General features: G+C 69.6%; 46 protein-coding genes and 3 pseudogenes (1 of these 49 only partly in view). 19 read left to right on the plus strand and 30 right to left on the minus strand.

The annotated features are described in order from the left end of the window. Nucleotides 1-1,054: pseudogene (locus ACZ4N5_RS22060) on the plus strand (hypothetical protein); the annotation flags it as partial. 186 nt (nt 1,055-1,240) lie between these two features. Here the strand turns inward: ACZ4N5_RS22060 and ACZ4N5_RS22065 are convergent. Beyond that, nucleotides 1,241-1,771 (minus strand): hypothetical protein, encoded by a 531-nt coding sequence (locus ACZ4N5_RS22065; RefSeq protein ID WP_467758764.1) that lies wholly within the window; start codon nt 1,769-1,771, stop codon nt 1,241-1,243. 617 nt (nt 1,772-2,388) lie between these two features. Between ACZ4N5_RS22065 and ACZ4N5_RS22070 the strand changes: the two genes are divergently transcribed. Then, nucleotides 2,389-2,586 (plus strand): hypothetical protein, encoded by a 198-nt coding sequence (locus ACZ4N5_RS22070; RefSeq protein ID WP_467758765.1) that lies wholly within the window; start codon nt 2,389-2,391, stop codon nt 2,584-2,586. Nucleotides 2,587-2,624: 38 nt separating this feature from the next. Here the strand turns inward: ACZ4N5_RS22070 and ACZ4N5_RS22075 are convergent, their stop codons facing one another. The 6 genes from ACZ4N5_RS22075 to ACZ4N5_RS22100 all read right to left on the minus strand — a co-directional run bounded on the left by ACZ4N5_RS22075 (nt 2,625) and on the right by ACZ4N5_RS22100 (nt 7,359). Beyond that, nucleotides 2,625-3,212: a hypothetical protein gene (locus ACZ4N5_RS22075; RefSeq protein WP_467758766.1), complete on the minus strand. Its 588-nt coding sequence runs from the start codon at nt 3,210-3,212 to the stop codon at nt 2,625-2,627. A gap of 4 nt (nt 3,213-3,216) precedes the next feature. Then, nucleotides 3,217-3,825, minus strand: coding sequence for a hypothetical protein (locus tag ACZ4N5_RS22080; RefSeq protein ID WP_467758767.1), 609 nt, complete (start codon nt 3,823-3,825; stop codon nt 3,217-3,219). A gap of 1,454 nt (nt 3,826-5,279) precedes the next feature. After that, nucleotides 5,280-5,582, minus strand: coding sequence for a hypothetical protein (locus ACZ4N5_RS22085; RefSeq protein ID WP_467758768.1), 303 nt, complete (start codon nt 5,580-5,582; stop codon nt 5,280-5,282). Next, nucleotides 5,579-6,322, minus strand: a complete 744-nt coding sequence (locus tag ACZ4N5_RS22090; RefSeq protein ID WP_467758769.1) for a GntR family transcriptional regulator — start codon at nt 6,320-6,322, stop codon at nt 5,579-5,581. The genes ACZ4N5_RS22085 and ACZ4N5_RS22090 overlap by 4 nt, the downstream gene beginning before the upstream one ends. Then, the gene (locus ACZ4N5_RS22095; RefSeq protein ID WP_467758770.1) at nt 6,319-6,543 is read right to left on the minus strand and encodes a hypothetical protein; all 225 of its coding nucleotides are present in this window, start codon (nt 6,541-6,543) and stop codon (nt 6,319-6,321) included. The genes ACZ4N5_RS22090 and ACZ4N5_RS22095 overlap by 4 nt, the downstream gene beginning before the upstream one ends. A gap of 537 nt (nt 6,544-7,080) precedes the next feature. Continuing rightward, nucleotides 7,081-7,359 (minus strand): hypothetical protein, encoded by a 279-nt coding sequence (locus tag ACZ4N5_RS22100; RefSeq protein ID WP_467758771.1) that lies wholly within the window; start codon nt 7,357-7,359, stop codon nt 7,081-7,083. Between the two features lie 78 nt (nt 7,360-7,437). Here ACZ4N5_RS22100 and ACZ4N5_RS22105 point away from each other — a divergent pair, with 78 nt between their 5' ends. Further along, a complete protein-coding gene (locus ACZ4N5_RS22105; RefSeq protein WP_467758772.1) occupies nt 7,438-8,193 on the plus strand; it encodes a GntR family transcriptional regulator in 756 nt (251 codons plus the stop codon). Between the two features lie 50 nt (nt 8,194-8,243). Beyond that, nucleotides 8,244-8,756 carry a hypothetical protein gene (locus ACZ4N5_RS22110; protein WP_467758773.1) on the plus strand — a complete coding sequence of 171 codons (513 nt, stop codon included), beginning with the start codon at nt 8,244-8,246 and terminating at the stop codon, nt 8,754-8,756. Nucleotides 8,757-9,062: 306 nt separating this feature from the next. On the opposite strand, the gene ACZ4N5_RS22115 is transcribed toward ACZ4N5_RS22110, so the two are convergent. The 7 genes and pseudogenes from ACZ4N5_RS22115 to ACZ4N5_RS22145 form a co-directional block, all read right to left on the minus strand. Beyond that, nucleotides 9,063-9,482, minus strand: coding sequence for a roadblock/LC7 domain-containing protein (locus tag ACZ4N5_RS22115; RefSeq protein WP_467758774.1), 420 nt, complete (start codon nt 9,480-9,482; stop codon nt 9,063-9,065). Beyond that, nucleotides 9,479-11,620 (minus strand): sensor histidine kinase, encoded by a 2,142-nt coding sequence (locus ACZ4N5_RS22120; protein WP_467758775.1) that lies wholly within the window; start codon nt 11,618-11,620, stop codon nt 9,479-9,481. The genes ACZ4N5_RS22115 and ACZ4N5_RS22120 overlap by 4 nt, the downstream gene beginning before the upstream one ends. Before the next feature lie 456 nt (nt 11,621-12,076). Further along, nucleotides 12,077-12,615: pseudogene (locus ACZ4N5_RS22125) on the minus strand (tyrosine-type recombinase/integrase); the annotation flags it as partial. A gap of 432 nt (nt 12,616-13,047) precedes the next feature. After that, nucleotides 13,048-13,266 carry a hypothetical protein gene (locus ACZ4N5_RS22130; protein WP_467758776.1) on the minus strand — a complete coding sequence of 73 codons (219 nt, stop codon included), beginning with the start codon at nt 13,264-13,266 and terminating at the stop codon, nt 13,048-13,050. Between the two features lie 18 nt (nt 13,267-13,284). Further along, nucleotides 13,285-13,596: a hypothetical protein gene (locus ACZ4N5_RS22135; protein WP_467758777.1), complete on the minus strand. Its 312-nt coding sequence runs from the start codon at nt 13,594-13,596 to the stop codon at nt 13,285-13,287. 64 nt (nt 13,597-13,660) lie between these two features. Further along, the gene (locus ACZ4N5_RS22140; protein WP_467758778.1) at nt 13,661-14,437 is read right to left on the minus strand and encodes an ATP-binding cassette domain-containing protein; all 777 of its coding nucleotides are present in this window, start codon (nt 14,435-14,437) and stop codon (nt 13,661-13,663) included. A gap of 4 nt (nt 14,438-14,441) precedes the next feature. Continuing rightward, nucleotides 14,442-14,675 (minus strand): annotated as a pseudogene (locus tag ACZ4N5_RS22145) (hypothetical protein); the annotation flags it as partial. Between the two features lie 89 nt (nt 14,676-14,764). Here ACZ4N5_RS22145 and ACZ4N5_RS22150 point away from each other — a divergent pair. Beyond that, a complete protein-coding gene (locus ACZ4N5_RS22150) occupies nt 14,765-14,989 on the plus strand; it encodes a cold-shock protein (protein ID WP_467758779.1) in 225 nt (74 codons plus the stop codon). A 211-nt stretch (nt 14,990-15,200) separates the two neighbouring features. Here ACZ4N5_RS22150 and ACZ4N5_RS22155 read toward each other — a convergent pair whose 3' ends face one another. From ACZ4N5_RS22155 to ACZ4N5_RS22165, 3 genes are all read right to left on the minus strand, one after another. Then, a complete protein-coding gene (locus ACZ4N5_RS22155) occupies nt 15,201-16,472 on the minus strand; it encodes an acyltransferase family protein (RefSeq protein WP_467758780.1) in 1,272 nt (423 codons plus the stop codon). After that, complete coding sequence (locus tag ACZ4N5_RS22160) at nt 16,469-18,574, minus strand: bifunctional polysaccharide deacetylase/glycosyltransferase family 2 protein (protein ID WP_467758979.1); 2,106 nt, start codon at nt 18,572-18,574, stop codon at nt 16,469-16,471. Before ACZ4N5_RS22160 ends, ACZ4N5_RS22155 begins: the two co-directional genes overlap by 4 nt. A gap of 94 nt (nt 18,575-18,668) precedes the next feature. Then, entirely contained in the window at nt 18,669-19,163 is a 495-nt protein-coding gene (locus ACZ4N5_RS22165; RefSeq protein ID WP_467758781.1) for a hypothetical protein, read from the minus strand. Nucleotides 19,164-19,383: 220 nt separating this feature from the next. Here ACZ4N5_RS22165 and ACZ4N5_RS22170 point away from each other — a divergent pair, with 220 nt between their 5' ends. Both ACZ4N5_RS22170 and ACZ4N5_RS22175 read left to right on the plus strand, forming a co-directional pair. Further along, nucleotides 19,384-20,388 (plus strand): glycoside hydrolase family 26 protein, encoded by a 1,005-nt coding sequence (locus tag ACZ4N5_RS22170; RefSeq protein ID WP_467758782.1) that lies wholly within the window; start codon nt 19,384-19,386, stop codon nt 20,386-20,388. Between the two features lie 108 nt (nt 20,389-20,496). Beyond that, complete coding sequence (locus ACZ4N5_RS22175; RefSeq protein ID WP_467758783.1) at nt 20,497-22,131, plus strand: outer membrane protein assembly factor BamB family protein; 1,635 nt, start codon at nt 20,497-20,499, stop codon at nt 22,129-22,131. 13 nt (nt 22,132-22,144) lie between these two features. Here ACZ4N5_RS22175 and ACZ4N5_RS22180 read toward each other — a convergent pair whose 3' ends face one another. Then, nucleotides 22,145-22,375: a hypothetical protein gene (locus ACZ4N5_RS22180; RefSeq protein ID WP_467758784.1), complete on the minus strand. Its 231-nt coding sequence runs from the start codon at nt 22,373-22,375 to the stop codon at nt 22,145-22,147. Between the two features lie 604 nt (nt 22,376-22,979). Between ACZ4N5_RS22180 and ACZ4N5_RS22185 the strand changes: the two genes are divergently transcribed. Beyond that, nucleotides 22,980-23,591, plus strand: coding sequence for a DUF4232 domain-containing protein (locus ACZ4N5_RS22185; RefSeq protein ID WP_467758785.1), 612 nt, complete (start codon nt 22,980-22,982; stop codon nt 23,589-23,591). Between the two features lie 106 nt (nt 23,592-23,697). Here ACZ4N5_RS22185 and ACZ4N5_RS22190 read toward each other — a convergent pair whose 3' ends face one another. From ACZ4N5_RS22190 to ACZ4N5_RS22205, 4 genes are all read right to left on the minus strand, one after another. Continuing rightward, nucleotides 23,698-25,137, minus strand: coding sequence for a helix-turn-helix domain-containing protein (locus ACZ4N5_RS22190; protein ID WP_467758786.1), 1,440 nt, complete (start codon nt 25,135-25,137; stop codon nt 23,698-23,700). A gap of 256 nt (nt 25,138-25,393) precedes the next feature. Further along, on the minus strand, nt 25,394-26,710 hold the full coding sequence (locus ACZ4N5_RS22195) for an FG-GAP and VCBS repeat-containing protein (protein WP_467758787.1): 1,317 nt from the start codon (nt 26,708-26,710) through the stop codon (nt 25,394-25,396). A 332-nt stretch (nt 26,711-27,042) separates the two neighbouring features. Then, complete coding sequence (locus tag ACZ4N5_RS22200) at nt 27,043-27,492, minus strand: hypothetical protein (protein ID WP_467758788.1); 450 nt, start codon at nt 27,490-27,492, stop codon at nt 27,043-27,045. 59 nt (nt 27,493-27,551) lie between these two features. Continuing rightward, the gene (locus ACZ4N5_RS22205; RefSeq protein ID WP_467758980.1) at nt 27,552-28,817 is read right to left on the minus strand and encodes a phage baseplate protein; all 1,266 of its coding nucleotides are present in this window, start codon (nt 28,815-28,817) and stop codon (nt 27,552-27,554) included. A gap of 406 nt (nt 28,818-29,223) precedes the next feature. Here ACZ4N5_RS22205 and ACZ4N5_RS22210 point away from each other — a divergent pair, with 406 nt between their 5' ends. Beyond that, complete coding sequence (locus ACZ4N5_RS22210; protein WP_467758789.1) at nt 29,224-32,412, plus strand: FG-GAP-like repeat-containing protein; 3,189 nt, start codon at nt 29,224-29,226, stop codon at nt 32,410-32,412. 146 nt (nt 32,413-32,558) lie between these two features. Here the strand turns inward: ACZ4N5_RS22210 and ACZ4N5_RS22215 are convergent, their stop codons facing one another. Further along, nucleotides 32,559-32,858, minus strand: a complete 300-nt coding sequence (locus ACZ4N5_RS22215; protein WP_467758790.1) for a hypothetical protein — start codon at nt 32,856-32,858, stop codon at nt 32,559-32,561. Between the two features lie 352 nt (nt 32,859-33,210). On the opposite strand from ACZ4N5_RS22215, the gene ACZ4N5_RS22220 reads away from it, so the two are divergent. After that, nucleotides 33,211-33,396, plus strand: coding sequence for a hypothetical protein (locus ACZ4N5_RS22220; protein ID WP_467758791.1), 186 nt, complete (start codon nt 33,211-33,213; stop codon nt 33,394-33,396). A gap of 180 nt (nt 33,397-33,576) precedes the next feature. Here ACZ4N5_RS22220 and ACZ4N5_RS22225 read toward each other — a convergent pair whose 3' ends face one another. Further along, nucleotides 33,577-34,809 carry an MFS transporter gene (locus tag ACZ4N5_RS22225; protein ID WP_467758792.1) on the minus strand — a complete coding sequence of 411 codons (1,233 nt, stop codon included), beginning with the start codon at nt 34,807-34,809 and terminating at the stop codon, nt 33,577-33,579. 89 nt (nt 34,810-34,898) lie between these two features. Between ACZ4N5_RS22225 and ACZ4N5_RS22230 the strand changes: the two genes are divergently transcribed. From ACZ4N5_RS22230 to ACZ4N5_RS22245, 4 genes are all read left to right on the plus strand, one after another. Beyond that, a complete protein-coding gene (locus ACZ4N5_RS22230; protein ID WP_467758793.1) occupies nt 34,899-35,906 on the plus strand; it encodes an ArsR/SmtB family transcription factor in 1,008 nt (335 codons plus the stop codon). 9 nt (nt 35,907-35,915) lie between these two features. Next, nucleotides 35,916-36,413 (plus strand): glutathione peroxidase, encoded by a 498-nt coding sequence (locus tag ACZ4N5_RS22235; RefSeq protein WP_467758794.1) that lies wholly within the window; start codon nt 35,916-35,918, stop codon nt 36,411-36,413. Nucleotides 36,414-36,479: 66 nt separating this feature from the next. Next, nucleotides 36,480-37,346 carry a MerR family transcriptional regulator gene (locus ACZ4N5_RS22240; protein ID WP_467758795.1) on the plus strand — a complete coding sequence of 289 codons (867 nt, stop codon included), beginning with the start codon at nt 36,480-36,482 and terminating at the stop codon, nt 37,344-37,346. Nucleotides 37,347-37,583: 237 nt separating this feature from the next. Continuing rightward, the gene (locus ACZ4N5_RS22245) at nt 37,584-38,609 is read left to right on the plus strand and encodes an alpha/beta fold hydrolase (RefSeq protein WP_467758796.1); all 1,026 of its coding nucleotides are present in this window, start codon (nt 37,584-37,586) and stop codon (nt 38,607-38,609) included. On the opposite strand, the gene ACZ4N5_RS22250 is transcribed toward ACZ4N5_RS22245, so the two are convergent. Both ACZ4N5_RS22250 and ACZ4N5_RS22255 read right to left on the minus strand, forming a co-directional pair. Further along, nucleotides 38,546-40,459 carry an MFS transporter gene (locus ACZ4N5_RS22250; protein WP_467758797.1) on the minus strand — a complete coding sequence of 638 codons (1,914 nt, stop codon included), beginning with the start codon at nt 40,457-40,459 and terminating at the stop codon, nt 38,546-38,548. The genes ACZ4N5_RS22245 and ACZ4N5_RS22250 overlap by 64 nt on opposite strands. Before the next feature lie 202 nt (nt 40,460-40,661). Then, complete coding sequence (locus tag ACZ4N5_RS22255; protein ID WP_467758798.1) at nt 40,662-43,556, minus strand: D-alanyl-D-alanine carboxypeptidase; 2,895 nt, start codon at nt 43,554-43,556, stop codon at nt 40,662-40,664. Nucleotides 43,557-43,778: 222 nt separating this feature from the next. Between ACZ4N5_RS22255 and ACZ4N5_RS22260 the strand changes: the two genes are divergently transcribed. From ACZ4N5_RS22260 to ACZ4N5_RS22270, 3 genes are all read left to right on the plus strand, one after another. Beyond that, on the plus strand, nt 43,779-44,534 hold the full coding sequence (locus ACZ4N5_RS22260) for a GOLPH3/VPS74 family protein (RefSeq protein WP_365871693.1): 756 nt from the start codon (nt 43,779-43,781) through the stop codon (nt 44,532-44,534). A gap of 480 nt (nt 44,535-45,014) precedes the next feature. Next, on the plus strand, nt 45,015-45,872 hold the full coding sequence (locus tag ACZ4N5_RS22265; protein ID WP_355847345.1) for a helix-turn-helix domain-containing protein: 858 nt from the start codon (nt 45,015-45,017) through the stop codon (nt 45,870-45,872). 283 nt (nt 45,873-46,155) lie between these two features. Further along, entirely contained in the window at nt 46,156-46,365 is a 210-nt protein-coding gene (locus tag ACZ4N5_RS22270) for a DUF397 domain-containing protein (protein WP_467758799.1), read from the plus strand. Between the two features lie 161 nt (nt 46,366-46,526). Here the strand turns inward: ACZ4N5_RS22270 and ACZ4N5_RS22275 are convergent, their stop codons facing one another. Then, nucleotides 46,527-47,366 carry a hypothetical protein gene (locus ACZ4N5_RS22275; protein WP_467758800.1) on the minus strand — a complete coding sequence of 280 codons (840 nt, stop codon included), beginning with the start codon at nt 47,364-47,366 and terminating at the stop codon, nt 46,527-46,529. Nucleotides 47,367-47,472: 106 nt separating this feature from the next. Here ACZ4N5_RS22275 and ACZ4N5_RS22280 point away from each other — a divergent pair, with 106 nt between their 5' ends. Continuing rightward, on the plus strand, nt 47,473-48,258 hold the full coding sequence (locus ACZ4N5_RS22280) for an SDR family oxidoreductase (protein WP_467758801.1): 786 nt from the start codon (nt 47,473-47,475) through the stop codon (nt 48,256-48,258). Nucleotides 48,259-48,636: 378 nt separating this feature from the next. Continuing rightward, nucleotides 48,637-50,208 carry a sodium:solute symporter family protein gene (locus ACZ4N5_RS22285; protein ID WP_467758802.1) on the plus strand — a complete coding sequence of 524 codons (1,572 nt, stop codon included), beginning with the start codon at nt 48,637-48,639 and terminating at the stop codon, nt 50,206-50,208. A 56-nt stretch (nt 50,209-50,264) separates the two neighbouring features. Here ACZ4N5_RS22285 and ACZ4N5_RS22290 read toward each other — a convergent pair whose 3' ends face one another. The 3 genes from ACZ4N5_RS22290 to ACZ4N5_RS22300 form a co-directional block, all read right to left on the minus strand. Further along, complete coding sequence (locus tag ACZ4N5_RS22290; RefSeq protein ID WP_467758803.1) at nt 50,265-51,380, minus strand: ADP-ribosylglycohydrolase family protein; 1,116 nt, start codon at nt 51,378-51,380, stop codon at nt 50,265-50,267. A 195-nt stretch (nt 51,381-51,575) separates the two neighbouring features. Beyond that, nucleotides 51,576-54,899 (minus strand): tetratricopeptide repeat protein, encoded by a 3,324-nt coding sequence (locus ACZ4N5_RS22295; protein ID WP_467758804.1) that lies wholly within the window; start codon nt 54,897-54,899, stop codon nt 51,576-51,578. Nucleotides 54,900-55,046: 147 nt separating this feature from the next. Next, nucleotides 55,047-57,153, minus strand: partial view of a bifunctional FO biosynthesis protein CofGH gene (locus tag ACZ4N5_RS22300; protein ID WP_467758805.1) — the 3' portion only. Its footprint extends 488 nt past the window's final position; 2,107 of the gene's 2,595 nt are visible here — the last part of the coding sequence; the start codon falls outside the window, past its right edge; it ends in the stop codon at nt 55,047-55,049.

Here is a 57,153-nt window from a genome sequence, read left to right on the forward strand (position 1 = left end):
GCAGCGGGGCCACCCGCTCCCACAGGTCGTCAGGAACAAGATCGGCACGCACCCGGACACCCTGCCGACCAAGATCGACGAGCACAAGACCTGCGGCTCAACTCATTCTGAAACGATCAGTAAGCAGCAGTTCGACCCGCTCGTGCAGTCCCGTAACGGACTGACCCACCTGGCGTGGTACAACACGAAGGTTACGAAGCAGGCTGTCACCGCCGGCATTGCCGTAGCCGAAGCTGTCCGGGCCGAACTCGATATTCCGCCCGCCGTCTTCTGGGGTGGCTATGAGACGGTCTTCAACGACTTGGCCAGAGTCTCCGCCATGCCCCCGTTGGTCGGGCCCCTGATGACTCTTGAGGCCGCTGCCGAAACGCTCGCACAACAGGAAGCAGAAAATGCCCGCCGGGCAGTGATCACCGCAGCCGTCGTCGCCCATGACACCGCCGGTCTCGGGTCGGCCGATCGAACCGATGACGAGCAGATCGCCATCGCCCAAGTCGCTGGCCGCACCGCCTTATGGACCGCACTTCAGACCACCGGAATGCGAGCCCAGAGCGAAGCTCTTGCCCTCCTCGAAGCCTACGGATTCCTCCCGCTCACCCCTCGCCCCGATCACATACACGGACCAATCCCGGCTATATACGTGCGGGCACATGATGTCGTCGTCGTAAAATCCCTCGTCTCCTCCTCGGTCTACAAGGCGTTTGCAGATGCCTGCAAGGAACATGACGTCTTGAGAAAAGCCCTGCCCAGCATTCTGATCCGCAATCGCCGCACCGTCTCCCACCCCAACCAGTGTCAAAATTTTCTGTACTGGGTGGAATGTCATGCGTGCGAGAGACTCGCGAACATATATGGCCACAAGACGCGGAAATTTTGCGGCTGCGACGATCCTAGCGTCTGGGAATACATCGGTGGTGAGTGCCCCGACCATTCTGGCAGCACGATCGTCACCGATCACGCCGAGCTCTACCACTGTCCCACGTGCTCCCTGAGACTCAACCACCAAGACGAACTTGAGGAGGTCGGCATCCCACTCTCTCTCGAACTTGACTGACAAGCAGACGTTCGCAGCAGCACTGTTCCCGCACGGCGTGTAAGCAGCGGGCAACTGTGGCTGAGGAGTTGGGGGGCCGCCCTCGCTGCAGAAGTAGCAGAGGCCCGGAGGTCCCGGGACGTTCGCGCGTCCCGGGACCTTCGGGTTGTTCAGCGTGCTGACGCCGGAGGTTGCTACTGAGGGGATCTAGCTGAGCGCTTCACTCTTCCTCAGGGCTGCGTGGGCCACGTCCGCGAAGGCGTCGAGGGAGTCAAACGCTGCGTCCGACGCTTCGCCAACTTCCGCATCGGTAATCGACGGAGAACCTGACAAAGCCCGCTTCCGTACGGCGGCGAGGTAAGCGCTCGTGGCCGTCCGGGCTTTCAGTGCCGCATCGGTGACCAGCGCCCTGTCCTCCAAGTAGACCCTGCCTAGAGACACCACCATGGCGTTAAAGGAATCCCCGGCTACCGTCTGAAGATGCCCCAGCTCCTCCTCGGAGCTCGGGTCCTTCCGCTTCTCCAACTGCGTGATGTCGCGGAGAACGATGAGAACAGCCGTAATGTAGGCCGCATAGGCCTCACGATGGGCCGTAAGGTGCTGCTCTTCGCGCTGCGCGACGCGATCCAGCGCCGCCACCTGAGCCGTGTGCTCCAGGTTTCGCTTGGCGAGCAGGTATGCGATGAGCGCTGTGATCCCCGCCGAGATCAGCGATGCGACGGCAGTGATCGCGGCCACGGTGATCAACGTGGCTGGCGAGACACCAGACGCCAATGGTCCTCCCAAGTCATGTTGGTGCGACAGGAAACGAGTCTGATGGAGGAGCCCCTCATGGGGGGCCCAATTGAGCAAGGCCTGAGGTGCTCTCGGATGGGGCGACTTGATGGACGCAGACGTCCGGGTGAGCGGAGCATGAATGACCAGCCGTTCCAGCGAATGCCGTTCCATGGTCACCCCCGCCGGGATCCTGCGGTACAGCAGCGAGGTACCGCAACCCCGGCCACCGCCCCCGTCCGGTAGCGCCTCTCCGAAGCCTTGGGGCGGCCGGTATGACCCTCACTGACCAATCCCGCTAGAGCTACGGATCAGAAGGCATGCTCTCGGCATAAGGCGGTCAAGTCTGCTCCGTCCCCACGGCCCGTCCCGCGCAGCCTGCTCCCATCGACGGCATTGCACCGTGCTGCCCCTCACTTCAACCAGTCGCTTCACGGGGTCCCTCACACATCCGGAAGCCTTGAGTCGCCCTCTCCAGAGTCCCTGGCCCTCCGGGTCCAACTTCTGCCGTTGAGCCGGACACCTCTGGACACATACAGATCATCTGAGGCAAACGCCACATCTAGGTCTAGCGTGGAGGCATGCCGAACGAACACGGTGAGTACGCCGAAGAAGAAACGCGCCAGTACCAGGCGGAGGAGTGCTCTGAGTGCCGCAAGCCCAAGAGTGTGGAGTGGACTACCTCGAACCCCGGCAAGGAACCCTCGCTGTACGTCCCCGGACTGGAGACGTGCCGGAACCCGGAGTGCCCACTGAGTCCCGACTACCAGGCCGGCTAACCGGGGCGCGAGCTGGCGCCCAAGGAAACGACGTACTGCTACACGGAGGGAGACGACAAGCTGAGTTCCGGGAAGTAGCCGTTCAACCTGCCGACCTGGTCGACGAGAGCCCTGCGGGAAACCCGCTTACCGCGCACCTCTTCACCGTTGGTCAGTCGTACGACAATTGTCACAGAAGTCCAACCGGGGATAGGCGAGATAGAGTCAAAGTCGTAGGGAATCTCCCACCGCAACCCACCAAAGGCCGGAAGCTCCATGTCCGGAGCCTTGGAGGCACGAGCGGTCTTGACGCGGGGAACATTGATCTCTTGGTAGACCGGAACGAGCCGCTTCAGCCAAGGCTTGCGTATCAGCTTCTTGAGCGGATGACGTAGCGGCATCCAGCTCACGACGTGAACACTCTCGACCTTCGCCGACGTGGGGCTGAGGTTCTTCACGTGCAGCCGGAAACCAAAAATGGCCTTACCCTTCTTGGCGTCTTCAACTTCTCCTAGCAGCCCCCACATGACGTTGGCTTGAACTTGCGGCCTTACACGCCTGTACGTCAGGGCAGCAATTCCCATGTTCAAGGCCGCGGCAACTGCCGCAGCGATGGCGATACCTCGGGCCCACCAGTCAGCAGCCATAGCGTCAGCCTTCCTCTGAGGTTGTCAGCATCGGGAAGCCCATCGGCTTCTCGGAAAACAGCTTCCCGACCTCATCGGCGTACAGCCGCAAACGTTCACGGTGATACCACTCGCCACGTAGCTTCTCGCCGCTGGTGAGCGTGATTTGGAAGGTCAGGTATTCCCAGGGCGTACCGGGGATAGTCACCCAGTCGTCCAAGACGTCCCAGTGCAGCCCACCGAACGCGGGAAGCTCTTTGTCCCGTTCCACCATCATCCCCTTGCCGTTCTCCAGAGGGATGGGCACTTCATGGACAAGGTCGATGAATTTGGAGCTGTCGGGCCGGAAAGCGTCCCACCGTGTGAGCTCACCCTCGGGGTGTCGGCTGATCAACTGAAGGCCCCTGACCCTCGCCGGAGTTGGGCTCAGGTTCCGCAACTGGAGCTCAAAGCCGAAGCGTCCGTTGCCCTCCAACGCCTTCCGCGTCGAGTCCGGACCTATCAGGGTCCACGCCACCTTGACGCGTACACGCGGCCTCACCCTGCGGTACGTCAGGGCCGAGACAAGCATGTTGGCCCCCGTGAAGAGGGCACTGACTGACGCGATGATGATCGCGATGACACCCGTTGACATGGCCCGATGATGCCCATTGACAACCGCGTTGGACCCCGACTTGAGGAACATCAGCGGTTGAGCAAGCCCAGCCGCGTTCACCCTGTCGACAGGGGTGCAGTCGCCGTTCTGCTCGGCATACAGCAGCGCCCCGCGCGACCGCCGGACCAGCCGACGTCCCCGTCAGGGGCGGGCGCGGATCGAACTCCTAATGCGGTGGTCACTCCTACTTACGGCGCCGTACACATCAGGCCACAACCAGCACGACAAGAAGCGACAGCAGGTGGCAACGTCGCACCTCTAAGGGCGGTTTGAGACTCAGCCAGGAAGCCAAGATGGGAGTCATGGGTAGCTGGGGGGATCTAGCGGGCCAGACAGTCAGCGCGCTCATCGGGACGTTGGCGGGCGGAGGCATCGCGGTGTACGTGGCACGCTGGCAAACCGCACGGACCATCGAGTCCCAAGTTGAGCTCGCCTCTTCGCAGGAAGCTGCCACTGACGCGTTGGCCCGTCGACAGTGGACGCAAGAGCGCGCTACAGAGGCTGCGCAACGGCTCTTGGAGCACCTCGCGGAACTCTATGCATGGCTGCCATCACTGCCAGACCTTGCGCACGATGAGCCGCAGTTGAGCCCGCAGGCTCGTGAGCGTTGCGCAGTCGCCCTCGGCTCAGTCCGGCGAGGCATGCAAACTGACCTTCTCTCCATTGGAGACGATCGTGTCCGCGCGCGGTACAGGACGCTTGTGCGGTTGTGCTTCGACGTCGGATACCGAGGCATCGGCCAGAGCCATCGCGACCGCCAGATTCGCGACGCACGCGGGTACCTGCGCTACGTCCAGTTCACACTTGAGTCCGTGATCGACGGGAGCCCTTTGCCGGACGACTGCGAGGCTCCAGTGCTTGAGCGTAGTGACAGCGCTCCCTGGCTGCCGCCAGCGCTGCCCTGGCACTGGCAAGACCCAGCCGACGGCAGTTGAGGCGTCGCCCCATGTAGACACGTGTTTCGCGCGCCGTGGTACCTACATCCGCTGTACAGCAGCGGAGTACAGCAACCACCGTGACCACAGCCGACCGCCATGAACCATCGATGGCCGACTGACCAGCCCACCAGACTCCGTTGACCTCCTAGCCGAGAGTTCGGGACGAAGAGGTCGTCGCCCAAGGTCTTGCTGCCATGCTCCGCTGACACGGCTTGCTCTGGCAGACATTGCCGGGCAAGCGTGGCTGAGGCCCGGCGGGGGTGCAGCGAGGCATACGCGCGCCTGGTCGGTCGGCGTACCCGCCGTCGTGGCTGACTTTCGTCGGCTGAGGTTCAGGCGGTCGCGGGAAGGGTTCGCCTGCGCTTCGGTGTGCGATGTGTTCTGGAGCGGGTCGACACAGCGCGACGGGGAGGGGAGCCCGATTGGTGTTCGGGTTCCCCTCCCCGCGCAGAAAGGAGGGCCGTCATCGGCAGGCTCCGTTGTGCGGACGCTTCTTCAGGTGCCGTGTGGTTCGTTCACCGCCAGCAGGTGACCGCGGCTGATCGCGACGCGGAGGACGTCTCGTAGGGCCCCGGTCAGTTCCTTCGCCAGGCGTTGCTTCTCCTCCGGGTCCGTGTCCTGGTCGTCGAGCGTTTCGGAGGCCCGCTCCAGCAGCTCGGCGGCCGTGCCGAGTTGGACCGCCTCGATGTTGTCCGCCAGGCGGGACATGTAGCCGTCTCGGTCGTCGGTGCTCAGGTAGCAGGGGTTGCCTCCGGGGCCCGACCACGGGAGAAGCCGCAGTTCGTCTGGTGTCGTCATCCTTGCGTCTGCCTCTCGTCGATCACGTGGTGGGTGGTGAAGACCGCTTCGATGCGGTCGCCCGGGAAGGCCAGCAGCGCTGCTTCGACAACACGCCCGGCGGAGTCGGTCGCGGTGCGCGTGATGGCGAGGACCGGCACGGTGGAGCCGATCCGAAGGGTCGATGCTTCCTCTGGTGTCGGTGGGCGGGCGCATACCGTCTCTCTGACAGCGGCCGGCGCAGGACCGAGTACGGCGAATCTCGTGGCCCCTTCCCCGTACGCGGATTCTTCGCCGAGCACTCCGGCCGGTGCCAAGTCGCGCGGGATGTAGATGCGGGCCAGTCCGTGCGGTGACGCTCCTTCGAGGCTGAGGCACGAGAACTCGGCAAGAGGACTGCCCACAGGGACGTTGAGCAAGGTCGTGAGCTGTCCGTGCGCTTGAACCGTGGTGGTGCGAACGGTGACACGCAGAGCCGCTTCGGCCGCGGTCCACGGGTCCAGGGTTCCCCAACCGCCGACGTACATGATCTTGCGGAGCGGTAGGCGGACGAAGTTGCCCTTGCCGTGGATCTTCTCGACGAGGCCCTCCACCTGAAGCACGGAGAGAGCTCTCCGTAGCGTCACCGTGCTGACCTTGTACCGATCGGCCAAGTCGGCTTCGGACCGCAGGCGTTCACCGGGATGGATGCGGCCGGTCGCGATCTGGCGGCGGAGGTCGTCCGCGATGGTGTGGTGACGAGAGGGCACGGACACGGTCACCGCCTTCTCAGCGACCGCACGGCGACGAGCCGGGTACGCGTGTTGATGGTCAGCAGCTCGCCCGACTCGAAGACCAGTTGCTTGGCCCCCTGGGAGAGTTGGAAGAGGTCTCTCACCCGGCAGGCTCGGCCGCCGAGTTGGATGACGTCGCCGCGCTGCACGGTGGTCGCGGTGACTTCGATGCTGGCGACCAGCGCGCCACCGGGAGCCCATGCGTTCATCGCTGCACCTCCGCGGTGGGGAATCGGTCGGCTGCCGGGTGGCACGGGCAGTCGCACGCCTCGTAGATCACAGGAAGGTCGACCGGGGCCGAAGCCGGGGAGGACTCCGCACAGGCGGGGTGCGTGCCGAGGCGACAGGCGGTCGAGCGGTAGGGAACGGCCGAGGCGTCCGCGCTGCGGAGATGTCGGCGAGATGGCGAGGACATCGAGGGCATCAGTGGACTCCGCGAGGGCCGACCACGCACTGATCGGCAGATGGGGAACGACGATCACCGAGCGCGTGCGGACACGCTTCTCCCAGGCCAGCAGGTACGGGCGGACGAGTGCGATGTCCTCCCCCGCGAGCGAGTGCCGGTGCTCCCCGTCGGTGGAAGTCCGGCCGAGGACGACCGTCGACGCGTCAGCGGACGCGGGGAAGGCGGAAGCGGCTGGCGAGTGGACGGCCGTTAAGGGGCGGCGGTGCCTGGCCCTGGCAGAGTGACGCGCCCTGGTGAGGGAGACGGCGCGGCGGATACGGTTGAGCACGCTGTTCAGCTCCTATCGCTGATGGCCCGGTCCCCCGACATCGCCCGTCGTGGGGACCGTTTTGCGTACGACCGCCCAGAGGGTGCGGCCGTTCAGGCTGGTGGCGAGGAGCCCGAACCGATCGGCCTCAGCCACCACTTCGAGGACCTCCCGCCAGGACTCGACGGAGAGCGATTCCGGCACCTCCGCTTCGACTGACGTGTGTAAGGCGTGCTCCTCCAGGCGCGCGGGGAGCCCGATGGCGGACAGTCGGGCAGCGAGGGCCGCCGCGCTAACTCCCGAAGCGGGCACAGGGCAGCCTCCGTCACCGACAATCACTTTGCGTGAAGCTAGTTAACTAGATTAGAGCTAGTGGACTAGATTTTCCATATGCCTGAGCAGCCGCCCTATCTCCGAATCGCTGACGAACTCCGGCGGCGGATCGCGGAGCACGTATGGGAGCCGGGGGACCGCCTCCCGTCCCGCGCCCAGATCGGCCAGGAATGCGGCGTGGGCGAGAACGTGGTGCGCAGGGCTCAGGAGTTGCTGATCTCGCAAGGAGTCCTGGAGGGCCGCGCCGGATCGGGCACGTACGTCGCCGAACCCCGGAAGCGGGTGCGGGTGGTCCGTTCATCGGCGCGCGAGCAGCCTCAAGGGTCCCCGTTCCGCGCGGACATGAAGGCGCTGGGCAGGCAGGGCGACTGGGAGAGCCGGACCGACGCCAAGGTGCTGGCTCCCGCGGAAATCGCGGCCAGGCTCGGCGTCGCCGAGGGCGAACTGTGCGTCCGGACGGTGTACGAGTTCCTGGCTGACGGCAGGCCCGTACAGCTGTCGACGAGTTGGGAACCGTACGACCTGACGGCCGGCACGCTTGTCGTCCTCCCCGAGGGAGGACCACATGCCGGGGCGGGCGTCGTGAACCGCATGGCCGCAATCGGGGTCACCGTCAGCCATGCCGTGGAGCAGCCAGAGCCGCGGCAGGCGACAGCCGAGGAGGCATCACTCCTCGGCATCCAGAAGGCCGCACTCGTCACGCACATCCGGCGGACGTACTACAGCGACCAAGGGCGACCCGTGGAGACCGCGGACATCGTCGTCCCGGCCGCGCTGTGCGAGATCGTCTACGAGATTCCCGTCCACCGTTGACTCCTCGCTCCTGGCGGTACCGTCTCGTGACTGACGCGGGAGGGAGCGGGATGACAGGTGATCTCCAGTTCAACTGGGAACTGAGCGGCTCTGGGTGGGCTACGTATCGAATCGCCGACGGCACGTCGGAGAGGAAGGACATCGTCAGCTATTGCACTGATGCCCTCTCCGACTTGTTGCGCGCAGTGGCGGGGCTCTACGGAGCAGCCAGCACCCAGCGAGTCTCCTTCGACCTCGAACCTGCCGAAGTGAGATGGCGGCTCCGGCGCCAGGGGGCGGATGTGGAAATCGCCATCTACCGGTTCCAGGACATGTCCACGAGCTGGGACACCCCCGATGGTGAGGGCACCCGCTGCTGGAGCTCCACACAGCCGCGTGGCGTGCTGAGCCATGTGGTGGTGGAGGCCGCCGAGACGGTGTTGCGGCTGCACGGCGAAGCCGGATACCGGAGGAAGTGGATACAGCACTCCTTCCCTGTCGTAGCTCTGGACGACCTCCGACGGCTCCACCAGCGGGACGACAAATGCCGACACGAGAACTGCCAGGTCAACGCTGATTCCTGACATCAACGATTGACATCAACGAGGCCGGACGACGGCACACAACGGCAACCCCGCACGACCGTCGGACCAGCCAGCAACGGCCCCAGGGACAGGCGTAGATCGAACTCCTAAAGCGGGTGTCGCAGGTTCGAATCCTGCCGGGGGCACAGAGAAACACCGGGCCAGGGGCCCTCCTGTCCGGCGGACAGGAGGGCCCCTGCGCTCGTGGCACACGCTCGTATGGCACTCATGCGGTGCGCGCGCAGACGGTGGGGATCTGTCGCGGATGCAAGGCCCCGAGAGGAAGGCAGCTGGAGTGCGCCGCAACTATCCCGCGACCAGTGGAGCGGAGTGGAGGTCGCGTACCAACTGCGGGGTGAGCAGTTCTCCGGCGCGGTCGGCGAGGATAGCCATCTCATAGCCGACCAGGCCGACGTCACACCCCTCGGCGGCGAGGACGCCGAGGCAGCTGCCGTCGCGAATGCGACCCATCATCAGGAAGCCCCCCAGCATTTCGATCATAACGAGCTTCATGCCTCGGAAGCCGTGTGCGGTGGACGCGTTCTGGGCGAGGCTGGTGATGCCGGAGACGATGGCGGCAAGGTGGTCCGCGCGATCTCGGCCGAGGCTGTCCGAGGCGGCCATGAGCAGGCCGTCGGTGGAGACGGCGACGGCATCCGTGACGCCGTCGGCGGTGCGTACGAACTCCGAGATGAGCCAGCCGAAATTCTGGATGGCGGTGGTCACGATGACGCTCCTTGTGTGCTTCGGGCCTCGGCACGGGCGACACCTGCTCGGAAACCGTTGAGCAGGGAGGAGACAGCGGGCCTGGCGGGCGGGGGTGAGACGGAGGGGGCCGCCACGGGGGCGAGCAGGCGTCCGGGGAGGGCAAGGAGTGCGGACAGGCCGCCGCCGGTGGTGTCAAAGAGGTGGACTTGGGCACCTTCACCGAGGCGGTGGGCGAGTCGGCCGACGACGAGGTGGCCGAGGAACCGAGTGGGCGCGGCGAGGAAGGCTTCCTCACCGGCGTCGGAGAGGCGGGCGTTGGCACGTTCCTTGTCGGCTTCGGACATGCCGATGCCGTGGTCGACGACTGCGAAGCAGTACGTGTTGTCCTCGGTGTCGTACCAGCCGTGCACCTCGACCGGTTCGGTCGGTGGCGAGAAAGTCAGCCCGTTCTCGATGAGCTCGGCAAGGAGGTGGGCGACATCGGCGACGGCGTGCCCGCGCACCCGCACTGGCTCCACGGTGGCGATCAGGACCCGTCGGTACTGCTCGACCTCGGCGACGGCGGACTGGATGACTTCCAGGCCGTTGGCGGGTGCTGCCGTGGGCTGCGGCGAATTCTGCCCGACCAGGACCAGAAGGCTTTCGGCGTTGCGCCGCATACGGGTGGCGAGGTGGTCGAGCTCGAAGAGCTCGGCGAGGGCGTCCGGGTCGAGTTCCTGCCGTTCCAGGCGGGTGATGAGGCTGAGCTGACGACGCACGAGGTTCTGGTTGCGGCGGCCGAGATTGGCGAGCGATTCGGTGGTGTTACGGCGCAGGCCCGCCTGCTGGGCAGCCAGACGGAGGGCGGTGTGTTCCACCTGGTGCAGGGACGCTGCGACCTCGGCGATCTCCGCCGCGCCGCCCAGCAGCCGTGAATCGAGGTTGTCCGGCGCGTCCGCCGGCGAAAGGAGCTCAGCATGGTCCTGCAGGGACTGCTGGATACGGGCGACAGTCGCGGGCAGCCGGTGCCGCGCCACGTCGTGGGCGGCCTCGGCGAGCGCGCCCAGCGGGCGTGTGAGGGAACGGGAGGCAAAAGCGGCGAGGCCCGCTACGAAGGCCGCAATGAGCGCTCCCGCGACGAGATAGGCGGCGAGGCCGATCTCGGCGTCGTGGCTGAGCTGGTCGGCCCGGTCCCTCGCGTCGTCACCGACCGACTGCTGGACGGCGTACAGATCGTCGACTAGTACGGTCATCGCATCCCACCAGGCGCCGGCGTCGGCGTGCAGCGCGGAGCCATCGGCGGCGCCTTCCGCCCGGCTCTCGTAGACGGTGGCGCGTTCGGCGTCCTCGGTGCCGAAGGCATTCTTCAGAGCCGCGCGCTGGGGTGCATTGGCGATCTGCCGGAAACGGGCGAGGGCGGCGACGCGCGTAGCACGTACCTCGGTGAACGTGAGGTACTCGCGGTCGTGAAAGCCGCCGTTGGCGAACACGCCATTGAGGAGGCCACGTTCGAGAGCGACTGACTCCTTGGCCGCGGCCAGTTCCCGCAACGCCGCGAGCCCGTCACCCAGTTGACGGTCGGTGCCATTCGTGGTTTCCAATACCGGGTCGACGGCGTTGAGGGCTTCGACGGCGGTGGTGTAGAAGTTCAGGGTCGCGGCCCGGTCTGCGGTGCCCGTGTCGGCGCTGCCCCTGTCGGTGGCGGCCCGGATGTCGGCAAGGCGCTGCAAGTGCCGCTGAATGACATCCTCGACAGCGCTTTCGTGGCGCATTCCGCGCAGCGCCGTGTCAACGCGCTTGCGAGTAGCGGCGAGCGGCGGGCGGAACCCCTCCTCGCCTCCCAACAGACCGTTGGTCAGGCCGCGTTCGCGTTGCAGCTGGTGTACCAGGGCCTGGATTCGCAGGCTCAGGCCAACCTCGGAACGGGTCGTCCGGGCGTCACCGAGGGCCACGGCGCGGCCGTGCACGGCGAGACCGGCCACCGCCAGCAGCAGGCAGATCGGGACCGTGATGACCACCGCCACACGACCCCTGATGCTGCGCCAGCCAGGCATCGGCCGACGGCCAGGAGGCGTTCGGCCACTGCGGCGGCGCCCCGAACTGCCCTTGCCTAAAACGCTCTTGCCGATTGCGTCAAACCTGCCTAGCGCCAGCCGTACTGGCGTCCACACCCTCATAGTCACGAAGCTAGTCCGACCGCCGTAGCGGCCGGTTTCCGACCTGTTAGGCCGCGTGAGAAATTCAGTTGCGCCGCCCTCACACCGCGGGCCAAGAGACTGTGACCGCAGATGACGCCAGGCACCGGCCGCTGCCCAGCACACCAGGGGCTGTGGTCGACGTACGGCGTGGCCGAGCGCAAGGAAAGGGAAACCAGGGCAATGAAGCGCAAGACAGGCAAGAAACGCTAGCCCAGGCTGACATCCACGAGTGACATCAACGGCACCGGACGCCAGCGCACTTGCATGCCCGGGCACGGAGTACGCCACCGCAGGCCACTGCTGCCGGAGCGAGCACTGATCGAACTCCTAAAGCGGGTGTCGCAGGTTCGAATCCTGCCGGGGCACCAGGCAAAACGGCCCGGACCGATCATGGTCCGGGCCGTTTTGACGGCACCATTTGACGGCAGTCGCCGCTCACGCGGCTGGTCGACGGCGCATGAGCAGGCGGTCCATGTGGCTGATCGCCTCCCGCTGGGTGTCCTGCACGACGTGCGTATAGACGTCCATCGTGATGCTGATCTGACTGTGTCCGAGGATCTCCATGATGACGCGCTTCGCGACGCCGGCCGCAGTCGGCAGCGTCGCGCAGCCGTGGCGCGCGTCGTGGAGCCGGACCACCCGCAGCCCTGCATCGGCGGCGACGCGTGTGGGCGAGCGGTAGACGTTGCGCGGCTCGACCGGCCGGCCGTTCCGCGTGGCGAAGACGTAGCCGCTCTCCGACCGTGCGACGCCCGTGCGTGCGAACGCCTCCCGCTGTACAGCGCGGGCATGGGGACCACGCGGCTGCCGCGGCTCTTGGGGTCGTCGTCTTACAGCCTGCCCCTGCGTCGCTCGGTCTGTTGGCGCACGTGCAGAACGCGGTTGTCTACGTCCAGGTCCGACCAGCGCAGGCCCACCAGCTCACCGCGACGCGGGCCCATGGCGACGGCCATGCAACCCGCTGCGGCCGAGGGGAGGGTCGGACGGACGCTGCTGCCCGCGTGGATCGCCAAGGAGTCCCTGCGCAACCTCCTCGTCCTCGCCCGCACCGGTGCGAGCCGACATCAAGTCGGCCACACGCCCATTGGAAGTTCTTCACCTGGAGCGCGGACAGCGACATCCCACTTTCGTTCCATCGGATCGGGTCCTCGGAGGTGGGTCACGAATTGAGACATCGGTCGCTGTCGGTCGCTACTGGTTCGGGATCCAATACGGCAACCGGGACGATCCGCGCCTCTCCGTGCCCAAGCGTTACGGCTGCGACCTGACCTTGAACTACGGCCGCCCGATGGCCTGGTTTCGGACTCGTCCGGCGTAGGCACGTAGCAACGAGCGACCTGCCGGATTCAAACCGGCGCCTGCCGAAGTCCGCCTCCGTGAAGCCGCCGGCTTCGTCTGCTTCGTGCCTACATCCAGCCCGCGTCGTACGAACCCGCCGCAGCGAGTTGCTCCTCGGCGAGGGCCGACTGGTCGGGCCTGCTGACCACCGCCCAGTGCTTCCCCACCGGGCAGCGGGCGTAGCGCGTGGACGGGGTGAGGCGTAGGGACTTGAAGCCGAAGAACACTATCCATGTGGCCGTATAGAGGTGTCCCGCCGTGCACTGCACGATCGACTTCTGGGGCATGTGTACCTCCTTGGCGCCTCAGGCGGACGTGACCTTGAAGCTGCTGCCGTTGCGTGGACCCAGGCGGGCCGTCACCCGTGGCTCTGTGCCTGGGGCGTGGTGCACCGTCAACTCATCCGTGCCTACGCCGAGTCGGGCCGCGCGCTGGCCCTTGTAGCGGAAGAATACGGCTATCTCGTGAGCTCCCGCCTCGACCGGGACCTCCGTCGTGCCCCACTTCGCGGGCCACTCGACCCCGTCGATCTCCACGACCGGTCGCGTGAAGGCGCGGTGGAAGGGGAGCGCCACCAGCGAGGGACGGATATCGACCAGGACCTTCACCATCACCATGAACATCACCGAATTTCTTGCCTGGTTGACGGGTTGCGTCCAGCAGGTGCCTTGCGTCGGTCTCTCACGCCGACGACGACAGCACCGACTCCGGGCGGAATCCCCTCGCGATGCCGGCCAGGCTGCCCGCCGTGATCAGTACGGTCGCCCCGCCCGCGTACAACAGCAGCCTTGTCGGGCCCAGCGGGTCCAGGGCCATGGACATCGCCAGGAGGGCGCCGAAGCCGGGCAGCATCGCGGCCAGGCTGACCAGGCCGCCGCCGTTGCCCGCCAGAGCGCCGGCGCCGGGCTGGGACAGGCGGGGGAAGAGCAGGTTGAGCAGGAGGGCGAGGGCCGCGCCCGCCCAGGTGGCCAGGAGCGGGAGCAGGAGGGCGAGTGTCAGGATCGGCGGGCGTCCCAGGAACGCCTTCGCCAGGCCCGCGCGCTGGTTCTGGCCGCGGCTGAGGCTGCCGATCCGACGGTCAGCAAGGTCGGTGAGGCCGAGCAGGTCCAGGACCTCCGCGATCCGCTCCTCCGACGACCTGGGCGGCAGGCCGAGGACGCGTGACCAGTACCGAAGGTTGTCCACGACGCTCAGGCGTGGTGCGAGCGCCGAGCGGTGGGTGGCGAGGGCGATCAGGGACTTGGTCTCCGTGTGCGTGTGCGGGTCGGTGCCGTCCACGAGGACGGTGCCCTCGAGGGGCGCGAGAATCCCGGCGAGCACACGGAACGCCGTTGTCTTGCCGGCGCCGTTCGGGCCGAGCAATGCATGAATTCCCGCGCCGTATTCGAGATTGACATCGCAGAGCACCGGCCGTCCCCGGTAACCCGCGGACACATTCAGCACTTCCAGCTTGGCCACCGATTCAACGTAGCACTGCGGATGAGCGGCCAACTGAGTGGTCAACTGACCTGTCATTGGTGCCATTTTCAACAGGGAGTTGCCCGGTGGGGAGTTGTTCGTCGGACATCTCGGCCGGCGTCGTACGCAGCAGCGGCATCGACGCGACGACGCGCGAGGCGGAGGAGGCCGGGCGGTGTTCGTAGTCGCGGACCAGACGCCGGTGCAGTATCAGGGTCCCGAACGTCTGCTCCACCCTCCCCCCGGGCTGCTCCCCCGAACACATCAGCTTCCGGGAGCTGAAGTACCAAATACGCCGGCGCAGACGAAGCCCGTAAGGTGCCGCACATGGTGACTGCGACCGTCCGCGAGTGGAACGACGAGGAGGGGTGGGGCGTGCTCGACTCCCCCGAGACTCCCGGCGGCTGCTTCGGCCACTTCTCCGACGTCCGGATGACCGGCTTCCGCACGCTGTCGCCCGGACAACAAGTGGACCTCGCATGGGAAGCCCCCGGCTTCAAGCAGGACGGGTACGACTACCGCGCCGTGAGCATCGCGCCTCGGCCCGCCTGACATCCACGCCTGACATGAACGCCCTACATCAACGCCCTACATCAACGGCTGGGCACGACCACGGTCCTCAGCGGTCCGGTACGCCGCGTGGGGGCGGACTCGTGCCTCGCGCACCGTCGCGTCGAGTCCGGTAGCAACTTCCCGCCGGCACTCCTCGTGAGAAGCCGTTGTCTTACCTGGTGCCGCCCCGGCGCACGACCTGCCGCAGCTTCTAGCGGCTGCGGCGGCGGCCCTTGGAGCGGCGAGGGTAGGGGAAGAATCGCGGGCGGCGCTTGGCAGCCACGTCCTCGATCCAGCCGAAGAGCAGGATCGCCAGGCAGATCAGCGGAACGCAGATCACCAGCGGGGTCCACTGGCTCGCCAGCAACCACTGCGCGTGGTTGTAGAAGAAGGTGTTGCTCCACAGCGGGTCGATCAGCGGCTCGGTCAGCACCAGCGCGAATGAGTGCCACAGGTAGACAGTGACCGCGCGGGAGTTGAGCAGGCTGATCACGCCGTTGAACCGCTCCAGCGGCTTGGGCCACTGCTCCCAGGACGGGCTCAGGTGGAGCAGCAGCAGCACCGCGCCGAACGACCAGATCGCCTGGGCGACCGGTACCGCTTCCAGATCGTGCCCGATCCGCGGGTTGTCCACCGGCGACCGCAGCAGCCACCAGTACCCGAACATGAGCACCAGCGGTGCGACGGACGGCACGATGTACTGCGGGATCTTGCGGAGCAGCCCCTCCTGGTGGGCCATGCCGAGCAGCCAGCAGGAGCCGAAGGTGGTGAAGTCGGTGGCGGCTTCCATCAGCCGGCCGGACTGGTCGACCAGGCCGGAGTTGATGAAGAACGCGAGCGCCAGCGGCACCAGCAGGGTGACCCAGGGCAGCTTCCGCATCGCCTTGAGCATGAGCGGCGACAGCAGTACGTACCAGAGGTAGGCGCGCAGGTACCACAGCGGCACACAGATCTGTTCGGCCCAGGAACTCGGCAGGTGCCCGCCGAGGGTGTGCAGCGAGGCCCCGAACGGCGGCTCGCTGAACGGCAGGATCCAGTAGGCCAGGTCGCCCCACCACCAGTTGGGGTGATGGTTGTAGTCAGGCCTCCAGCCTTCCAGGAGCATCAGCGGCACCACGACCGCGCCGAACAGCCACATCGGCGGCAGCAGACGGCGCAGCCGGCCGCGGATCACGCTCAGCGCCGGCCGGTTGAGGGACCGCACCATCAGCGACCCGGCCAGCGCGAACATGACACCCATGGAGGGAAAGACGATCGGCAGCCAATTCCAGCTGAAGTTGTGGTAGACCACCACGCGGACCAGGGCGAGCGCCCGCAGCAGGTCGAGGTAGCGGTCACGGCCGGGCTTGTGCGCGGGCGCCGGGGCGGCTTCCTCGGGCCGCGGGTCGCGCTGCGCGGGAATCACGGCAGGGTCCATCACCCGCAGGGCGACGGTGTCGGAAAAGTTCCGGGTGCCGAAGGCACCTCGTTCCGCGGTACTCATGAAGACATCGCCCCCGTTGTGACATCGAGCCCGACCTCACCGGTGCGCTTCAGCTTCTGCCAGCGCAGCCGGCCCCCGGTCAGCGCGGTGATCGAGGACTGCAGCAGCACCATGTACATGAGCACCCGGTAGACCACCTGCTGGGCCGGCAGCGTGATCAGATGCCACGCCTTCTCCTTGTCGAGGTGGAAGGACCACCAGGCGCAGACGGCCTGCAGGGTCATCACCGCGAACCAGGCGGCCAGGGTCCTGTACGCGTCGACGAAGACCACGCCGTAGACCATGCCGATGTCGATGGCGGGCGCGAGCAGCGGGGTGACCACCATGAACAGGGCGACGAACGGCAGACCCACCCGGCCGAAGTGGCCGGCCGCGCCGCGCTCCAGCACCGCGTACCGGTGCTTCCACATCGCCTGCATGGTGCCGTAGCTCCAGCGGTACCGCTGCGACCACAGCTGCTTCATGCTGTCGGGTGCCTCGGTCCAGGCGCGGGCGTTCTCGGCGTAGACGACCTTCCAGCCGGCCCGGTGCAGGGCCATGGTCACGTCGGTGTCCTCGGCGAGCGTGTCGTCGCTCATGCCGCCCGCCTGCTGCAGCGCCGTGCGGCGGAAGGCGCCCACGGCGCCGGGGATGGTCGGCATGCAGTTGAGCACGTCGTACATCCGGCGGTCGAGGTTGAAGCCCATCACGTACTCGATGTGCTGCCAGGCGCCGATCAGCGTGTCGCGGTTGCCGACCTTGGCGTTGCCGGCCACCGCGCCGACGCGCGGGTTGCCGAAGGGCTGCACCAGCTCCCGGACGGTGGCGGGTTCGAAGACCGTGTCGCCGTCCATCATGACGATCAGGTCGTACGAGGCGGCAGCCACACCGGTGTTGAGGGCGGTCGGCTTGCCGCTGTTCGGCTGGCGGATCAGCCGGACCATCGGCAGGTCGAGCTCCTCCACGATGGCGGACGTGTCGTCGGTCGACCCGTCGTCGACCACGATCACTTCGATGGGATAGTCGCTTCTGGCCAGGGAGAGCAGGGTGTTGGTGATGCACTCCTGCTCGTTGTACGCGGGTACCACCACGGTGACCGGTTCGGTGACCGGGTCGCCCCAGGAGAAGCCGGGTTTGCGGATGCGCCGCACGTGGACGGCCGAGAGCACCAGCATCAGCGCGAACCGCGCCATGACCAGCACACCGACGACCGCGAGCAGGCCGACCAGCCACGGCAGCAGCCGCACCGAGAAGGTGGTGCACCACAGGAACGCCTTGCCGACCCACAGGCTGTAGGTGGTGACCTTGGTGTTGGCGGAGCCGGTGCCGAGTGCCTCGCCGGTGGTCTTGAAGGTGTAACCCTGGGCCTTGAGCTTGTCGATGATGACCGGCAGCGCGGCCAGCGTCTGCGCCCGGTTGCCGCCCGCGTCGTGCAGCAGGATCATCTCGCCCTGGCCGCGGAGGTCGGGCATGGCGGACTTGACGATGGAGTCGACGCCGGGGCGCTTCCAGTCGTCGGTGTCCTTGTCGATGAAGGCGGTCAGGTACCCCTCCGACCCTGCCTGCTTGGTCACCGGCCACGACCAGTCGTCCAGCGCATCCACGGTGGAGGAATAGGGCGGGCGGAACAGGCTGGAGTGGATGCCGGCGACACCGGCCAGCGCGAGCTGGGTCTCGCCCAGCTCCCAGGTGAGCCGGGTGTCGGAATGCAGCGCGAGGTCGGGGTGGGTGAAGGTGTGCAGACCGATCTCGTGGCCGTCGGCCACGATCTGACGGATCAGCGCCGGGTTGCGGGTGACCATCGAGCCGGTGACGAAGAAGTCGGCGCGGACGTTCTCCTCCTTCAGCACCTTGAGGATCTTCGGCGTCCACTGGGCGGACGGTCCGTCGTCGAAGGAGAGGACGACGGTCCTGTCCGGGATCGTGTAGCTGACCGGCTTGCTGTTCTTGTCGCCGCGTGCGTCGACGACCGGGCCGCCCTCCAGCACGCTGGTCGGGACGGTGCCCTTGTCCACCGAGATGGCGATGCTCTCGTCGTGGAAGACCTCGTTGTTCGCCATGCCCCGAAGCACCATCAGCGCCAGCAGGGTCGCCAGTACGGTCACCGGCAGGAAGAAACGCAGGGGAGGTGCGGCGAGTCGGCGCGGCCGCGCGATGGACTGCCGGGGGCGTTGGTGCCGGGTGCGGGACATGGGCTTCCTGGTCGGTCGCGTCTGGCTACTGCGCGGTGGCGTCGGATACGGAGCTTGACGCTGCCGTACCGGCCGTCGGGGTAGCGGTGACTGACGCGGTGGCATCGGGTATGGAGCTCGACGCTGCCGTACCGGCCGTCGGGGTAGCGGTGACTGACGTGATGGCGTCGGATACGGAGCTTGACCCTGCCGTACCGGCCGCCGGGGTAGTGCTGACTGACGCGATGGCGTCGGACGTGGCCGCTGGGGCGGTGGTGCTCTTTCCGGGCTGGGCGGCGCCGGGAGCCGCGGGCAGCGGCGCGTTCAGATACTGGCTGGGCGGCGTGGTGTTGGCGGTGCCGGGGACGGTGAGCGCGGGCGCCTGCGACTGGGTTCCGACCAGGCCGGAGATCATCGCCACCACGAACCCGGTGCAGATGATGCCCAGGAGCCAGCCGAGACCGCGCAGACGGCGGCCGCGCAGACCGGTCTGGTCCACAAAGACGGGAGCCGACTCGACCTCCGTGGAGGCACTGGTCATCGACAGCCTCGAGCTTCCTTCATCGTGTTACAACTGCCAGCTCGGCGCTGCCAAAAGTAGTGAGTCGTGCGGAAAAGTGATCAATGTGCAAGGAAAAGGAGATTAACCGACCCACCCCTGATCATGTACCAAGATTAGTATGAAGATTCGGTGAATGTCACGCGGGTCTCGTAGAGTTCCGGCGAAGTAGCTTGCCTTCTGCTCGAACGGACCTGCACTCATGGCCATAACCCGCCGCCGACTGACGCTCGCCGCGACCCTCATGGTCGCCGTCGCGGTCCTGGTGGAAGCCTGCGGCGGCGCGGGAAGCGGGGGCGGCGCCAAGGCGCGCACGGCCACCACCCCGGCCGCGCGCTTCCAGGTCTCGTCCATGCTCAAGCCGTCCGGCCGTGCGCTGGGCGTTGTCGACGACAAGACGCCCTGGCGGTACGGCATCGTCACCGCCTTCACCAAAGAGGCCGGGCGGGCTCCTGACATCCGCGAGTACTACAGCTCCTGGGGCGACGAGTTCGACGCGGAGGGCAACACCTTCCTGTGGCAGCACGGCCAGCTGCCCATGATGGCGCTGGTGCCCTCCGGCACCTCGCTCGCCGACATCGCCAAGGGCAAGGACGACGCCTACATCCGCCGGCTGGCGGGCCAGATCGCCGCCTACGACGGCCCATTGGCCCTCTCGTTCGCCGGCGAGATGAACGGTCCATGGAACTCCTGGGGTCCCAAGCACACCAAGCCCGCCGACTTCGTCGCGTCATGGAAGCATGTGCGCGACATCTTCACCGCGCAGGGCGTCACCAACGTGATCTGGGTGTGGACTCCGCACGTGGTCGACTCGGGCACCACCGCCGAGCTGCGTCCCTACTACCCGGGCAACGCCTACGTCGACTGGGTCGGCCTCATCGGCTACTACGGGCCGATCGACGGCGTCGCCTTCTCCAGCCTGTTCACCCCCACCCTGCACCAGATCGCGGGCTTCTCCGGCAAGCCGGTGCTGATCGCGGAAACCGGGGTGGCGCAGGGCAAAGGCAAGGAGGCGCACATCCGTGACCTGTTCCAGGGCGCCACGAAAGCCGGCGTCATCGGGCTCGTCTGGTACGACCAGCGCAAGGACTGGCCGGGCGGCAAGCAGTTGATGGACTGGCGGATCAGCACCTCGATGGGTGCGCTGGCCGCGTTCCAGGTGGAGTCGGCCCGGAACGGCTTCGGGCATTCGTTCAAGAACGGCTGATCCAGGGCAAGCGGGGAAAGCCGGGCGCAAGCCCGCGAGGAACGACATTCATGACGGCGCATCACCGCGGCTGGCGCTTGCGGATGCCGACCAGGGGAGATCACGGAGATGACGACGGAATCGTCGCCGGGCCAGGGGGCTCCGCAGGAGGAGCCCGGCTGGGCCTTCCGGCCCCGCGCGTCGGCTGCCCGCCCGCAGCCGTACGGGGAACAGCAGCAGACGGAACCGGCCCTACCGTGGGACGACCGGTCGTCGGCCGAGCCGTACGGCGGATCCTCCGGCACACGGTGGGATGCCACCATGCCGCTGCGGTTTCCCGATCCCCGCGCCGGCACCCACGAGGCCATGCCCGAGCCGGGTCACCGGATACCCCCGCGCACCCAGCGCGGCAGCGAATCGGCGGACCGGGAGTCCGGATACCCATCAGCGGCGACCGCCGTCCTCGACCGGGAGTCCCTCCGCCGCCCCGAGCCCGTCGCCGCGCAGCCGCAGCCCCCTGCGGGCGCGGGCGGCAAACGGGCCGGGAAGACCAGGTGGGTGGGCAGGACCGCGCTCGCCCTCGCCGTCCTCGTCGCCGGCGGGGCCGCCGCTGTCATGCTCAAGCAGGAGGAAGCCGCCACCGTTGCCTCGAAGCAGTTGACGCAGGCGTGGCAGATACCGGCGCCCGCAGCCGACGACGTGCTGATCGGCAGCTGGCTCACCGACAAGCTGCTCGTCCGGGCCGGCAGCCGAGGCGGCCTGCGTGCCTACGACCTCACCGACGGCAAGCAGGTATGGAGCGCCGCGCCCTTCGCCGGCGCCGCCAAGCGCGGCACCGTCCCCTGCGCGATGTCGCCGACGCTCAGTGCCCGGGGCATCGGCACGGTCGCCTTCGGCAAGGACGGCAGCTCCTGCACCTGGCTGGCCGGTGTCAAGGCGTCCACAGGCAAGATCCTCTGGTCCATGCCGCTGACCAGCAAGAAGCACCCCACGGCGGCGGCCGCCGCGACCTACCTGCAGGGCGATGTCGCCACCATCGTCAGCGAGAACTTCCTCGGCGGTGTCGACGTCCGCACGGGCAGCCGCGTATGGGGCTACAAGGCCCGCGGTCACTACTGCAACGCCTACGACTGGGGCACCGACGGCGCCGTGCTGGTGGACGACTTCTGCCTCGACCAGAAGACCAGGTTCACCCTCACCGCGTACGACGGCAGGACCGGGAAGGTGATCTGGCGGAAGCCCGAAAGCGCCCACTCGGATGTGACGCACTTCCTGTCCGGCTCACCGCTGGTCGCCGCCGTCCACACGGCGCGCCAGGACGCCGTGCGGGTTTTCGACACCACCGGGGCCGGCCGCAAACTGGCCGTGGGCAACGACGAGCTCACGACCGGCAACAACACCGGCGCCGACCACTCCGTCCGGCTCTACGGCAACGTCCTGGTCTCCCCGGCCTCGGCCTCCGGCAGCACGGTGATCGACGGCTTCGACACCGCCACCGGCGCCAAACTCTGGACCCACCCCTCCGCTGCGCTCGCCGTCCCCGCGTCCGGTGCGGACGACAAGGTGTACGCCGTCACCACGTCCGGCTCCCCGCAGCTCATCACCATCGACCCGCGCACCGGTCGCACCACCCCGGTCGCGGGCCTTCCGGCGGGGACCGGCAAGTGGAGCTTCACCTCCGGCACGGTGTACGTCACCTCGGACGGCGGCGTGCTGGTACTCAACGCCCTCGGGTCGAACGGCGGCGTGCGGCTCTACTTGTAGGGCCTCCCCCTGGTCAGGGTGAGGCGTACCCGGCGGCGTCGAGGGACGCGAGTGCGTCCGCGAACCAGGATCGCAGCAGGACCGGTTCGGCGGGCTGTCCCGGGCGGAGGAGTGCGGGGGACGCCGGACCGGGCGGTTGGGGAGAGTAGCCGGCCAGGGCGGGGGCCGACCGCTCGCCCGGCGCGACGGCGGTGTCGGTGAGTTGCGCGGCCCGGAGGAGTGGGCCGGGGGCGTCGACGCACACGACTTGGCAGCGGGCGATCAGCCCCCGCCCGATCGCCCCCGCCCTCCGGGCTCACCACCGCTGCGCGGACCGGGCTGCCCCGCTCACCCGAAGGAACGCTCCCCGAAGGGTCCGCCGCCGGCAGCGAGGGCTCTGGGGCAGGGCCGTTCGCACCGTCGCCGGCCGAGGGGGCGGGCGCGGGTCGAGTCCACCGGGTCCCCGCCGCCGACCTCAGGGGTTTCCCATCCCGGACAGGCATCCCAGGCTTCCTTGTTTCTGCAGGTGGGCGGGGGTGGGATCGTTCCACCATTGCAGGTTGGGCGACGGCTGTTGTCCCCGGCCCACGAGGCATCCGATGCTTTGGCTGTCGCACCGGCTGAAGCGGCCGACCGCCCGGCAGTGCCACGACACCCCGAGTCACCCGTCCACTGGGACACCCATCTCTTCGGGCACCCGGGATGCGGGGCGCGGACGCTCAAGGGGCGCCCGACCGCCTTCGCCACCGCCACCGCGGTCCGGCGAGGAGACGGGTGGTGTGGCGGCGACAGCCCGGCACGCACCTTGGTCCGCAATGCCGGGCCGCGGGCGCATGCGACCTCATACCGATCAGAAAAGGAACACGCATATGAACGTGAAGTCCCTTACGGGCCGCCGTGTGGCCGTGGCCGCGGGTCTCGTCCTGGCTCTTGGGTGCGGTGTGTCGGCACAGGCCTCCGCCACCGGGCCGCGGACGATCAGCGGGAAGGCCAATCACGCGGTGACGCACCGCTCGGGCGGCGGTGGCGACAAGGGCACCGTCGCCGCCTGCTCCCAGGAGGTCCTCGGGGTGTCCGCCGTGAAGGAGCCCGCAGACAGCACGGACGCCAGGCACCTCCTCCTCACCGTCCAGAACGCCGGCGACAAGAAGTGCAACCTCTACCGCTACCCTCTCGTGCGGCTCGGTGCAGGTCGGACCACGGCCCCCGTGATCAAGGAGAGCGACCCGAACCCGGGGGTGCCCGTCACCCTCGCTCCGGGTGAGGAGGCCTATGCCGCTCTGCTCGTCAACGGCCCCATGGACGAGTACGAGGCGAAGAGCATCACCCTCAGCCTCCAGGGTCGTCAGCCCGGCAGCAGGGCGGGCAAGCCGATCGATGTCCCCATGCCCGTCCCCACGTTGTACGCCAACGACTTTCAGCGTGTCACCTACTGGACGACTGCTCCCGGTTACGCCCTGGATTTCATCATGTCGAAGTGACGGACCCCGACCGGGACCGCGGTCACGCTCAAAGGCTGTGTACTGCGCGGCGCCGTCCTGGACCGGTGGACGACGCCGCGCCGAGCGACTCGGTCCTGTTGCTTCGTCAGTCGCCGGTTTCCGACGTGTCGTAGGCGGCGGTCATGGGGACCCAGCCGGCGGGGTTGCGGTACCAGTAGTGCGGTAGCCCCTCGATGCTGGTGGTGCGGAACGGGCGGCCGTGGTCGTCGATGCGCACCGTGCCGGTCCGGCCCTGTGAGGACCAGTCGAGGTCGATGTACCAGTCGCAGGTGCAGGCCTCGGTGCGTGCGGAGAGCTGCAGGACCTCCGGCTCCTGAAGGGACACCCGGTAGGGGAAGTCGAGCGCGGGGGTCGGTCTGTCCGGATCGTTGCCGGGCATGGAACGGGCCAGGGGTCGGGGCGCGTCGAGGTTCACGGAGAAGTAGCGGGGGATGAGGACGGCGCCGCAGCCCTCGTACATGGAGTAGGCGATGCCCCGGCGGGCGTCGGGGGTGGTGCGGTTGACCATACGCACATGCAGTGCCTCCAGGACGACGGCGGCGGAGCCGCGTCCCTGCACCGAGATCCGCAGATCGGTGGTGCGCCCGTGCACCGCCCGCTGGGACGCGGCCCACGCCGCGGCGTCCCCCGGCGTCGGCGGCGGCGGGACCTGCTGCGGTGGCTTGGCGATGACGTAGTTGTGGTCGCATTCGAGTTGCCAGAGGTGGGAGTTGGCCGTCCAGGTGAGCGGGGCCGGAGGTGAGACCGTGCCGGTATTCGCCCGGTTCTTCCGCGGGCCGCCGCCGCTGTGCGTGGCCGACGCGGAGGGTTTCGGTGTGGTGGGGGCGGAGGTCGACGGTGGGACCGTGCCGGCGCTCGCCCGGTTCTTCCGCGGGCCGCCGCCGTTGTCCGTGGCCGACGCGGAGGGTTTCGGTGTGGTGGGGGCGGAGGCCGACAACTCACCGCCGGGAGACGGGGGTCCGGCAGCGGACGTGGTCAGGCCGGCGAGCGCGACGGCGAGCGAGGCCGCCAGTGCTATCGATCGCACGGGCCGTCGTCGGGGGCGCCCGGCTTGGGGCAGCCGGCCGGTCGGCGAGGGCGGCTCGGGCGGCGGGGGCGGCTCCGGGCCCGGGTCGGCCGGCGAAGTCGACCCCGGGCGCGGGTCGGCCGGCGAAGTCGGCTCGAGTGCCTCGTCCGGCGGGCTGCTGTGGCTCGCGGATGCGGCCGATGCCGTGGTGCTCGTGGCGTCGTGGGGCGTCGGTGACCGCCGGGCATCGGACGGGCGGGGTCGTTGCCGTGCCGCGACTGCCAGGATCCACCGGCGGTGCAACTCCACGCGGTCCTCGGGGGAGGCTCCGCAGAGGGCGGCGAACCGCTCGATCCCGGCGAAGTCCAGGGGGACCGCCTCTCCGGCGCAGTAGCGGTGCAGCGTGGAGGCGTTCATGCCCAGCCGGCGGGCCAGCGCCGCGTAGCTGCGGTCCGTGCGCTCCTTCAGACGCGTCAGCAGTAACGCGAACTCCGCTACGTCGTCGTGGAATGCATCCATGTGGTCCGTACTCGCATCCATCCGTCGGCCTGTGCAGTCATGTCCCGATCCGGCCCGGCATCCCAGGCACTCCCATACCTGCACGTCGATACCGCTGGGACGGTTCCAGGGGTGCGAGACGTGAGCAGGACCTGGAGGCGTACGAGGAGTGCTTCGGCGGCGGGAGCGCCTGAGACGGCCGGGATGCGGGAGGGCCCTGGCGCACCGCGCGCCGGGGCCCTCCCGTGCCCGGGCCCCGGGCGGTCCGGGCGTCAGGTCACTTGGTCAGCCAGCGGGCGAAGTAGCGGTACTTGGCTGTCAGTCCGACGGTCTTGGGGCCGATGGAGACGACCTGGTTCGTGGTCAGGCCCTTGCTGCCGGACCTGAAGTACCAGAGGTTGCCCTCGTACCTGTTCTCGCTGTCCGTGCTGGTGGCGAGTTCGCTTCGTCCGTCACCGTTCATGTCGATCAGGGATACCTGCGAGCCGAACATGTCGTAGGGCTCGTTGATGCCCGGCACTCCGGCCGTGTTCTGGTGCCAGGACACGGCACCGGTCGCGGTCAGTCCCTTGGACGAGCCGCGCAGCACGGTCACCGCGCCGGTCGTGCTGACCCCGGAGATGCTTTCCTGCATCACGCCGATCGCGACGTCGGCGTAGCCGTCGCCGTCGACGTCGCCGGTGTCCAAGTGGAAGCCGAACCGGTCGTACTTCTCGCCGGTGCCGGGCACCCCGGCGGTGTCCTGGCTGATGCGTACCGGCTTGCGGGTGGTGCTCACGCCTCCTGCGCTGCCGTACTGGACGACGACCGAACCACCCACGACGCCCTTGGGCTGGTAGCCCTCGAGCCCAGCGCCCAGGACGACGTCGGCGTAGCCGTCGCCGTCGACGTCCGCAAGGCTCCCCGAGTTGACCATGGTGGAGAAGTCCTTGACGGGCCCGAAGCCGTTCTTCGAACCGAGGACCAGGGAGGCATCGGCGGTGCCATAGTGCCTTCCCACGACAAGTAGGTCGAGCACGTGGTCGCCGTTGACGTCCCCGGCCGACAAACTGCCGGGCGAGATCCCGGTGTCCACGACGCTGCTCGAGGCGTACGTGCCGTCCCGGCCGAACGGTCCCCGGAACAGTCTGGTCTCCGAGTTGCCGTAGCCCAGGTCCACTCTGGCGACGAGGTCGTTCTCGCCGTCGCCGTCGAAGTCGCCCACGATCATCGGGCCGAGGGAGAACGAGAGGGGCGTGCGGCCGGAGAGCCCTTTGGGGCTGCCCCAGAAGATCGACGTCGCCGGGACCGGGCCGCTGTCGCCCACCACCAGGTCGTCGTAGCCGTCGCCGTCCAGGTCCCCTCCTGTCATCAAGTCGCCGAACTCGGAGTACGGGTCTGCGGAGTCCGAACCATCGGACAGCACCTGGTGCCGGGAGCCGCTGAGGCCCGTCTTCGCCCCGTACATCACCACGGCGTGACCGTTCGCCGAGATGCCCAGATCGCCGTAGCCGTCCCCGTTGAAGTCGGCCGACCTGCCGGCCGCCGACGCCTTGGAGCTCGGCACCGCACCGGCGGGAGTACCCGCGCCCAGCACGGCCGTGCCCAACGACATGGCCGTGACAGTGGCCAGCACAGTCAGTCTTCGAACTCTGCGCATACGTCCGCCCTTTCATCCTGCATCAGCCCATGGACACCTGTCGTTCAGATCAGGGCTGCGCCACAGGAGACCGCCGGAGGGGGCGAACGGTTGTACGGCAGGGTGGCGTCGGTGACCGATCCGTCGACCCTGTCGGGGACAGGCAGAAGGGCCGGCTCGGGAGGCATTTCCTCCCGGGCCGGCCCGTTCCGATTCCGGCGCCGTGCCACTCGCGTGCCACTACGTCCGGGTGGAGTCGTTGCCGTCCTCGCCGGAGGCGGCAGTTCGTGCGGCAGGGGCGCCTGGCGTCAGCGCCAGATCGCCTGGATCGAGTCGAACTGGACCCAGGTGATCGGGTTGCCGCTGTTGGCGCCGTAGATGGTCACGGAACCGGCGGTGTTCACCTCGAAGCGGCAGGCGTTGATGCCCTGGCTGTTGTTCCGGGGGGCCGTGGCGCGGACGTACCAGGTGGGCGGCGTCATGCCCGCCGGCAGCGTGGCGATCTTGGTGTCGGCGAGGAAGTTACCGGTGATCGCGCCGCGGGCCTGGAGGAACGTGGTGCCCAGGATGGTGACCGTGCGGACCTGCGGGGTCGCGCCGGTCTGCGCGGTGATGCCGGGCTCCAGCACCAGATCGGCCCATGCGGTGGCGTCGACGGCGGCGGCGGCCGCAGGGGTGGCGGTGGCGAGGCCGGCGACGGCGGCAGCGGCGGGCAGGCCGAGGGCGGCACCGAGGATGCTACGGCGGCTGTGGGACATGGTCGTTGGTCTCCTTGACGAGGCCGTGTGCGGAAGAGTGGCAGGTGGCGCTGGCGGGTTCAGCGCCAGACGGCGCTGAAGTTGTCGAGCTGCGCCCAGGTGATGACGTTGCTGGAGTTCCCGCCGAACAGGCGCAGTTGGCGGTCGATGCCGGCCTCGGCCCGGGCGACGCAGTAGCCGCCGACGTTGTTGCGCGGAACGTTGCAGCGCGTCGCCATGCTCGGGGAGAGCGTGTCGGGCAGGGTGCCGATGACCGCGTCGGCGTCGAAGCTGCCCTTGATCCCGCCGCTGAGCTGGAGCGTCGTGGTGCCGCTGACGCTGATGAGGCGGCCCTTGGGAGCGTTCTGGTCGACCGTGACACCGGAGGCGAGGGAGATCGTCTGCCAGTCGGTCAGCACCTTGACGCCGTCGACCTCGGGCGCGCCGGAGAACGACGCGATGGTGCAGGTGCGCGGTCCGGTGTCCTCGCAGGCGAAGCCGAAGTGGAGATACGACACACCGCTCACCACCTCGACGGTGATGCCCTCGGGCTCGCGCCACTCGAGACCCGGCGCTGCGGTGATGAACTGCCGGTCGAGAACGTTCCCGGTGGCCCACTCGAGAGCGGTGATGTAGGTGTTGCCCGGCGCCGGATTGGTGCTGCTGTAGGCCTCGCCGTTGAGCAGGTACAGCACGCCGCTGTGGGACGCGTACCCCTGGAAGGTGCCCAGACCGGTGGGCTGCGCCAGGCGCTGGAGGGGCTGGAAGACGCCCGCCGCCGCCTGGGTCAGGTCGTACCGCTCGAAGTACGTCTGGTTGCCGTTGATGGTGAACCGGACGATGAGTTCGTTGGTGCTGCGGTCGATGGTGGGGGTGACGAAGAGGGCCCCCGTCGCCGGCGTGTACGGCGTGCTGTGCAGGGAGGACCCGTAGTCCAACACCGTCCCGGACCGGAAGTCGAAGTTGGTGATGGCCGTGCCGAAGCCCTCGTTCTTCGAGTTCTTCACGGACGCCGTCTCGGTCCACAGGCGGATGACGCCGCTGCGGTTCTCGACACCCAGGTTGACGCCGTGGCCGAACCCCCGCAGGTACATGTACCCGGTGATCGCGCCCGACCGGTTGAGGCGGGTCACGCACATGTCGCCGTGGAGGTTCCGGTCGTCGTACGACACCGGACCGGACTCACCGCTGAGGGTCAGTCCGCCTTCCATCAGCTGAAGCGTGAAGATGTCGCCGGACACCGGGTCGATGCCGAACGACTGCATCACGGTTTCGTTCTTGAGCGGGCGCCGGTGGAGCAGCTTGCCCACCGGTCCCGCGATGTCTATCTGTCCTGCAAGAGTCACGCTCAACGACGCCGCTCCATCCGCACGTTACCGTGCCGTCATGTTCAATGCGGCGCAAGTGTCGCATGGGCGCTGCCGGTTCAGACGTGGGTGGTCGGCGGGCCGTGGTGTCCGGCCTGCAGCCGGGCCCCCGCAGCCGGCCGGCGACCTGCGGCGGCCATGACGGTGACGGTTAGTCATGAGCATGCTGTTAGGCTCCGGTCACGCGTGTGGGGGGAGCGGCCGGGGGGCCGGGGGAAAGCCAGGGCGCTGTCGTACGTCCCGCCATGCCTTCTTGTTGCCTTCAGGAGGAACCGTGGCCCGATTCGGCCGTCGCCGACGCGGAAACCGACTCAGACCAGCTCTCGACGCACACTCAGTACGTCGCGGCGCTCCAGCGGCTCGTACCGCGGCCGTTCTCGCGACGGTGCTCGCTCTCAGCCTCCCGCTCGCCTCCGTGCCGTTCCCGGCGGCGGCCGCGCCGCAGCCCGGTGCGGCCGGAGAGCTCGTGCTGCCCGCCGCTCCGCGTGCCGTCCCCAGAGCCACGCAGATCCTCAACGCGGGTGCCAGCGGGTTCCTTTGGGCCCAGGAGGGCGACGAGCGGCTCCTGTGGACGGACTACGCGACCGGCGCCACGACCGCACTGGAGCAGCGGCTGGACGTCCCGGTCGAGTACGACATCGACAGCGGCTACTTCCGTGCGGCCGCCTCGTTCCAGACCGGTTACTACGGGAAGGGGTCCGACACCGTCGCCCTCTACTCCGAAGAGGACGCACAGGTCACCCTCCTCCGGGGCGCGGGCACCTCGCAGACCACCAGTGTGGTGCCGGTGCCCGAGTACCACACCTACCAGGGCACCTTCGGCGACACCGTCCTCACCAGCACCAGCGGCATCAACGCAAACCCGAACGCCTACCAGTTGTGGCGCGTCCAGGGCGGAGGAGAGGTCGCGCAGACACCCGTGACCGGGCTGCCGGACGGCGCGGGGAACGTGGTCGTCGAGGACGGCGACGCCCGGTCCGTCATCCTCCGCTACAGCACCGGTGACAACGAGTCGGGCTGGAGCCACTGGGGCATCGTCGACCTCTCCACCGGCGTGTTCAGCACGCTGCCCGACCGGGTCGATCCCGAGAACGGCTGGGAGGTGACCGGCTTCCGGCTGGGCACCGACTCGGTCCTGCGGCTGCGCAGCGGGCGCAGCAAGGCGGACCTGTACGACCGTGACGACCTGTCCGCAGAGCCCCGTACCTTCGACACGGGTGCCCTGAGCTACCAAGCCGCGTACGGGATCGTCGGCGACAAGCTGCTCGGCGTCGAACCGGTGGCGCCCGGCGACAACAAGTACCGGGGCCAGCCGCTGTGGGCCCTGACGTCGGACGGTACGGACACCGACATGACGAAGGTCATGGATCCGGCCGCCCAGCAGATCGTCCAGGCGCCGGACGGGTCCGTCCTCGTGGCGGGCGCCGATCGGTACGTCGAGCAGGGCGACCTCGACTGGGGTGTGTACCGGATCGGCCGGACGGCCGACGGCTCGGTCACCCGCAGCCGCCTGACCGCCGTGCAGCCGATGCCCGCGCAGATCAACGGCCTCTCGCTCGGCAGCGGCATCCTCACCACCGCCGACAACAGCACGCTGTACGAGCCGAACACGATCCTCGGCGCCTATCGCAGCACCTGGCTCACCACGAGCGGCACCCCGAGCGTCGTCAGGACGAGCGTGGACGGGTTGGTCAGCGGTTCGGACGGCGACTGCACCGGCGGTGCCACCCGCTGCATCCAGATGTTCGCCGACGGCACCGGCCGCCACGGCCGGCGCGACTCCACCGAGTCCGGCCTCACCATGCTGCGCGCCAACGGCTCCACCGGCTGGGGCCCGACCCTCGACACGGGCGACGACAGCCCTGAGCTCCAGGACCTCTCCGGGCGGCACGCGGTCGTGGACGGCGCCTCTTCCGGCAACCAGTACATCGGTGAGTTCGCCGACGGTTCGGCGGGCAAGGTCCTGCAGAAGCGCGACCGGGTCGCGGCGACCGTCTGGGGCGACACCCTGTGGAGCGGCGCCACCACGGGAGGCAAGGTCACGGCCACCCGGCTCCCGGCCGGCGCCGCGGTGGAGTCCTTCACCACCCGCAACGGCTGCACTCCGTCCAGCCTTCAGGCCGTGGGCCGCTGGGTGTACTGGAGCTGCGTGGACGCCTGGGGCACCGTCAAGGGTTCGGGCGTCTACGACCGTACGGCGAAGCGCACCGCCACCGCCCCGGCGGGCAGGGTCCTGCTCGGTGACGGCTACCTCGTCGTGCGCGTCGGCGGCATCGAGTCGGACAGCGGGCTGAAGCTCGTCGACCTGCACGGCGGGCTGCCGTCCAGCGGCGATTACACGGCTCTGCCGAGCCGCAAGCTCGCCGACTGGACCGACCTCGGCCGGGACAACGTGGGCGTGGGCACGACCTGGACCGTGGACCGGTTCGGCGGCGGCGTCGCCTACGCCGACCGCGAGCAGCGCGTCCACCTCGTACCGACCGGCGTTCCGGCATCCGCTCTGTCGGCCATCGACTCCACGGTCACCGCCGGGGCCGCGAGCTGGTCCGGCGCCTGGTGGCTGTCGAAGCCCGCGGCCTCCTGGAAGGTGACCATCCGCAGCAAGGCGTCCGGTGCCACCGTGCGTACCGTGTCCGGGTCCGCCGCCGCCGGTTCGCTGAAAGCCGCCTGGGACGGCAAGGACTCCGCGGGCCGTCTCGTCACCAACGGCGCCTACACCTGGACGCTCACCGCTCCGCCCGCCGACGGACAGGGGGCCGCACTCACCCTCTCCGGGACCATCGGGGTGACGGCCGGAGCGGCGGCACCGCGCGACTACGCGGGGAAGGACGGAGTCGGCGACCTCCTCACCCTCAACTCCTCCGGCGCCCTCACCATCCAGCGCGGCACCGGCACGGGCACGCTGGGCGGCAAGGTCTCCGGTTCCGGCTGGCCGACCACCGCGAGGTTCGTGCCCTTCGGCGACCTCAGCGGTGACCGCTGCAACGACGTCCTGGTCCGGCTGAGCAGCGGCGCCCTGCGCGCCTACCGCCCGGCTTGTGGATCGGCGCCGACGCCCTCGACGCCGTACACCTCACTCGGTACGTCCGGCTGGAGCCAGTACGACGTGCTGACCTCGCCGGGGGACGTCAGCGGCGACGGCCGTCCCGACCTGATCACGCGCGAGACGTCCACCGGGGCGGTGTACCTGTTCAAGGGGACGAGCGCGGGGACGCTGTCGGCGCGGGTGAAGCTGTACGGCAACTGGAAGACGTACAAGAAGGTCGTCGGGGCCGGTGACCTGAACGGGGACGGTATCGGCGACCTTCTCGCTCAGGACGCGTCGAACAACCTGTACCGGTACTACGGCAAGGGCAACGGCACGTTCGGTGCCGGCGCGAAGGTGTTCTCCGCCTGGGGTGCCGCCTACAACGCGGTGGTGGGAGTCGGCGACATCACCGGCGACGGCAAGGCGGACCTCGTCTCGCGCGACACCGCAGGCAATCTGTACCGCAACAGCGGCGACGGCAAGGGGTCGTTCGGCGGGCGCGCGAAGATCGCGACGGGCTGGCAGGGGTACCGGGCCGTCATCTGACGAAGATCGACCTCATGACACCGCCGACGGGCCCCGGGCAGGTCGGTGGTGAAGTCGACGGGCGGCCCCGGCAGCAATGCTGTCGGGGCCGCTCCATGAAGCGTCGGCTGCCTGAGGCACTCATGCGCGGCCCGGACGTCGTGCCCCTATGCGGCACCGCTGATTTCGGGGGCGATGAAGCGCCGGTGGAGCGGGCTGAAGGCGGTCTCGGGTTCACCGGTCATGCCGGCCTTCTGGATCGCGGGTGCGAGCCGTTCGGCGAAGAAGGCCTCGAACGCCTCCTGGGATTCCCAGACGTCGGTGACGTGCAGTCCCTGGGCGTCGAACCAGGCCACGTGCATCTGACCACCGGCCGCCGGCACCTGTTCCCAGTCGACCGCGTCCCGCACGGTGTCGTACTGCTCCGGCGTGACTCCCGCCCAGTGCATCGACATCACCATTGCCATGTCCAGCCCCTTACTGCTCGTAGTGGTGTACGCCGTTCTCGGACCAGCAAACATCCACTCGCGGCGGCACACACCTCCACGACGGCCAAAGGCGTTCCCCTGCTGGTGCCGAGCACCGAGATCGTTCCACCCGCCGAGCCGTACCGGACAGAGCGCGCGGAGGCACACCGGCGCCTGCGCAAAGCCCCGTACGCTCGCTCAAGTCCTCCACTCCCGGGGCCGCCCGCAGGATCGCTGTCGGGCCGGCCTCAGGCAGAAGCGGTAGACGTCTGCGCACGGCGTTCCGCGAGTGAATACTGGGCAAGGGAGCAGGTACTTGAACGAGGTCGGGGGAACACGGAGTTGAGGTGCGATGGGAGACGAGCGGCGGGGTCCTGACCCGGCGGATCTTGTGGTGGCCGGCTGTGGGTGGCTGCTCATCGTGGCCGTCATCGCGTCGCCGGGGCTCCTGCTGAACGACGGGCCGCTGACGGCGTACATGGCCGTCGTCGGCGGCGTGACCGGGCTTCTGTGGGTGCGCAAGAGGCTGTATCGCTGACGGCTCCCGTCGGCCTCGGCCCTCGGCCTCGGCCCCACCAGGCCCCGCCTCCGTGCGGAGAAGGGGCCGGGCCCTGTGCCGGAGAGAGGGCCCGGCGCGTCCGGACATGCCGAACGAGACGCGCGAGCCCCCGCCCGCCCCCTCAGTGGTTGCGGTCGCTTTCGTACAACCTTTTGCGGCTCAGGTGGAGTTCACCTCGGATTGCCGTTCCCTTGGGGTGGACGGCTCCGGGTGTCGGTGATCCGGGGGCGCCGGACGGCGGCGGAGCAGCGATGGGGCCAGGGTCAACGTCACGGCGATCGAGCCGGCGGCCATGACCGTCATCGCCGTTCCGGGCGAGGCGAGTTGGGCGATACCGCCCGCCAGTGCCGCGCTCACGCCCTGCATCGTGAGCATGCCCGCCGTGTGGAGCCCCAGGGCGTGGCCGCTGAGCTCGTCGGGGATCAGGGCCACCAGCCGCTCCTGCTGGATCAGGCTCGACCCGAAGCCGATCGAGGCGACGGCGACGAGGCCGGCGGCCACGGCCACGCTCGGACGGAGGGCGAAGAGCAGGTAGGGGGTCGCGAGCAGCAGCAGGAACGGGATGCCCAGACGGGCGCGCACCCGGGGCGGCAGCAGGCGGCCTGTCATCACGTCCCCGACGAACATGCCGAGCGCCGCGAACGCGAACAGCGCGCCGGCCCGGCTCGGCGCGTACGACACGTACAGCGATTCGCAGCCCACGACCAGGCCGTTCGGCACCCAGAGCAGGAGATAGAGGGTGCGGCGTTCCGGTGAGGAGAAGAGGCGGGCGTTCGTGCGCCAGGTCCGGGCGATGGACGGGCGGCCCAGGGCGCGGGGTGCGCGGGGTGTCAGGCCGACCCGCGCGGTGAGGGCCGCGGCCAGGTACAGCCCGGCCGCCAGGAGGAGCGTGACGCGCGGGGACAGCAGGGCCACGAGGACGCCACCGGTCGCGTATCCGGTGATCTGGGCGATCCCGTTCATCATGTTGAACACCGAACGCCCCAGCAGATAGCCCTCCTTGGCGAGGATCTCGTTCAGCAGGCCCCACAGGACTCCGCCGCCGAAGGACTGGATCAGGCCGAGGAGCAGGAGAACGACGAAGATCGCCCAGACCGGCAGACCGGGAATCGCCATGGCCGCCGTGCCGAGCCCGAAGAACAGCGCGATGCCCGCCACCGTCGCGCGCGGCGGCAGCCGGTCGGCGGCCGAGAGCATGGTGGTCGCGCCGACCATCTGGGCGAGCGAGGGACCGAACATGCTGAGCGCGGTGAGCAGCGGCGAATCGGTCGCCCGGTACACCAGGGTTCCGAGGGCCAGACCGCTCACCGTCGAGGCGGCGGTTCTGAAACAGGAGGACAGGAAGAGCGGGGTGAACTCCCGCGTGCGGAAGAGCTCGGAGTAGCTGCGCATGCGGGGAGTCTGGGGGGCCGTACGGGCGGTCGATATTGTTTCGCGCAGGGGCGAAACCTCCGGTGAGCCGGGCGGAAAGGGGTGGGGCCATGGGCTGGTGGCAGGTGAACGCCGACACACTCGCCGGGAGCCGTTTCGTGCTGTCGCCGCTCGCCGAGACGTTCGCCTGTCTGAAGCTGCTGCACGCGGGGACCGCCACGCACCCCGGTGAGCGCGCCTGGCTGGGCGTCCATCTGCCGGCGTACCGGAAGCGGCTGGCCGCCGACCCCGTCACCGCGCTCCTGGTGCGCTGCGGGCTCGGGCCGGAGTGGATCGCCGACTTCCTGACCCCGACCCCGTACGGCGACGAGACCTTCGAGACCGAGGTCGCCCGGGTGCGGGAGGCCTCGGCCCGGGATGCCCGTGCCCATCTCGCCCGCTCGGTCGGCGGCCCGCTGCCCGCCGGTCTCGCGGACCGCGACGATCTGCCCGAGCGGGCCGCCGCGCTGCTCACCGCCGTCTGGGTGGAGTCCGTACGTCCTGACTGGGAAAGGCGGCGGCGCGTCCTGGAGGCCGATGTGGTGGCGCGCACCGCGCAGCTCAGCCAGGGCGGCTGGGCGGCGGCGCTGGACGGGCTGCGGCCGGGGACGCGCTGGCTCGGCGGCAACCGGCTCCAGGTCAACCTCCACGAGTACCCGCCGCGCGAGATCTCGGGCGCCCAGCTCGTCTTCGTGCCCGTCACGCCGAAGGCCGGGTGGGTGTCCTGGGAGGAGTCCCGCCGCTACGCCGTGGTCTACCCGTGCACGGGGGCGCTGGCCGACGTACGGGCCGCGGCGGTGCCGGAGAGTCTCGGGGTACTTCTCGGGACGGCCCGCGCCGGTGTACTCGTCCGCCTCGACTCGCCCCTGTCCACCAGTCAGCTGGTCGCCGTGACCGGGCAGGGGCTGGGGTCGGTCGGGCGGCATCTGCGGGTGCTGCTGGACGCGCGGCTCGTGGAGCGGCGGCGGGCGGGACGGTCGGTGCTGTACTCGCGGACGGCCGCCGGTGAGGTGCTTGTCACAGCGCAGGGCGAGGGACGGACAGCCGGGACCGGCGAGGCCGCCATCTACCGGAGTTAGCATCCGTTTATGACTACTGACAACTCTGTGCTCGACGTCGAGATCGGGGCCCTCCAGGGGGGCTCCGCCGCTCTGTCCCAGTACGCGGGCAAGGCCGTCCTCATCGTGAACGTGGCCTCCAAGTGCGGGCTGACCCCGCAGTACGCCGGTCTTGAGCAGCTGCACGCGCGCTACGCCGACCAGGGCTTCACCGTCCTCGGCGTGCCCTGCAACCAGTTCCTCGGGCAGGAGCCCGGCAGCTCCGAGGAGATCGCCGAGTTCTGCTCCGCGACCTACGGTGTGACCTTCCCGATGACCGAGAAGGTCGAGGTGAACGGCGACGCGCGGCACGGACTGTACGAGCGTCTGGTGGGCACCGCCGATGCCGAGGGGCACTCCGGCGACATCCGCTGGAACTTCGAGAAGTTCCTGATCGGGCGCGACGGCGCGGTCGTCGGCCGTTTCTCCCCGCAGACCGAGCCTGAGTCGGCCGAGCTCGTCTCCGCCGTGGAGAAGGCGATCGGCTGAGCCCTGCCGTTGACCTTGCCCCTGGGGCAAGGGGGAGCGTCCCTGTCACCGGGCGGAAGGCGCCCGGTGACGGAGGATGACAGGGTGGACAAGGACCTGCTCACCATCGGCGCGTTCGCCTCGCGGGCGCGGCTCTCGGCGAAGGCCCTGCGGCTGTACGACCGGCTGGGGCTGCTGCCCCCGGCGTACGTCGACGAGGTCAGCGGCTACCGCTACTACCGCGCCGAGCAGACCGAACGGGCCCGGCTCGTCGCGCTGCTGCGCCAGCTGGACATGCCGCTGGCCCGGATCGCGGACGTGGTGGAGGCGCGCGGTGCCGACGCGGCCGCGCTGCTGGCCGCGTACTGGGACGGTGCCGAGGCCCGGTTCGCTTCGCAGCGGGCGCTCGCCGACTACCTCCGTGGACGTCTTTCCGGGAGGAGTTCCGAGATGTACGAGAAGTTCGCCGTCGAGACCGCCGAGGTGCCCGAGCAGGTCGTGCTGGCCGAGAAGCGGCACGTCCTGGCGCCCGAGCTGCCGGTGTGGATCCCCGGCTCGCTGGGGCGGCTGGAGGAGGGCGCCCGGGAGGCCGGGGGTGTCACGGGGCCGCCCTTCGTCGTGTACTACGCCGAGGTCAGCGCGGAGAGCGACGGACCGGCGGAGGCGTGCGTGCCGGTCGCCGACGAGGCCGCGGCACGGGCCTGGGCACAGCGCCAGGGCCGGGCCACCGGGGCCGAGGTCCGGGTCGAGCCGGCCCGGCGCATCGCCTATGTCCGCATCACCAAGGCCCAGGTCGCCCACCCGCAGATCCTCGCCGCCTTCGAGGCGGTCGAGAGCTGGGTCGCCGAGCGGGGACTGTCCGTCGACGGCCCGTGCCGGGAGATCTACTTCGCCGACTGGGACGCGGCGGGGCCCGAGGACGCGGTGTGCGATGTGGCGTTCCCGGTGAAGTGAAGTGAAGTGGTGTTCCCGGTGAGTGAAGTGGCGTTCGCGGTGAAGTGAAGTGGTGTTCCCCGTGACGTGAAGTGCGTGAGGTGCGTGAAGTGATGGGCGCGGTGTGGCGCGGTCGCCGCGCCGCGCCCACCTTCGTGTGGTGCAGCGCCCACCTTCGTGTGACATTGCGGGCGTCACGCCCGGCAGCCGTGTACGAGTGGGAGTTTCGGTGGTCTCGTCCCCTCTCGGGAGTTCGCTGTGCCTTCTGTCGCTTCCTCGGTCAACGTTCTCGCCCCGGCGCCGGGAGGCGGGGCATCGACGGAAGTGGCGGAGCACCGGCTCTCGTGGCGGGGCTACACCTACACCGCCCGGGTCGCCCGGCACGGCACCCCCGTCACGGAGCCGCTGCTCGTGCTCGGCGGGTCGGACCAGACGCGGTACTCGTGGACGCGGCACGAGCGGTGGCTCGGGGAGCTCGGGACCGTCGTCACGGTGGATCTGCCCGGGTTCGGGGACGCGGACTTCCTGCCCGCCGAGCACGGGATCGACTTCCTCGCGGAGTGCGCGGGGCACATGCTGCGCGAACTCGGGCTCGGCCCGGTGAACCTCTACGCGGGGTGCTACGGCGGCGCGGTCGGGCTCCGGCTCGCCCAGCGGTGTCCGGAGCTGCTGCGCCGGGTCGCCGTGCAGGGGATGTCGGACCACATTCCGGGCTGGTTCGCCGAGGCGCTGGTGGGATGGGTGCGGCTCCTGGAGGAGGGGCGCGTCGAGGAGACCGCCGAGGAGTTCGTACGGTGCTTCGTGCCGCCGCCCGGCGACCGCACCGTACGCAAGCACGCCGCGCTGACCCGGCTGATGTACCAGCAGTTCGCGGCGCAGACCCCGCGCGACGTCGCCGTGACGGTCGAGCGGAACCGGCGGCTGCTGGCCCACGAGTGGTACCGGCGCGCGCGTCCCCGCCGTCCCGTATCTCGTGTTCACCGGCGAGCACGACACCCTCACCACGCCCGACCTGGTCCGCTCCGTGGCGGCGGACCTGCCGGGCGCGTGCTTCACCACGATCGCGGAGTGCGGCCATCTGGCCCATCTCCAGCGGCCCCAGGACTTCTGCGACCTGCTCGTCCGGTTCTTCCGCGACCAGCGACCGGAGGACGCGGGCCTGTCGTACTGCGGGCCGTTCGAGCGGTTCTAGTGCCGGTCGCGGCACCGGCGGCAGGGGCTCAGCGCAGCTCCTCCGGGCACGGTGTCCCCCGCGGGAGCTGGTACGGCGCCGCGAGCCGGTAGGTGCCCGGCTTCGGGGCCAGCAGCTCCGTCCACGTGTCGCCGGCCGCGGTCTCCTCCGTCGGCATCAGACAGCCGTTGAGGTTGTCGTACGTCTTCGGGGTGCCTTCCGCGCGGCCCTTCGACGCCTTCGTCTCCCGCGGCGGCTTCAGGCTCTTTCCGTCCGCGTCGACGATGCTCAGCCACGGCGAGTACGGGATGCGGATGAGGATGCGGCCCGCCTCCTTCACCTCGATGGTCAGCTCGCCCTGCTCGGCCAGGTCGACGACGGCGTGCGGCTCGGCGAGCGGGGTGGGGTCGGTGACGGTGAAGAGCTGCCAGTTGGCGTCGCCCCAGATCTGCCGGAGATAGGGCATGCCCCGCTGGACGAGCTCACGTTCGCGCTGGCCGCCGTCGCCGTCCGGTTCGCCCTTGGGCAGCACGACGTAGCGGATGGCCCAGCGCTGGAGCCACTCGTGGTAGTTCGCGGAGTTGAGCGTGTCGTCGTAGAAGAGCGGGTTGCGCTCCATGTCGGCCTGCCGGTTCCAGCCGCGGGCCAGATTCACGTAGGGGGCGAGGGCGGAGGCCTCGCGGTGCGAGCGGGCCGGGACCACCTCGACACGGCCCTTCTCGGCGTCCACGAGCTGGAGCTGGTTGACGAGCGGGGCCAGCTCGCGCGCCCAGGACGCCGCCGGGGTCGTGTGCACGATGTCGTCGACCGTCTTGAAGCCGATCCAGCCGGTGAACGCGGTGAAGGCGATGACGGTGGTGTACCACTTCCGTGACTTCGGCACGGTGAAGGGCAGCGCGGCGATCAGGGCGACTCCCGCGAACAGCATCGCGAGGCGCGTGATGTTCGAGCCGATCTGGGAGCTGATCAGCCAGACGAGGAGCACCGCGAGGCCGTACACCGCCGCCGTGATCCGTACCGTCGTCCACTCCTTGGGCACCACGTAGTAGACGGAGGCAGCGGCCGCGAACGGCAGGATGACCGAGAAGAACGTCATCGGCTGGGTGCCCGAGAAGGGGAACAGCAGGGCCGAGAGCCCGACCACGACGGTCGGGGCGATGCCGAGGGCGTAGGCACCGGGGCGGCGCCTCTGGAGGAACATGGCCGCGGCCAGCAGGCCCACGAACAGTCCGGCGACCGGTGAGGCGGCCGTCGCGAGCGCGGCCAGCGGCGCCGCGCACAGGGCTTTCGCCCAGCGTTTGTAGCGCCAGCGGTGGGGCCAGCAGAAGACGACGGCGACCGCGCCGAGCGAGAACGCCGTGCCGAGGCCGTACGTCACCCGGCCGGAGATCGCGTTGCAGACCAGCGCGAAGATGCCCGCGAGCGAGGTGGCGATCGGGTTCCGGACGACTCGGCTGCGCACGAGGATCATCGTCAGCAGGCCCGCCGAGAGCGTCCCGGCGATCATCATCGTCGTCCGGACGCCGAGCACCGACATCAGATACGGCGACACCACGCTGTACGAGACCGGGTGCATTCCGCCGTACCAGGCGAGGTTGTACGCCGAGTCCGGGTGCCGGCCGACGAACTCCGCCCAGGCGTCCTGCGCCGCCAGGTCACCGCCACTGTTCGCGAAAGTGAAGAACCACACGATGTGGAGCACGCCGGCGAGGGCGGTGAGGAGAAGGACGGGATAGCGGCGGAAGAGGTCCGTCGGCGCGGCGCCGATCGACGCGAGCGGCTCGGTCCCGCGGGGCTCCTCGGCGTCGTCACCGCCTCCGGCCGCGTCTCCGGCTACATCTGCGTCTACGCCTGCGCCCGCGTCACGGACCGCCTCGCGGGTGCTGCCGTGCAGCGGTATTCGCGGGCCCGTTCCCTGGCCCGGATCGGCGTCGTCGGCGTGTGTCGGCTCCGCTGTCGCCACTGCAAGGTTCTCCCCGTGTCCCGTTGTCCGTTCTGGGCCGGGACCCGCGGCTCGCGAGCAGCCCCGATTAGCGCGACGCTAGCACGCACACCGCCGGACGGCTCCCGAGTGGGGCGCCGTCCGGCGGAGTGCGGTGCGGGTGCCGCTCCCCGCTGTACGTCACCGATGCGTGCGCTCGTACGTCATCGGTGTGCGCGTCCGCTCAGCCGACGCGGGTCAGCTTCGCGCCGAGGCCGGGCTCGGCGAGGTCCGACTTGAGCGCGACGGGGATCCTCACGGCGTCGCTGGAACCGTCGCCGACCCTCAGCTCGCCGACGACCGTACCCGCCTTGCCGGTGTGCGGAACCACGTCCTTGCCCTCGCCGATCGACAGCTCGGTCTTCAGACCGGGCCAGCCGACCGCCGTCATGTTCCTGGTGGCGACGACCGGGGTCCGGCCGCCGAGCTGGTCGTCCACATAGCCGACGACCTGGCCCTTCTTCACCACCGTGGCGGTGGTCAGGCTCTTCTGGACCTTGTCGATCAGCTTCTGGCTGTTGACGAGCGCCAGGTGGAGGCTGTCCCAGACCTTGCCGGTGCCGGCGTCCTGGTTCATCACCGCGCCGTAGATCGTCTGCGTCTTGCCGTTCACGGTCTTGGTCGCTGCCCACACCAGGTTGCCGCCCGCGGGCGTCGACGAACCGGTCTTCAGGCCGATCACGCCGACCTGCTGCACCAGCAGGTCGTTGTTGTTGTAGATCGGCGTGTCGAGACCGGGGATCTTCGCGCTGGCCATCCCGACGATGCTGCGGAACGCGTCGTTCTTCATGACCTTCTTGGCCAGCTTGATCTGGTCGGTGGCCGTGCTGACCGTCGTCTTCTGCAGACCGCTCGGGTCCGTGTACGTCGAGTTCGTCATGCCGAGGTCCTTGGCCGCGGCGTTCATCTTGGCGACGAAGCTCGCGTTGTCGGAGTCCCAGCGGGCCAGCAGCCGCGCCACGTTGTTGCCGGAGGGGATCATCAGCATCTGGAGCATCTGACGCTCGGTGAACTGCTGGCCCTTCGACATGGCCGCCGTCGACTCGTCCGGCAGCTTCGACTCGTCCTCGGCCTGCTGGTCGACCGTGATCTTCTCGCCGTCCTCGTTCCCCTTCAGCGGGTGCTCCTGAAGGATCACGTACGCCGTCATGATCTTGGCGACGCTCGCGGTGGGGGACGGGGTCTGCTTGCCGTCGGTCCCGAGGCTGCCCACGCCGTCCACCTCGATCGCGGACTGGCCCTGACCGGGCCAGGGCAGGTCGAGGGTGCCGCCGCCGAAGGTGTACGTCTGATCGGCGGTGAGCGTGAGACCCGGCGTCGGCAGCGGACGGAAGGCCTGCGCGACTGCAAAGACCACCGCGAGCAGCAGGACCAGCGGCGTCCAGATCTTGACGCGCCGCACGAGCGTCCGGACCGGGGTCTGCGGCGGCGGCGGAGTGTTCGTCAGCTCGGCCAGCAGGTCCAGCGGGGGCTTCGGCGGAAGCGGCAGCTGGGTGGTGCGCTCGGGGCCGACCTGCTGGATCGCCGCGGTGGCCGCCGCAGGTCTGTCGGTGCTCCCCGGGGTGGGCGCGGGCTTCGGCTGCGCCTGGCCGCCGGGCTCGTCGAGCGGCTTGAGGGCGACGAACCTGCTGGTCCGCTCGGGATCAGCGGCGGGCTTGGCACCCCACTTGGTGGCAGGCCGCTCGCCGGCGGAGCGCTCGGTGGCCTTGGCGGCGGGCTCGTCGGTGGCGTCCTTCGGCCCGGACGCGGGCTTCCCGGCTGCCGGGCTCCGGGTGGCGCCGCCCAGCTTGAGCATGGTGGTGGGCTGGTCCACGGCCGGAGGCCGCGGGGCCTTGAAGATGGCGGTGGGCTGATCGACGGGGGGCTCGGGGGCGGATTCCGCGTCCGGGGCTTCGTCGGTCTCCGTGTCCGGGGTCTCGTCGGTCTCCGCGTCCGGAGTCTCGTCGCCGTCGGAATCCGAGTCGCTGACGGACCGGCCCTCGGGCGCGGTCCGAAGCTTGTCCGCGGGGGCCTCGGGCAGGTCCTCGGTCGCGGGTACGGCCGCTCGTGCCGAGGGGGCTGCGGGCCGGTCCTCGCGCTCGTCGTCCGGCGCGGCCTCGGGCTCGTCCTCGGGAACGGCCTGGATCTCGTCCTCGACCGCGGGCTCGGGTTCGTCCTCGGTCTCGTCCTCGGTCTCGGGCGCGGCCTTGGAGGCGGCCTCTGCGGCCTCGGAAGCGGCCTTGGAGGCGGCTCGGGACGCGAGAGCGGCGTCCAGCGCCGACGTCGGGCCGGGCTCGTCCTCGGGCCCGTGCGCCACGGGAGTCTCACCGGAGGCGGCTTCCGGCTCCTGGTCGGCCTCGGGCTCCTCGTCGGTGTCGGGCTCTGCGGAGGTGCGGATATCGATGTCGAGGTCGGCGGCGGGTTCGGCGGCGGCCTCCTCGTCCGTGTCGGACGCCACGTCCGAGGCGTCGGAAGCGTCGGACGTGTCCTCGGCCCTCCCCGACGTCGCGGGCTCGCGCGGCTCCTCGGCAGGCTCCGCCTCGGCGTCGCCGCCCTCGGCGTCGTCAGCCGGCTCCGTGCCGTCCGTGTCCGCGTCGGTCCCGTCGGCGTCGTCGTCGGTGCCTTCGGCGTCGTTCGTGGCGCCGTCACCGTCCTCGGGTTCGCCGGCGCCCTCGGATCCGGTGTCGGTGTCGGTCGCGTCCGCCGGAGCGGGCTCGTCCGATCCGGCGACCCACGCGGCCACCGCCGCGCGGAGCCGGGTGTCGCCCTCGGCGGTCTTGCCACCGGCCGCGTCGGCACCGTCGGCGGACTCGGAGGTCCGCTCCGACTCCGCCGTGCGGGAGGCGTCCGCCGACAGCGCCTTCGTGGAGAACACCGCCGTCGCCTGATCCACCCGTACCGTGGCGGCCCTTTCACGGGCCATCGCCATTCGGGGGTCGGCCGGGGCCGAGCTCTGGGTCGACGTCGACGCCGCCGCGCCCGCCCGCGCCGGACTCGGAACCGACGCCGGGGTCACCGGCGTCGCTTCTGCCGACGACGCCGACGACTCGTGCTGCTTCGACCTGTCGGGGGACTCGCCCGCCACCGATGCCTCCTCCATGCGGCGCACGCCCTCCGCGCGCCGAAAACGAACCGTCAAACCCTTGAACCGCCGCCCGGACACCGCTGTCCGAACCATGTACCAGTGTCCTGTGTGAGGGCTTGACCCCTGCGGTAGACGAGAACGACATACCTGCCGGTTCCCTCATATTCCGGTCACGCGCCCTCGACAGACCAATGTGAGAGGGGTCACCCTGTCATTCATCCACGCGGGGAGGCATGGATGGGCAAGAGCCGCAGAACAATTCCGGAGGAGCTTCTGCTGCTGGCGTTGGACCCGGCCACGGGTACCACCGCGCAGCCGCAGTCGCTCGACCTCGGCCTGGCCGGAGCACAGCTAGTGGAGCTGGCGCTGGCCGGACGGATAGCCCCAGACGGGGATCGTATCGCCGTGGTGGTGCCACGGCCGACCGGAGATCCAACACTGGACTGTGCGTTGGAACTGCTTCGCCGACGCGGAGCACCCGTACGCGCGGTCAACTGGATTGGCGGACCCCGCCTGGGGCTTCGCCAGACCTACCTTTCGCATCTGGAGAGGTGCGGCATGGTCCATGCCGTGGCCGGCCAGATGTGCGGGGTGCTTCCGACGACTCGCTATCAAGCGACGGACACGGATATCAGCAGGGAGATCAGAACCCGGCTGGACAACGCGATCCGCACCGGCGTCCCGCCGGACCCGCGGACCGCGGCGCTCGCCGCGCTGGCCCATGCGGTCGGTCTCGGCAAGCACCTGTATCCGGGGAACGAGGGACGATCGTCCCGCTCCCGGCTGCGGGACCTGATCAGGCACGACCCCATGGGCGGCCTCGTGGCACACGCCGTGATGGACGTTCAGAACGGTGTGGCCGCACAGCCACGCCGCAGCCCGGCACCGGCAGGCCGTCCGGCCACCGCCGGAGTCAGGTCCGCACCGGAGACCGCGCGCGGTGTTCCGATGCAACCGCGTCATGGTTCGATGGCGCGCGCCGTGGTGCACTGAGCCGCAGCCCCACGGCGGCCCGCCGCACCACCGCAATGCCGGCAGTACCGCAGCACCCGCAGTTCCCACAGCACCCGCACCGCCAGCACCGCCGCAAGACCTGAGCGCCGCACCGCAGTCCCCATGATCCGGTTCGGGAGCCGCCGGCTCGCGCGGGGTGGCTGAGACCGTACGTCCGGACGACGACACGGTCCCACCGCCCCGCGCGACCGCATCCGAGGAGAGCATCTCTCCAAGGGGACCACGTCCGCCGCCGCGGCCGGTCGGCCCGGGGTACCTCAGCAGCGATCTCCTGCATCCTTCACGGGAGTTCGCGGGGTCCGGGAGGACCGCGCACGGTCGCGTATACACGCCGAATCTGCGAACTTGCGCCCACCCGACGCATATACGCCGTTTCCCAGCGGTAGAAAGCACCTTGGTGGCAATCTGCTCAACAGCAGATACGCAAAGTACAGGCCCGCAGCCGGAGGTGCACGTCCCGTGGCGTCAAGTGTCAATCCCACCGTCCGGCGGCGCCGGCTGGGCCAGGAGCTGCGACGGCTCCGCGAGCTCAAGGGCATGACGGCCGAAGAGGTCGCCGAGCGCCTGCTGGTCTCGCAGTCGAAGATCAGCCGCCTGGAGAACGGCAGGCGCAGTATCAGCCAGCGCGACGTCCGCGATCTGTGCGGCGTCTACGAGGTCGAGGACCACCGGATCGTCGACTCGCTGATGCAGATGGCCAAGGACTCGCGCCAGCAGGGCTGGTGGCACTCCTTCGGCGACATCCCGTACAGCGTCTACATCGGCCTGGAGACCGACGCCGCGAGCCTGCGCGTGTACGACCCGCAGGTCGTCCCGGGTCTGCTGCAGACCCGGCAGTACGCCGAGGCCCTGATCGCGGGGGCGTTGCCGGAGACCGCGCCCGCCGACATCGACAAGCGCGTTCAGGTACGACTGAAGCGGCAGGAACGAATCTCCGCCCCGGACAACCCGCTGCGCCTGTGGACCGTCCTCGACGAGTCCGCCCTGCGCCGCGCCGTCGGCAACCGTTCCCTGATGCGGGACCAGCTGGAGTACCTCGTCGAGCAGTCCCAACTGCCGCACGTCACCGTGCAGGTGATCCCCTTCGACATGGGCGCGCACCCGGGCCTGAACGGCCAGTACGCGATCCTGGAGTTCCCCGACGCGGCCGACTCCAGCGTCGTCTACATCGAGGGCGTGACCAGCGACCTCTACCTGGAGAAGGCGAACGACGTCCAGAAGTACAGCGTGATGTACGAGCATCTGCGGGCGCAGGCCCTGAACGTGGAGCAGTCGCGTCACTTCATCGCGGAGATCGCGAAGGACTACGCGCGCTGAGCGGTCCGGGGGCGGCCTCGCGAGGCCGCCCTCGCCGATGAGTGGCCGGACCCTACACTGTCGCCGCCCCGGCATGGAAGACCCCCATGGAATATGCCATCCAGTCGAGTGAATAGTCGCTTCGTCAGCCGATGTTGGCGAGTAGCGTCGATCACGCCACCGAGCAACAACGTTGGCGCAATCCGGACTGCGGGTTTCCTGACGGATCCGCAGTCCGGTGACAGCGCGTCGACGGCTTCGTTGGCGGCAACTCATCGAAGAACGACTGTTTTCTGGAGCGATCATGGCAATTCAGCAGGGCGCCACCGACACCTGGACCAAGTCTTCCTACTCCACCGGCAACGGCGCCTGCGTCGAGGTCAAGTCCCCGGTTTTCTCGGCGATGGCCGTACGGGACTCCAAGGTCCCCGCCGGACCCACGCTCGCCTTTCCCGCGGACGCGTGGAACACCTTCGTGGCCGAGGTGAGCCGAGGGTCCTCCGACCTCGTCTGACCCCACCATGACCGGCACAACTTCATACGCTCCACCGACAGAGCCCTCTCGACCGGCCCGCCGTCCTGGCCGAGGGGGCTCGGCCCATTTTTTTGGGGCTCGGTTCGCCTCCGGGGCGCAGAAGCCGGTGTCCTTCGGCTCACTCGCCGCAGGGCACCCTTCTAGCGCAGGCGGTCCACGTACGTGTCCGTTCCCGGCACGGTGGGGATGAACGGGGCCACCAACTCCACTCGCCCCAGGCCCGATTCGGCCACCGCTTCGTCCAGGCCCGTGAAGCGTTCCTCCCAGCACTCGCGCGGATCCGTCTCCAGGAACCACAGCAGGGTCAGCCGGGTATCCACGCCCTCGACCTGCTTGACGTAGGTCATCCGGTCGCCGGGGAGCGGCGTCGGCCGGAAGAGGGTGACGAGGGCGGCGGGCGAGCCGTCGAGCCGCCTGGGCAGATGGCGGGAGCGCAGCCACTCCAGCAACTCGGCGCGCCGGTCGGCGGATTCGGCGTCGACGACCTCGACCACGAGTCCCGCGTAGGGGTGGTCGAGGGCGTGGAAGTCGCGGGGGCCCGCGGCGCCGTCGCGGTAGACGGTGGCCTCGTGGTCCTGGAAGGCCGTGAAGACGTGCGTACGGTCCTGGTAGACGCGGCCGTCGCGGTTGAGCCGCTTGTTGATGCCGACGGTCCACTTCATGTGGTCGTCGTAGCGGCCGTCGGTGACCCAGTAGGTGGAGAGGTAGCAGCCCGCGGTGACCGGCTGGGCGACCGCCGACTTCTCGGGGTAGCGCAGCAGCTGGAGGTCGCGGGTGGCCACCCAGCGGCGTCCGGCGTACATCCAGGGCATGGCCATCGCGCCAGCGTAGTAGTGGTCGTCCTCGTACCAGCGGTTGTAGGCGTACTCGTGGCCCGGGTGCGGCTCGACCATGGTGATCAGGGCGTGGCCCGGGTGGACGCCGTACGGGCCGAGGGCGGCCAGTTCCGCGTAGGTCTCGCTGCGGGTCTCCTCCGACATGACGAACCCCTTCCTCGGTGGAACGTGCGCGGGACTTCCTTCCTCCGCCGGACGCCCATACTCTGACGCCCCGTCAGACAATGCGCCAGAGCTGGGGAGGCCTCGGATGTCACTGCTCACCGGCAGGACCGTGGTGGTGTCGGGTGTCGGGGCCGGACTCGGCCATCAGGTCGCGGCGGCCGTGGTGCGCGACGGAGGCAACGCGGTGCTCGGGGCGCGCACGGAGGCGAATCTGGCCAAGTCGGCGGCGGACCTGGACCCGGACGGCGCGCACACGGCGTTCCGCGCGACGGACATCACCGACGAGGGGCAGTGCGACGCGCTGTCGGCGCTCGCGGTCGAGCGTTTCGGGCGGATCGACGCCGTGGTCCATGTCGCCGCCTGGGACAGCTACTTCGGCGGTCTGGAGGACGCCGACTTCGCGACCTGGCAGTCGGTCATCGACGTGAACCTGCTCGGCACGCTGCGGATGACCCGCGCCTGCCTGCCCGCGCTGAAGGAGCGCGGCGGTTCGGTCGTCATCATCGGCACGCAGTCGTCGGTCGCCGCGCCGAGCCAGGTGCGGCAGGCGGCGTACGCGGCCTCGAAGGGCGCGCTGACGAGCGCGATGTACTCCCTGGCGCGGGAGCTCGGGCCGCACCGGATACGGGTCAACACCGTACTGCCCGGGTGGATGTGGGGCCCTCCCGTCGAGGCGTACGTGCAGTTCACGGCGTACACCGAGCAGGTGCCCGAGGCGGACGTCCTGAAGCGGCTCACCGAGCGGATGGCCCTGCCCGAGCTGGCCACGGACGGGGACGTCGCGGACGCCGCGGTGTTCCTGGCGTCCGACCGTTCACGGGCGATCACGGGCCAGTCGCTGCTCGTGAACGCGGGCGAACTCATGCGGTAGGCGGTACGGCCGGCGCGGCCCCTCTCCCAGACGCACGGGACCCGCATCCCGTACGGCTGTCGACTTGTCGTTGCTGTTGTGGGTCTGACGAAGTGCCCGCTCATGGTGTGGTCCACGTCACGAGCACGACAACCGCCCGACGGGTAAAGTAGAAGCAAAATCGTTCTGCTTTCTGATCTGTGTTCATATCTGTGACCGCGCAAGGTCTTGACCGGCCGGTCGGACGAGCGGTTCAATCCCCGAAGTCCCCGCTCCCGCACGGGGGCGCCGCCCTCCCCCAAGCCCTCGGCTTCGCCCGAGCAGGGGGGACCCCATGCGTACTGGCGAAGTGCCGTCCGGTATCTGCAGGTTCACAAGGCGGACCCCTGGAGGGGGCACATGAACGGTCTCGACTGGGCCGTCCTGGTCGCGTATTTCGGTGTGATGACCGCGATCGGTGTCTGGTCCCACAAGCGTGTGGACGATGTCAGCGACTTCTTCACCGCGGGCGGCAAGATGCCGTGGTGGCTGTCCGGCATCTCGCACCACATGTCGGGCTACAGCGCGGTGATGTTCACCGGCTACGCCGGCATCGCGTACACCTACGGCATCACGTCGTACGTCACCTGGGCGCTGCCCATCGCCATCGGCGTCGCCATCGGCGCCAAGGCCTTCGCGCCCCGGCTCAACCGGCTGCGCTCACGGCTGCACGTCGCCTCACCCCTGGAATACCTCAAGGACCGCTACAACGTGCAGACGCAGCAGGCGCTGGCGTGGTCCGGCATCCTGCTGAAGATCGTGGACGTCGGCGCGAAGTGGGCGGCCATCGCCACCCTGCTCAGCGTCTTCACCGGCGTCACGCTCACCCAGGGCATCATCATCACCGGCGGCATCACGGCGGTGTACTGCACCATCGGCGGGCTCTGGGCGGACGCCCTGACCGAACTCGGCCAGTTCGTCATCCAGTTGCTGGCCGGTCTGTCGATGCTGGTCATCGCGCTGAACAAGATCTCCGACCAGGGCGGTCTCTCCAAGGCGCTGGACTCGCCGAAGCTGCACGGTCACGCAGACGGGTTCGCGGGCCCGTATCTGACGGTGTTCTTCATCGCGTACCTGTTCATCAAGCTGTTCGAGTACAACGGCGGCATGTGGAACCAGGCCCAGCGCTACATGGCCACCAAGAACGCCAAGGAGGCCACGCGGTCGGCGTTCCTGTCCGCCGGGCTGTGGTTCGTGTGGCCGGTCGTCCTGTTCATCCCGATGTGGCTCTCGCCGCTCCTCGTCACGGCGCAGAAGCCGGACGGCTCGGACGCGTACGGCCTGATGGCCGACCAGCTGCTGCCGCACGGGCTGTTGGGCCTGGTCGTCGTCGGGTTCTTCTCGCACACGATGGCCATGTGCTCCTCGGACGCGAACGCCATCTCGGCCGTGTTCACGCGGGACGTGATGCCGGTGCTCTCCAGGGCCGCTCGTGCCTGGGACACCCGTGCGGGGCTCATCGCGGGCCGCGTCACCACCGTCGGCTTCCTCGGCTTCTCCATGGCGGTGGCGACCCAGGTCAACTCCCCCACGTTCAAGGACATCATCACCATCGTCATCAAGTGGGTCGCGGGGCTCATGGGACCGATCGCGATCCCGTTCATCCTGGGCCTGCTGCGGCCGTTCCGTAAGTCCGGTCCGACGGCGGCCCTGACGAGCTGGGCCTGCGGTCTGCTCGCCTTCTTCTTCGTCAACTACAACCTGGACTTCTCCCAGCGCACGGACGTGAAGCTGGAGTACCAGGTCTCCGTCCCGATGGCCATCTCCCTCGTCCTGTACATCCTCATCGGCTTCCTGAGGCCCGAGGACACCCCGGAGCGGGACGCGGTCATCGAAATGATCAACACGGACGACGACGGATCGGCCACCGCGGCGGTCCCGGCCCCGGCGGGGGCACCGGACGAGGTGGTGGGCACTCCGGTGACGGACTAGGGCGGCGGGGCGGACGACAACCGCTGAAGGGACCGGGACGTACGGGCCGGGACGGTTCAGGCGCGCGGGTAGCGGGCGAGCCAGCCCGGGGACGAGCCGGCGGGCCCGTGCAGGGCGGGCCCCTGGGTCATCTCCATCGCGAAGTCGTCCGCGAGGACCAGCACCGTGGGACGGCCCTCCAGTTCGGCCAGCCAGGCCGGCGGGAGGGCCGTCTCGCCGTGCAGGGCGCCCAGCAGTCCGCCGGTGAGCGCGCCGGTGACGGCGGAGGGCCCGCCGTGGTTCACCGCGAGGCACAGGCCGTGCCGGACGTCCTCGCCGACGAGCACGCAGTACACCGCGACGGCGAGCGCCCCCTCGGCCGAGCCGTCCCCGGCGAGCTCCTCGACCCGGGCGGCCGAGGGCATCCCCTGCCGTACGGCGCCCAGCGCGTGCTGGAGCGCGGCGGCGACCGGCTGGTGCCCGGGGCGGGTCGCGAGGAGCGCGAGGGCCTGCTGCACGGCCGCGTCGAGGTTCTCGCCGCGGGCGAGCGCGTGGACGATCACGGCGTACGCGCCCGCCGTCAGGTAGGCGGAGGGGTGGCCGTGCGTCTGCGCGGCGCACTCGACGGCGAGTTGCAGGACGAGCTGTGGCTCCCAGCCGACGAGCAGCCCGAAGGGCGCGGAACGGGCGGCGGCCCCGGGGCCCGGCTCGCCGGGGTTCTTGGGCGCGTCCAGGGTTCCCATGATCTCGTCGGCGAGGCCGAGCAGACAGGCCATGTCCGGGTCGCGGCGGGCGTAGAACCACTCCTCGCGGGCCAGCCAGCCGTCGTCCTTGCGGCGTTCGTCGGGCCCCCAGTCGCTCTGGGTGGCCGCCCAGCGGCGGTAGGCGCGGTGCACGTCGGACGGCGGATGCCAGGCGCCGGTGTCGCGGCGCACCTGGGCGCGGACGAGCCCGTCGACGCTGAACAGGGCGAGCTGGGTGAGGTGAGTGACGGCGCCGCGCCGGCCGTACGCGGGGGCCAGGTCGAGCAGGCCCTCCGCTCCGTACGCCTCCCGGATCCCCTCCAGGGAGAGCCCGTCGACCGGCGCGCCGAGGGCGTCGCCGACGGCGGCGCCCAGCAGCGTCCCGCGGACCCGGCTGCGGAAGTCCTGCTGCTCCCCACGACCCCAGACGGCACCGGCTGTCGCACCCACCGAGACCTCCTGCTGCACCGTCCCCACATCCGACAGCTCAGCACTGTAATCGAACGGGAACGGTCGGTTGAGGTTGCGGATCCATATACGGGACGTGGTCCCAGTGGTCCCAAGTGGTCGGGTATGGGCGCCGTTCGGCAGAAAATTCGCGGTCTGCCCCGGCACTCCTTCACAGCCCCGACCCCGCCTCGGCGGTCAGTCCGTGTGGCGCGCCCGGATGGCGTCGCGGGCCGCTGTGACGGTCGCGAGGCACGGGGTGAGGCGGGAGTGGTCGGTGGCGGGGCTGAGCAGGAGTTCGGCGAGGATGTCCGCGAGAACCGCCAGGTCGTCCCAGTCGGGGTCCGTGGCCAGGAATTCGGCCAGCCCCCGGTCGGCGCCGGCCCAGTCCGCGAGGCCCCAGGCGACGATGCACCGGCCCTGCAGGCGCGTGGTCCCGTCCAGTTCCTCCGTGTCCAGGAGCCGTGCCAGCTCACGCCACAAGGGGTCCGCGGTCTCCCGGCCCCGGGACCGTAGTTCGGTCATCGCCAGCTGGAACGTGCCCGGTGCCGCGTCCGCCGCGCGAAGCCGCTCGGCGAGATGACGGGCCCGCGCCCACTGCCCGGTGTACCGGAAGGCCTCGACGCGCAGGTAGTCGCGGTCGAGGACGAGCGCGTCGTCAGGGCCCGGCGCCAGGTCCGCCTCGGACAGCCGGGCCATCGCCTCGTCCCGTCGGCCGCTGTGGATCAGCGTCTCCACGACTTCGTAGCGTGCCGCGTCCACGTCTCCGCCCAGGGTGATCCGGCGTTCCCAGTCGGCGATGGCCCGCTCGGTCCGCCCGGTCGCCAGGAAGACGCGCGCTCGCTGGTCGTACGCGTACGCGTAGTCCGGGTCGGCGGCCAGGGCCCGGTCCAGCCAGGTCAGCGCCTCCGCGTGGGCCTTGAGATCGCGGTAGGCCGCCCCCAGACAGCCGAGCGCCGAGGCGTTGTCGGGCTCCCGGTCCAGTACCTGACGGAAGACGGAGATCGCCTCCTGGTGTCTGTCGTCGAGCCGGTGGGCGTTGCCCAGCTCGATCTCGATCCAGTCGGCTTCCGGACTCGCCGCGAGCGCGCGCCGCAGGTCCTCGTACGCGCCGGGCACGTCCTCCAGCCGCCGCCTCACCCGTGCCCGCATCACCAGGGCCCAGGAGTAGTCCGGCTCCAACGCGACGGCATGGTCGAGGTCCGCCAGCGCCTGCGCGCTGTGGCCCAGTTCGTGGCGGGACACCCCGCGGCCCGCCAGGGCCGAGGCGTAGTCGGGTTTGAGGCCGATGGCCCGGCCGAGTTCGGCGACGGCCTCCTCGAAGCGGCCCGCGAGCCGGTAGGTGTCGCCGCGTTCCGAGGCGACCCAGGCGGAGTCCGGTTCGAGGCGGGCCGCCCGGTCCAGATCGGCGAACGCCTTGTCCCACTGGTCCGTGTCACGGCGCAGCCGGGCCCTGCGGACGAGCGTCCACAGGTCGGTCCCGTCGATGCTCAGCGCCCGGTCGAAGTCGGCGCCGGCCGCCTCGAACTGGTCGAGGGCGTGCCGGCACACCGCTCGGGAGGCGAACGCGTCGGCGTTCGTCGGGTCGAGGACGACGGCCCGGTCGAAGTCCGCGATCGCCTCCTCGAAGCTTCCCGCCAGGCGATGCGTCTCCGCCCGCTCCGCGATGATCCATCCTGTGCCGGGCCGCAGTTCGTCCGCCCGGTCGAAAGCGGCCAGCGCGGCCGGGTGGTCACCGAGGAGCTGGTGGGTGAAGCCACGGCCGTAGTGCACCCGTGCCTCGTCCGGATCGATCTCGATCGCCCGGTCGTACTCGGCCAGGGCCCGCTCGTACTCCCCGCCGTTCCGCAGTTGCTTGGCCCGCACCCCATGCGCCAGGGCCCGCCCGGGACCGTGCAGTGCGGGGCGGGCCAGCAGCAGGTCCATCACCCTGGCCACCCCGTCCTCGTCGTCCGCGAGGGCGTCGGTCAGCGACCGGCCCAGGTCGCGCAGCACCGGGTCGCCCGCCGCGTCTCCGGCCTCCTGGAGCAACCTGGTCCAGCCGCGTCCGACCACTGGATCGACGCGGCAGGCCTCGACCACGTTGCGCAGCGCGTCACCGAGCGCCGAAAGCGGCCGGGCGCACAGCCGGTGGTACGACTCCTCCAGCGACAGCAGCCGCCACGGCTCGTGTCTCCACACCTCGTCGGGAGCGACCAGGCCGTTCCCCTCCTCGGCGCGCCAGCGGGCGAAGACCTCCGCGAGCCTCTCGTGCCGTTCGGTCCAGCCGCGGGGCGAGTGGCGCCGCTGCAACCGGAGCATCGGCTCGCGGACCAGGTCGTGGTAGCGGACCCGGTCGTCGCGGCCGTCCACGAACGGCAGCCCGCGCAGCCAGCCGAACAGGGCGTCGGCCTCCTCGTCGGCGCAGTCCACGGCCGCCCGGAACACATCCAGGTTGAGGCGCCGGGGAAGGGCGCACGTCAGGGCGACCGCCCGGCGGACCGGATCGGATTCCCACTTCAGGAAGCGTTCGACGGCCGTGGCCGAGGGGTCGCCGATGTCGTCGGGATCCGCGGGGCGCTGCTCGGCCAGGGTCGAGACCAGCAGGGGCAGTCCGCCCGTGAGGCGCAGTACCTCCTCGACCACGGGCTCCGACACGACCCCCTTGTCCGCGAGAAGCCCCCGTGTCTCGGTCTCCGTGAACGGCCCGAGGGGCAGGTCGGTGACGAAGTCGGTGAAACCGCCCCAGCGGGAGGTGTCGAAGGGGAGCTGCCCGGCCGTCACCACGATGACCGTGGCGGGCAGCAGTCCGTGTTCCCGGGTCGTCATGACGGCGTGGAGCCATCCGTCGAGGAACGGGCCCGTCCGCTCGTAGGTGTCGAAGAACAGGACGATCCACGGCACGGCGGACGCCGTCTCGGAGAGTTCCCCGATGAGGACCGGGGTGAGCACGGCCTGCGGCGACAGGACCAGCTGCACGTCCTCCTGGTTGCGGAAGCGGGCACTGAGTCCGGCCCGCACCCTGTCCGCGCCCTGGGCGAGTTGGGCGGGGTCCAGGGCTCCGGCGAGCGCGCCGACCCCGGGCAACATCCCCAGCCCGACCAGGCCCGCCCGCGCCACCGTCAGGCTGCCGGCCGAAGGGCCGGCCCGCTCGGGCTCCTGCGGCGCGAGGACGGCGGCCTCCGCCTCGTGCCGTCGCTCGTGGTACGCCGTCAGCAGACGGTCCAGTTCCTTGAACCGGTGTCCCTGGCCGGCGAACTGACGGTTCATCGCCGCCATGGCCTCGGGCAGACTGCCGACGCTCTCGTCGACGTAGGCCGTCAGCGCTCCGCGCTCACGCGCCAGTTGTTCCATCTCGCGGACCAGGAACGTCTTGCCGACACCCGCGTTGCCGTGCACGTGGAACAGGAACCGGTGCCGCTCGTCCTCGGGAGGAAGCTCGAAGTTGGCGCGGAAAGTGGCCCGTTCGGCCCCGCGCCCGACGAACCCGTGCCGTCGCCGCCCCTCGATCAACTCCTGCATCGACGGTCGCCCCCGCGTCATGCCTCCGCCCCTCCCCCATGGTCAGCCCGGTCCGTCCCCCAGTCTGGCGCAACCCGTCCCGGAACGCGCGGTGATGACGGGACACGTACGGGCGGCCGGAACGCGCTTCCGGCCGGGGAGCACCGACAGGACGGAAAGGGATTTCCCTCAGTCCAGCACCGGCAACAGCTCCGGCAGATGTCCGTCCGAGGCCGCCGCCGCCCGTTGGCGTTCCTCCGGGACCTCGCCGTAGACGGTGGTGCGCGGTTTGGCCGGGCGGCCCGCGGCCTCGGCCACCGCGATCAGGTCCTTCACGGACTTGTAGGAGCCGTAACTGGAGCCCGCCATGCGGGAGATGGTTTCTTCCATCAGGGTGCCGCCGAGGTCGTTGGCGCCCGAGCGGAGCATTTCGGCCGCGCCCTCGGTGCCCAGCTTCACCCAACTGGTCTGGATGTTGGGGATGTGCGGGTGCAGCAGGAGGCGGGCCATCGCCATGACCGCGCGGTTGTCGCGGGTCGTCGGGCCGGGGCGGGCGATGCCGGCCAGGTAGACGGGGGCGTTGGTGTGGATGAAGGGGAGGGTCACGAACTCCGTGAAGCCGCCTGTCTGTTGCTGGATGCGGGAGAGCGTGCGGAAGTGGCCGAGCCAGTGGCGCGGCTGGTCGACATGGCCGTACATCATGGTGGAGGACGAGCGGATGCCGAGTTCGTGGGCGGTCGTGACCACCTCGATCCAGGTCGCCGCGGGCAGTTTGCCCTTCGTCAGGACCCAGCGCACCTCGTCGTCCAGGATCTCGGCGGCCGTGCCCGGAATGGTGTCCAGGCCCGCCTCCTTGGCCGCCGTCAGCCATTCACGGATGGACAGGCCGGTGCGGGTGGCGCCGTTCACCACCTCCATCGGGGAGAAGGCGTGGACGTGCATGCCGGGGACCCGTTCCTTCACCGCCTTCGCGATGTCGAAGTACGCCGTGCCGGGCAGGTCCGGGTGGATGCCGCCCTGCATGCAAACCTCGACCGCGCCGAGGTCCCAGGCCTGGGCCGCGCGGTCCGCGACCTGCTCCAGGGAGAGGGTGTAGGCGTCGGCGTCGGTGCGGCGCTGGGCGAAGGCGCAGAAACGGCAGCCGGTGTAACAGACGTTGGTGAAGTTGATGTTGCGGGTGACGATGTACGTGACGTCGTCGCCGACCGCCGCCCTGCGGACGTCGTCGGCGATCCGGCACAGGGCGTCCAGCGCCGGGCCGTCGGCGTGCAGCAGCGCGAGGGCCTCGTCGTCGGTCAGCTTCGTCGGGTCGTCGGCCGCGGTCGCCAGTGCGGCCCGTACGTCCGTGTCGATCCGGGACGGCACCATCCCCGGGGCCGCCGCCTCCCGCAGGGCCTCCCAGTCGCCGTACACCGCGTCGAAGTCGTCGCGGCGGTCGCCGGTGCGGCCCTCGGTGTCGATGGTCTGGTGCAGATCGGTGCGCCCGGAGGACGTGAAGGCCTCCTCCGGCTCCTGCCAGGGGTGGCCCTGCACGACCGCGTCCGGGAGCGCGAGGCCCGTCTCCGGGTCCGCCAGGGCCCGTACGTGCGGCAGCAGGCGCGGGTCCAGCCAGGGCTCGCCGCGCTGCACGAACTCCGGGTAGACGCAGAGGCGTTCGCGGAGTTCGAAGCCCGCCTCGGCCGACCGCTCGCGCAGCAGCTCGATCTGCGGCCAGGGGCGCTCCGGGTTCACGTGGTCGATGGTCAGCGGCGAGACCCCGCCCCAGTCGTCGATGCCGGCGCCGATGAGCCGCCCGTACTCGCTGTCGACCAGGTTGGGCGGTGCCTGGAGGCAGGCGGCCGGGCCCATGATGTGCCGGGCGACGGCGACGGTGGCGATGAGTTCGTCCAGTTCCGCGTCCGGCATCCCGCGCATCGCGGTGTCCGGCTTGGCGCGGAAGTTCTGGATGATCAGTTCCTGGATGCCGTGATAGGCGCGGGAGATCCGGCGGAGCGCGAACAGGGAGTCGGCGCGCTCCTCGTAGGTCTCGCCGATGCCGATCAGGAGCCCGCTGGTGAAGGGGACGGAGGAGCGGCCCGCGTCCTCCAGGACCCGCAGCCGGACGGCGGGCTCCTTGTCCGGGGAGCCGTGGTGCGGGCCGCCGGGCTCGGACCACAGCCGGGTGGCGGTCGTCTCCAGCATCATGCCCATCGACGGGGCGACCGGCTTCAGCCGCTGGAAGTCGGTCCACGACATGACACCCGGGTTGAGGTGCGGCAGCAGACCCGTCTCCTCCAGGATGCGGATCGAGATGGCC

Source organism: Streptomyces sp. NPDC026500 (genome assembly GCF_055567635.1).

Excerpts from the sequence above, each read along its gene's own strand:
- ACZ4N5_RS22070 (WP_467758765.1), top strand. The coding sequence starts at position 2,389 with ATGCCGAACGAACACGGTGAGTACGCCGAAGAAGAAACGCGCCAGTAC.
- ACZ4N5_RS22075 (WP_467758766.1), bottom strand. The coding sequence starts at position 3,212 with ATGGCTGCTGACTGGTGGGCCCGAGGTATCGCCATCGCTGCGGCAGTT.
- ACZ4N5_RS22080 (WP_467758767.1), bottom strand. The coding sequence starts at position 3,825 with ATGTCAACGGGTGTCATCGCGATCATCATCGCGTCAGTCAGTGCCCTC.
- ACZ4N5_RS22085 (WP_467758768.1), bottom strand. The coding sequence starts at position 5,582 with ATGACGACACCAGACGAACTGCGGCTTCTCCCGTGGTCGGGCCCCGGA.
- ACZ4N5_RS22095 (WP_467758770.1), bottom strand. The coding sequence starts at position 6,543 with ATGAACGCATGGGCTCCCGGTGGCGCGCTGGTCGCCAGCATCGAAGTC.
- ACZ4N5_RS22105 (WP_467758772.1), top strand. The coding sequence starts at position 7,438 with ATGCCTGAGCAGCCGCCCTATCTCCGAATCGCTGACGAACTCCGGCGG.
- ACZ4N5_RS22110 (WP_467758773.1), top strand. The coding sequence starts at position 8,244 with ATGACAGGTGATCTCCAGTTCAACTGGGAACTGAGCGGCTCTGGGTGG.
- ACZ4N5_RS22120 (WP_467758775.1), bottom strand. The coding sequence starts at position 11,620 with ATGAGGGTGTGGACGCCAGTACGGCTGGCGCTAGGCAGGTTTGACGCA.
- ACZ4N5_RS22130 (WP_467758776.1), bottom strand. The coding sequence starts at position 13,266 with ATGCCCCAGAAGTCGATCGTGCAGTGCACGGCGGGACACCTCTATACG.
- ACZ4N5_RS22135 (WP_467758777.1), bottom strand. The coding sequence starts at position 13,596 with ATGGTGATGGTGAAGGTCCTGGTCGATATCCGTCCCTCGCTGGTGGCG.
- ACZ4N5_RS22150 (WP_467758779.1), top strand. The coding sequence starts at position 14,765 with ATGGTGACTGCGACCGTCCGCGAGTGGAACGACGAGGAGGGGTGGGGC.
- ACZ4N5_RS22155 (WP_467758780.1), bottom strand. The coding sequence starts at position 16,472 with ATGAGTACCGCGGAACGAGGTGCCTTCGGCACCCGGAACTTTTCCGAC.
- ACZ4N5_RS22165 (WP_467758781.1), bottom strand. The coding sequence starts at position 19,163 with ATGACCAGTGCCTCCACGGAGGTCGAGTCGGCTCCCGTCTTTGTGGAC.
- ACZ4N5_RS22170 (WP_467758782.1), top strand. The coding sequence starts at position 19,384 with ATGGCCATAACCCGCCGCCGACTGACGCTCGCCGCGACCCTCATGGTC.
- ACZ4N5_RS22175 (WP_467758783.1), top strand. The coding sequence starts at position 20,497 with ATGACGACGGAATCGTCGCCGGGCCAGGGGGCTCCGCAGGAGGAGCCC.
- ACZ4N5_RS22185 (WP_467758785.1), top strand. The coding sequence starts at position 22,980 with ATGAACGTGAAGTCCCTTACGGGCCGCCGTGTGGCCGTGGCCGCGGGT.
- ACZ4N5_RS22190 (WP_467758786.1), bottom strand. The coding sequence starts at position 25,137 with ATGGATGCATTCCACGACGACGTAGCGGAGTTCGCGTTACTGCTGACG.
- ACZ4N5_RS22195 (WP_467758787.1), bottom strand. The coding sequence starts at position 26,710 with ATGTCGTTGGGCACGGCCGTGCTGGGCGCGGGTACTCCCGCCGGTGCG.
- ACZ4N5_RS22200 (WP_467758788.1), bottom strand. The coding sequence starts at position 27,492 with ATGTCCCACAGCCGCCGTAGCATCCTCGGTGCCGCCCTCGGCCTGCCC.
- ACZ4N5_RS22215 (WP_467758790.1), bottom strand. The coding sequence starts at position 32,858 with ATGGCAATGGTGATGTCGATGCACTGGGCGGGAGTCACGCCGGAGCAG.
- ACZ4N5_RS22220 (WP_467758791.1), top strand. The coding sequence starts at position 33,211 with ATGGGAGACGAGCGGCGGGGTCCTGACCCGGCGGATCTTGTGGTGGCC.
- ACZ4N5_RS22225 (WP_467758792.1), bottom strand. The coding sequence starts at position 34,809 with ATGCGCAGCTACTCCGAGCTCTTCCGCACGCGGGAGTTCACCCCGCTC.
- ACZ4N5_RS22230 (WP_467758793.1), top strand. The coding sequence starts at position 34,899 with ATGGGCTGGTGGCAGGTGAACGCCGACACACTCGCCGGGAGCCGTTTC.
- ACZ4N5_RS22235 (WP_467758794.1), top strand. The coding sequence starts at position 35,916 with ATGACTACTGACAACTCTGTGCTCGACGTCGAGATCGGGGCCCTCCAG.
- ACZ4N5_RS22255 (WP_467758798.1), bottom strand. The coding sequence starts at position 43,556 with ATGGAGGAGGCATCGGTGGCGGGCGAGTCCCCCGACAGGTCGAAGCAG.
- ACZ4N5_RS22260 (WP_365871693.1), top strand. The coding sequence starts at position 43,779 with ATGGGCAAGAGCCGCAGAACAATTCCGGAGGAGCTTCTGCTGCTGGCG.
- ACZ4N5_RS22270 (WP_467758799.1), top strand. The coding sequence starts at position 46,156 with ATGGCAATTCAGCAGGGCGCCACCGACACCTGGACCAAGTCTTCCTAC.
- ACZ4N5_RS22275 (WP_467758800.1), bottom strand. The coding sequence starts at position 47,366 with ATGTCGGAGGAGACCCGCAGCGAGACCTACGCGGAACTGGCCGCCCTC.
- ACZ4N5_RS22280 (WP_467758801.1), top strand. The coding sequence starts at position 47,473 with ATGTCACTGCTCACCGGCAGGACCGTGGTGGTGTCGGGTGTCGGGGCC.
- ACZ4N5_RS22285 (WP_467758802.1), top strand. The coding sequence starts at position 48,637 with ATGAACGGTCTCGACTGGGCCGTCCTGGTCGCGTATTTCGGTGTGATG.
- ACZ4N5_RS22295 (WP_467758804.1), bottom strand. The coding sequence starts at position 54,899 with ATGACGCGGGGGCGACCGTCGATGCAGGAGTTGATCGAGGGGCGGCGA.